A 55829-nucleotide genomic window follows, 5' to 3' on the forward strand; every position below is an offset into this window, starting at 1 on the left:
CGGCCGGAGAGCTCGCCGACGCCGTGGCCGCGCCCGCCGCGGCGCCCGCCGCCACGGCCGGGGTCTTCGCGTTGCGCACGGAGCGCAGGGCTCCGCGCAGCCGGTCGCGGGCGCCCTCGCCGGACTCGCCCGAGCCGGAGGACGGCTTCGGCGGCTTCGGGGCCTTGGGCGGCTTCGGCGTCCTCTTGACGAGAGGGTCGACGGCCGGCGTCGGCGGCAGCGCCATGATCTGGGTGGAGTCGGCGGGGGCCGGCGCGGGAACGTCGGGGGCGTTGATGACGTCGTTGAGCAACGCCCGCGCCCCGGCGTCGTCGAGGCGCTGCTCGGGGTCGCGGGCGAGCAGCCCGTAGATGACCTCGGTGAGCGGACCGGCGTTCTTGGGCGGGTCGAGCGGTTCGGTCATCACGGCCGTGAGCGTGGCGATGGCCGAGCCCTTGTCGTACGGCGGGCAGCCCTCGACGCTCGCGTACAGCAGTCCGCCGAGCGACCACAGGTCGGCGGGCGGGCCCGGCTTGTGGCCGCGCGCCCGCTCCGGCGAGATGTACGAGGGGGCGCCGACGAGCATGCCGGTGGAGGTGACCGACGGGTCGCCCTCGACCTGGGCGATGCCGAAGTCGGTGAGCACGACGCGCCCGTCCTCGGAGATCAGCACGTTGGACGGCTTCACATCGCGGTGCAGGATGCCCTCGCGGTGCGCCGAGCGCAGCACGTCGAGGATGGCGAGCCCGACCTCGGCGGCCCGCCGGGGCGTCAGCGTGCCGTCCTCGCGGATCGCCTCGGCGAGCGACTTGCCCTCGATCAGCTCCATGACGATCCACGGGCGGTCGTCCTCGTCGACCACGTCGTAGACGGTCACCGCGCTGTTGTTGCGGATCCGTGCGATCGCCTTGGCCTCACGCAGGGTGCGCGTGATCAGCCGGCGCTTCTCGTCCTCGTCGATCGCCGAGGGGAACCGCAGCTCCTTGACCGCGACCGTGCGGCCGAGCGTCTCGTCGTCGGCGCGCCAGACCGTACCCATGCCGCCTCGGCCGAGCACCTCACCGAGCCGGTAGCGCCCCGCGAGGAGCCGACCGTTCTTGTCCCGTTGGGGCTCCCGTGACTGCTCCGCCTCCGACATGCGTCCCCTCTGCGATCAACCCGCCCTGGCAGAGCGTTCATTGTCCCTCACCCCGGGACCGGTCCTGGTGCCGGGTCCGGGGTCGGCCCTGGGGCCCGAAGAGGGATGCCCCCACAGCCTCCTACCAACCCGGCCTCCCCGTCCAGGCCGGGCCGGGCGGCCCCCCGCCGCTCCCCGGGCCGAAGGAGCCCAACTGGCCCGGGGGCGGCGGGCGGTGCCGTGGTTTCAGGGTCTGCCGGTCACCGAGGAAGGTATCTCCTAGATGGGCACGATGTCCGGTGCGCCGAGCCGGGCCGCGTCCGCCGTGAGGTCGTCGGGCTGGCGCTGCGATTCGCGCTCGGCCTCCACCCGCTTCTCGTAGTGCTCGACCTCCCGGTCGATCCGCCCCTCGTCCCAGCCCAGCACCGGCGCCATCAGCTCCGCGCAGAGCCGGGCGCTGCGGGTGCCCCGGTCGAAGGTCTCGATGGAGATCCGGGTGCGCCGGGTCAGCACGTCGTCCAGATGGCGGGCGCCCTCGTGGGAGGCCGCGTAGACGACCTCGGCGCGCAGATAGTCGTCGGCGGCGGGCAGCGGTTCGCCCAGGACCGGGTCGGCGAGGATCAGCTCCAGAATTTCTTCCGTCATTGAGCCGTACCGGTTGAGCAGATGCTCCACCCGGGCGACATGGAGCCCGGTCCGGGCCGCGATCCGGGCGCGCGCGTTCCACAGGGCCTTGTACCCCTCGGCCCCCAGCAGCGGGGTGTCCTCGGTGACGCAGGCGGCGACCCGCTGGTCGAGCCCGTGCACCGCCTCGTCGACCGCGTCCTTGGCCATGACCCGGTACGTCGTGTACTTGCCGCCCGCCACGACGACCAGGCCGGGGGCCGGGTGGGCCACCGTGTGCTCGCGCGACAGCTTGCTGGTGGCGTCCGACTCGCCGGCCAGCAGCGGGCGCAGTCCGGCGTAGACGCCCTGGACGTCGTCCCTGGTCAGCGGGGTGTTCAGGACGGAGTTGACGTGCTGGAGGAGATAGTCGATATCGGCGCTGGAGGCCGCCGGGTGGGCCTTGTCCAGGTCCCAGTCGGTGTCCGTGGTGCCGATGATCCAGTGCCGGCCCCAGGGGATCACGAAGAGGACGGACTTCTCGGTGCGCAGGATGAGGCCGGTCGAGGAGTGGATGCGGTCCTTGGGGACGACCAGGTGGATGCCCTTGGAGGCCCGGACGTGGAACTGTCCGCGCTCGCCGATGAGGCCCTGGGTGTCGTCGGTCCACACGCCGGTCGCGTTGACCACCTGCTTGGCCCGGACCTCGTACTCATCGCCGCTCTCGACGTCCCGTACGAGCGCGCCCACGACGCGTTCGCCCTCGCGGAGGAAGCCGACGACACGGGCCTGGTTCGCCACATGGGCGCCGTAGGACGCGGCGGTGCGCACCAGGTCGGTGACGAAGCGGGCGTCGTCCATCTGGGCGTCGTAGTACTGGAGGGCGCCGACCAGGGCGTCCTTCTTCAGCGCGGGGGCGACCCGCAGGGCGTGCTTGCGGGAGAGGTGGCGGTGGACGGGGAGGCCCCGGCCGTGGCCGGAGGAGACCGACATCGCGTCGTACAGCGCGACGCCGGACCCGGCGTACAGCCGCTCCCAGCCCTTGTGCTGCAAGGGGTAGAGGAAGGGCACGGGCTTCACCAGATGCGGGGCGAGCCGCTCCAGGAGCAGACCGCGCTCCTTGAGCGCTTCCCGGACCAGGGCGAAGTCGAGCATCTCCAGATAGCGCAGGCCGCCGTGGATCAGCTTGCTCGACCTGCTCGATGTGCCGGACGCCCAGTCGCGCGCCTCGACCAGGCCGGTCGAGAGGCCTCTGGTGGCGGCGTCCAGCGCCGTGCCCGCGCCGACCACGCCCGCCCCCACGACCAGCACGTCCAGTTCGCGCTCGGCCATGGCGGCGAGCGCGACGGTGCGCTCGGCGGGTCCCAGTGTCGCTGTCCTCACTGCTGCCTCCCGGTGGATCGGGGTGGTCGGACACGGGAGTGCCACCCGGCCGAGGGGCCGGCCGCCCGTGTCCACCCCTCGATTCTGTCCGCGCTCCTCGAGTTCAGCCACCGCCTGTGGACAACACCCGGGCGTCCGGAGCCACGCAATGCGACATATAGGTCATATTTACGCCTAGTCTGACATTGCGCTGTCCACAGCAGTTGCGATCTTCGCTCTCCGCACTTAGGGGGTCTTCCTGTATGCCCGCAGACCTCGCCGTCATCGGACTCGGTCACCTCGGCCTGCCCCTCGCCCAGGCCGCCGTCACCGCCGGAATCGACACCGTCGGCTACGACCCCGACCCACGCCCCTACGCGGAGCTCAGAGCGGGCCGCAGCCCCGTCGAGGGCACCCTCACCGCGTCCGAGATCCGCCGGATGCTCTCCGGCGGCTTCCGGCCCACCACCGACGCCACCGAGCTGGGCCGGGTCCGTACCGCCGTGATCTGCTCCCCCACCCCCCTCGGCCCCGACCGCACCATCGACCTCACCGCCCTCGGCGACGCCGCCCGCGCCCTGGCCGCCCGGCTGCGCCCGCACACCACCGTGCTGCTGGAGTCCGCCGTACCGCCCGGCACCACCGAGACCTTCCTGCGGCCGCTGCTCGAAGAGGGCTCCGGGCTGGTCGCCGGACGCGACTTCCACCTCGCCTGCTCGCCGAGCCGGCTCGACCCCGGCAACCGCACCCACACCTACGCCTCCACCCCCAAGGTCATCGGCGGCCTCACCCCCGCCTGCACCGAGTCGGCCGCCGCCTTCTACGGACGGCTCACCGACAAGGTCGTCCGGGCCCGCGGACCGCGCGAGGCGGAGATGACGAAGGTGCTGGAGACCAACTTCCGGCACGTCAACATCGCGCTGGTCAACGAGATGGCGGTGCTCTGCCACGACCTCGGCGTCGACCTCTGGGACGTCATCCGGTGCGCCGAGACCAAGCCGTTCGGCTTCCAGCCCTTCCGCCCGGGCCCCGGCGTCGGCGGCCACGGCGTCCCGGTGGACCCGGGCTGCCTGCCCTACAGCACCCGCACCCCCGGGCACCCGCTGCGCATGGTCTCGCTGGCGCAGGAGATCAACGACCGGATGCCCAGTTACGTCATCCAGCGCTGCGCCACCCTGCTGAACGAGCACGGCAAGTCCGTCCGGGGCGCGCGCGTCCTGCTGCTCGGTGTCACCTACAAGCCGGACAGCGCCGACCAGGAGGCCGCCCCCGCCCGCGAGATCGCCACCCGGCTGATGGACATGGGCGCCCAGATCGGCTACCACGACCCGCACGTCCTGGACTGGCGGGTACGCGAACGCCCCGTCCCGCGCGCCGACTCGCTGTACGAGGCGGCGGCCGCCGCCGACCTGACCGTACTGCTCCAGCAGCACCGCACCTACGACCTCCAGGGCCTCGCGGTGAAGGCCCAACTGCTCCTGGACACCCGGGGAGCGACTCCGGCGGGGGCCGCGCACCGGCTCTGAGGCCGGTGCGGGAGGCCGAAAAAGATTGCCGGTGACCGAATCCGGTGCGTACTGCTACCCTGCGGCGTCACAGAGCGCACACACGTGCGCACCACGCACACTCGTGCGCAGCCGCCCCAGGGGGAGCCCCACCGTGAGTCAGCCCGTGCAGCCGCCGAACCAGCCTCAGCAGCCCTACGGCGGTCAGCCCGTCGAGGGCAACCCGTACGCCGGCCAGCCGGGCCAGCCCGCTCCCGCCGCACCGACCGGCAACCCCTACGGCCAGCAGCCCTCCGCGCCGACCGGCAACCCGTACGGCCAGCAGCCCCCGGCCCCGACCGGCAACCCGTTCGCGGGCCAGCAGCCCGGCCAGAGCGCCCCGTTCGGCGGCGGCGCGCCCTTCGTCCCGGCGCCCCCGGCCCGTAACAACGTCCTGCTCGGCGTGCTCGTCGCGCTCGGCGCGGCGCTCGTCGCGGGCATCCTGTACGGCGTGATCGCGGGCTCCATCGAGCGCGAGGTCGGCTACGCGGCGGTCGGCGTCGGCTTCCTCGTCGGCTTCGCCGCGAGCAAGGTCGGCGGCTCCAACCCGGCGGTCATCGCCGCCTCGGCCGTCTTCTCGATCGGCGCCGTCTACCTCGGCCAGCTCGTCGGCATCTCGATGGTGCTCTCCGACCTGGCGCAGATCCCGTTCTCCGAGGTCATCGGCGACCACTTCGACGCCGTGACGGAAGCCTGGTCGCAGGAGGCCGACTTCATGACCTACCTCTTCCTCGGCCTCGCCGCGGTCGCCGCCGTCGGTGGCGCCAAGAAGGCCGGCTGACACCCGGCGGGACCACGCGGAAGGGCCCGGACCATGGCGGTCCGGGCCCTTCCGTATCCGTACGTACGGGAGATCAGCGGCGGTGCTGCGAGTCCGCCACCGTCACCTCGACGCGCTGGAACTCCTTGAGGTCGCTGTAGCCGGTGGTGGCCATCGCGCGGCGCAGGGCGCCGAAGATGTTCATCGAACCGTCCGGGGTGTGCGAAGGACCGGTGAGGACCTCCTCCGTCGTCCCGACCGAGCCGAGGTCGACCAGCTTGCCGCGCGGCACGTCCTCGTGGACGGCCTCCATGCCCCAGTGGCGGCCGCGGCCCGGCGCGTCGGTGGCGCGGGCCAGCGGGGAGCCCATCATCACGGCGTCCGCACCGCAGGCGATGGCCTTCGGCAGGTCGCCGGACCAGCCGACGCCGCCGTCGGCGATGACGTGCACGTACCGGCCGCCGGACTCGTCCATGTAGTCGCGGCGGGCCCCGGCGACGTCCGCGACGGCGGTGGCCATCGGGACCTGGATGCCGAAGACGTTGCGCGTGGTGTGCGCGGCGCCGCCGCCGAAGCCGACGAGGACACCGGCCGCGCCGGTCCGCATCAGATGCAGGGCGGCGGTGTACGTGGCGCAGCCGCCGACGATGACCGGGACGTCCAGCTCGTAGATGAACTGCTTCAGGTTCAGCGGCTCGGCCGCGCCCGAGACGTGCTCGGCGGAGACCGTCGTACCGCGGATGACGAAGATGTCGACGCCCGCGTCGACGACCGCCTTGGAGAACTGGGCGGTGCGCTGCGGGGAGAGCGCGGCGGCGGTGACGACACCGGAGTCGCGCACCTCCTTGATGCGCTGCCCGATCAGCTCCTCCTGGATGGGGGCGGAGTAGATCTCCTGGAGCCGGCGGGTCGCGGACTCGACGGGCATCTCGGCGATCTCGTCCAGCAGCGACTGCGGGTCGGCGTGCCGGGTCCACAGGCCTTCCAGGTTCAGCACGCCCAGGCCGCCGAGCTCGCCGATCCGGATGGCGTGCTGCGGGGAGACCACGGAGTCCATGGGAGCGGCCAGGAACGGCAGCTCGAAGCGGTAGGCGTCGATCTGCCAGGCGATCGAGACCTCCTTCGGGTCCCGGGTGCGGCGGCTCGGAACGACAGCGATGTCGTCGAATGCGTAAGCCCGGCGGCCGCGCTTGCCGCGCCCGATCTCGATCTCAGTCACGATGTGTGGCCTTTCCCTCTACGTCTGCGCTGACCAGTATCCCCGACACGTGCCTGAGGGGCGGTACCGGGAACTCCGGTCCGCCCCTCACCTGCGGTGATGCGTTACTTCCTGCTGTAGTTCGGTGCTTCCACCGTCATCTGGATGTCGTGCGGGTGGCTCTCCTTGAGACCCGCCGAGGTGATCCGGACGAAGCGGCCCTTGCTCTCCATCTGGTCGACGGACGCGGCGCCGACGTAGCCCATGGTCTGGCGGAGGCCGCCAACGAGCTGGTGGAGGACGTTGGCCAGCGGGCCGCGGTAGGGCACCTGGCCCTCGATGCCCTCGGGGACGAGCTTGTCGTCCGAGGAGACCTCGGCCTGGAAGTAGCGGTCCTTGCTGTACGACCGGCCCTGTCCGCGGGACTGCATCGCGCCCAGCGAGCCCATGCCGCGGTACGACTTGAACTGCTTGCCGTTGATGAACATCAGCTCGCCCGGGGACTCCTCGCAGCCCGCCAGCAGGCTGCCCAGCATCACGCTGTCCGCGCCCGCGGCGAGCGCCTTGCCGATGTCGCCGCTGTACTGGAGGCCGCCGTCGCCGATGACCGGGACGCCCGCGGCACGGGCGGCGAGCGCGGCCTCGTAGATCGCGGTGACCTGCGGGACGCCGATGCCGGCGACCACGCGGGTGGTACAGATCGAACCGGGTCCGACGCCGACCTTCACGCCGTCGACCCCGGCGTCGATGAGCGCCTGGGCGCCGTCGCGGGTGGCGACGTTGCCGCCGATGACGTCGACGCCGACGCTCGACTTGATCTTCGCCATCCAGGCGAGGGCGTTGCTGTTGTGCCCGTGCGAGGTGTCGACGATGAGGAAGTCGACCCCGGCGGAGGCGAGCGCCTGCGCGCGCTCCAGCGCCTCGGGGCTGGCGCCGACGGCCGCGCCGACGAGCAGCCGGCCCTCGGCGTCCTTGGCGGCGTTCGGGTACTGCTCGGCCTTCTTGAAGTCCTTGACCGTGATGAGGCCCTTGAGGAGGCCCGCCTCGTCGACCAGCGGCAGCTTCTCGATCTTGTGGCGGCGCAGCAGCTCCATGGCCTCGACGCCGGAGATGCCGACCTTGCCGGTGACGAGCGGCATCGGCGTCATGACCTCGCGCACCTGGCGCGTACGGTCCGACTCGAAGGCCATGTCGCGGTTGGTGACGATGCCGAGCAGCTTGCCCGCGGCGTCGGTGACCGGCACACCGCTGATGCGGAACTTCGCACAGAGCGCGTCCGCCTCGCCGAGCGTGGCGTCGGGGTGCACGGTGATCGGGTCGGTGACCATGCCGGACTCGGACCGCTTGACCAGGTCGACCTGGTTCACCTGGTCCTCGATGGAGAGGTTGCGGTGCAGCACGCCGACGCCGCCCTGACGGGCCATGGCGATCGCCATCCGGGCCTCGGTCACCTTGTCCATGGCGGCCGACAGCAGGGGGATGTTCACCCGGACGTTGCGCGAGATGAGGGTCGAGGTGTCGACCGCGTTGGGCAGGACCTCGGACGCGCCGGGCAACAGCAGCACGTCGTCGTAGGTCAACCCGAGCGTCGCGAATTTCTCGGGCACTCCGTCGACGTTTGCAGTCATGACACCTTCCCCAAATGGCCTTGATCGGTGCGGATGTCCATGCTAACGGGCTCCACGGGTGTCTCATTCCACGATCAAGATCACTTGGCCGTTCTGTAGCTTCCTACAGAGCCCCCGGCGGGGGTCGGAACGGGTGTCTCTACTGCTCCGCGAGCGCCCGGAGCCTGCTGAGCGCGCGGTGCTGCGCGACCCGGACCGCACCCGGCGACATCCCGAGCATCTGTCCGGTCTCCTCCGCGGTCAGCCCGACCGCGACCCGCAGGACCAGCAGCTCGCGCTGGTTCTCCGGGAGGTTGGCGAGGAGCTTCTTGGCCCAGGCGGCATCGCTGCTGAGCAGGGCGCGTTCCTCCGGGCCGAGGGAGTCGTCGGGCCGCTCCGGCATCTCGTCGGAGGGGACGGCGGTCGAACCGGGGTGGCGCATCGCGGCGCGCTGGAGGTCGGCGACCTTGTGGCCGGCGATCGCGAAGACGAAGGCTTCGAAGGGCCTTCCGGTGTCCTTGTAGCGCGGCAGCGCCATCAGCACCGCGACGCAGACCTCCTGCGCCAGGTCCTCCACGAAGTGGCGAGCATCACCGGGAAGGCGGTTCAGCCGGGAGCGGCAGTAGCGCAGGGCGAGGGGGTGTACATGGGCCAGCAGATCATGGGTGGCCTGCGCGTCGCCGTCGACGGCCCGGTGCACAAGGGCACCGATCACCGTGGTTTCGTCGTCGCGCATCGGACCATGGTGCCCTGATGCCGTCCGGTCCGCTCCATCGCGTCCCGAGTTGTGCACCGAAGCGTTATGAGCGGGTGCGCCGGATGTCATGTCCTGCGCCCTCCCCTTCCGCTCGACCGAATCGTTCCTGAGGAACTCCACGACTCAAGGATGCGTCATCGGCCGGGAAGCGTCACATGGCACCGCTGGGCGGGCGCTCGGATACGGGGTGTGGAGCCGGCGGCCCGCTCCGTGACCCCGTCCGCCGGTCTGCGGACGGGGCGCGGCCCGGGCCGGTCGTCAGCGGACCAGACCCCAGCGGAATCCGAGGGCCACCGCATGGGCGCGGTCCGAGGCCCCGAGCTTCTTGAACAGGCGCCGGGCGTGGGTCTTGACGGTGTCCTCGGAGAGGAACAGCTCACGGCCGATCTCCGCGTTGGAGCGACCGTGGCTCATGCCTTCGAGCACCTGGATCTCCCGCGCGGTGAGCGTCGGGGCCGCCCCCATCTCGGCGGACCGCAGCCGACGCGGGGCGAGCCGCCACGTCGGGTCGGCCAGCGCCTGGGTGACGGTGGCCCGCAGTTCGGCGCGCGAGGCGTCCTTGTGCAGATAGCCGCGGGCCCCGGCGGCGACCGCGAGCGCGACGCCGTCCAGGTCCTCGGCGACGGTCAGCATGATGATCCGGGCCCCGGGGTCGGCGGAGAGCAGTCGCCGGACCGTCTCCACACCTCCCAGACCGGGCATGCGTACGTCCATCAGAATCAGATCCGAACGATCGGCACCCCAGCGGCGGAGGACTTCCTCGCCGTTGGCCGCCGTCGTCACGCGCTCGACGCCGGGCACGGTGGCCACCGCGCGACGGAGCGCTTCTCGGGCAAGCGGGGAGTCGTCGCAGACGAGGACGGATGTCATGACCGTCCTCCGCAGCTGATGCGCGTCACCTTGAGCCTCCAGGCTGGTACAAGTCGTCACCTGTGCGGTTGACCCCCTCGGACATGTGCCCGAGCCGGATATCCGTCAACCGCATCCGTTCTCTTAACGACGGTCACTCGAAAGAGTTACGGGTCGGGCGGCCGGGTTCGGCACTCTACGTGAAGGGCCGTGTACGGAGGAGAACGGCACGGTTGATTCACCCGTCAACCGAATCTTCACTCTCCGGCATGCCCTATTTGGCAGCTTTTCTTCCCTTTAGAGGGTGTCTGTGGCTAGATTCGCAATCAGTCATATTTACATCTACTAGCACCGTAGATGTACGGTCGAGACTTCGGTCACACCGATCACAGACGGTCCGAACACCGCAGGCCGTCGATCACAGACGGTCGAGGATGCCGCTTCCGACGCAGCACAGCTCCGAGGGGACAAGCAATGGCAGATTTCTCCCGCCTTCCCGGACCCAACGCAGACCTGTGGGACTGGCAGCTGCTCGCCGCCTGCCGAGGCGTGGACAGCTCCCTGTTCTTCCACCCGGAGGGTGAGCGCGGCGCGGCCCGGAGCGCCCGCGAGACCTCGGCCAAGGAGGTGTGCATGCGCTGCCCGGTACGGGCCGAGTGCGCGGCGCACGCCCTGGCCGTCAGGGAGCCCTACGGAGTGTGGGGCGGCCTGACGGAGGACGAGCGCGAAGAGCTGATGGGCCGGGCCAGAACCCGGCTGATCACCGCGGCGCCCTCCGGGGCCTCCGCCAACGGCCCCGGCGCCACCTGACACCCATACGCCACCGCTGAACGCAGAAACGTTTCTTCGAGACCTTCAGCCATCCGGCCCGCGACCAGCCGCAGCGGGGCCGGGCCCCTCACCGCCCGCGGGGCCGCGGTGCCCGCCGGGCGCCGCGGCCCCGCGCGGTCTCAGCGCGCGGCCGTCCGCGCCAGCTGATCGAGAGTGGCCGCCACCGCCGGGACCCGGGCCAGGTCCGGCAGGGTCAGGGCGACGATCTCCCGCTCGATCGCGGGCTCGACCGGCACCGCCCTGGCCCCCTTGGGGCGTACCGACTCGACGGCCAGCTCCGGCAGCACCGCCACCCCGAGCCCCGCCCCGACGAGGCCCATCACCGCCGGGTAGTCGTCGGTGGCGAAGTCGATGCGCGGGGTGAAACCGGACTCCTCGCAGACCTCGACCAGCTGTCGGCGGCAGCGCGGGCAGCCCGCGATCCACGACTCCTCGGCCAGCTCGCCGATGGACACGCTCGCCGCCCCGGCCAGCCGGTGCCCGTCCGGAACCAGGCCGATCAGCCGGTCGGTGAGCAGCGGCCGGACCACCAGGTCGTCCCATTCGCCGCCGGTCGCCCCGTAACGGAACGCCAGCGCGATGTCGCAGTCGCCCCCGCGCAGCAGGTCCACCGAGCGCGGCGGCTCGGCCTCGACGAGCGACACCCTGGTCCCGGGGTGTTCGGCGCGCAGGGCGGCCAGCGCTCCCGGGACCAGGGTGGAGCTGCCGCTGGGGAAGGAGACCAGCCGGACCCGACCGGCCCGCAGTCCGGCGATGGCGGCCACCTCCTCCTCGGCGGCGGTCAGCCCCGCGAGGATGCCGGAGGCGTGCCGCACCAGCGCCTCGCCGGCCTGGGTGAGGCGCATCTCGCGGCCGGTGCGGATCAGCAGCGTGGTGCCGGCGGAGGCTTCCAGGGCCTTCATCTGCTGGCTGACGGCGGGCTGGGTGCAGCCGAGTTCGCGGGCGGCGGCGGAGAACGAGCCGGTGGTGGACACGGCGCGCAGGACACGGAGGTGGCGAGCTTCGATCACCTCTCCAGCATAAGAAATTCTTGGAGGCGGGGCGAATTAATGGCGAGCACCTTTGAGGGTGGGGCGGTTAGCGTGCCCGTATGAAGCTGCTGACCGTGAACATCGGCCGTCCCCGGCCCAACGCACAGACCGACGGCCCGGGCGGCCTCTCCGGAATCGACAAGCGCCCGGTGGAGGGCCCCGTGGAGGTGCGCGACCCCGGGCCCAAGGGCGTCGGCGGCAGCGGACTCGCCGGTGACACGGTGTGCGACCTGCGCCATCACGGCGGCAGCGACCAGGCGGTGTACGCCTTCGCCCGGGAGGATCTGGACGCCTGGGAGCGGGAGCTGGGCGGCCGGAAGCTGGCCGCCGGGATGTTCGGCGAGAACTTCACGACGCTGGGCCTCGACGTCAGCGGTGCACGGATCGGCGAGCGCTGGCGGGTGGGGGCGGACCTGGTGCTGGAGGTGACCTCGGGGCGGATCCCGTGCCGGACCTTCGCCGAGCATCTCGGGGAGCAGGGGTGGGTCCGGCGGTTCACCCGGCAGGGCGTGACCGGCGCGTATCTGCGGGTGATCGAGCCGGGGACGGTCCGCGCCGGGGACGCCATCGAGATCGTGCACCGGCCCGACCACGAGGTCACCGCCGCCCTGCAGTTCCGGGCGTCGACGACGGAACGCACCCTGCTGCCCTCCCTGCTGGCCGCCGGGGAGGCGCTGCACCCCGAGGCGCTGCGCAAGGCACGGGAGTACGTGGCACGGCAGGGCTGAGGGCCGGGCGGGACGGTCCCGTACGAGGGCGGCGCGCCGGTTCCGTGACGTAGCGTCACTCCTCGCGATTTTCTGCGGCGTTGAGCAGGAACTGGACCGGCGTCCGGCGCGTCCACCACCAGTGACCTTGCGTCCGAGAATCAGCTTTCGAGCCGCGTGGCACGTCTCAGGGGGAAGACCATGCCCGACCCGCAGCAGCCCTGGTACGACCCGGGCCGGCCGCAGCAGCCCGTTCCCGGCAACCCGTACGCCTCGGAGGGCGGCGGGCCACAGGGGTTCGGGCCGCCGACACCGCTTCCTCCGCCGCCACCTCGTCGACGGCGCTTCGGCCGGGGGCCGGTCGTCGCCGCGGTCGTCGCGCTGGTGCTCGTGCTCGTGGCTGGCGGGGTGTACGGCCTCACCGACTGGGGACGGGACGATCCCGCGAAGCCGGTGGCGAAGGAGTCGCCCCGCCCCTCCGGTTCGGCGTCCCCGTCCCGTACGCCCGGGGCGGGCGGCCCGGAGCTGAGCCACATTCCGACGACGGACGAGGTCGCTGCCGCGCGGAAGCCCGGCGAGTCGTCGGCGTGGATCGCCGACGACAAGGCCGATATCCCCAAGCAGATCAACAAGGTCCACGACCTGTGGATCGTCGGCGACACCGCCGTCCAGGCGCTGCACCGGAAGGTCACCGCCTACCGGCTCTCGGACGGCGCCGAGGTCTGGAGCGTGACGCTCCCCTCCGCCGTGTGCGAGACCCCGGCCAACCCGACGCCCGACGGCAAGGTCGTGGTCTTCCGGAACGAGCGGCCCGACAACGAGCGGAGCAATCTCTGCAACCAGATGCAGATGATCGATCTGAAGACGGGGAAGCAGGGGTGGCACAAGAAGCTCGACGAGCCCGGTGACGAGAGCACGTTCATCGTCTACAGCGCCATCAGCGGCGATGTCCTGTCCGTCGCCCGGGGCATGGTGGCCATCACCTACCGGATGGCCGACGGGAGCAAGCTGTACGAGATCCCCCGGGAGAACAAGGACAAGTGCGTTCCCGACGATGTGGCGGGCGGCCCGGCCCGGCTGCTGGTGAGCTCCGAATGCATGATCGCCGTTGAGCGTGGCAAGAACTACGGCCAGGTGCGCGAACTCGACCCGGGCACCGGCAAGGTGCTGTGGCGTTACCGGATGAAGACCGGCTGGCGGTTCGGCAGTCTGATCTCCATGGATCCGGTCGTCTTCACCATCTACAACGACAAGGACACCGCGTCCGACTGGCGGATCACGGTCCTGGACCCCAAGGGCAAGCACCGCGTCACCTTCGACGCCCGGGACAAGGGCTTCGAGGAGTGCGCCGGAACCGGGTCCGGCGGTGACATCCAGCCCTGCCGGGGCGCCTCGGTCGACAAGGGCCTCATCATGCTGGGTGGCCAGGACCAGGTCGGCGCGTACGACGTGAAGACCGGGAAGTTCCTGTGGGGGATCAAGGACAACCGGTTCCGGAGGCTCTATCCCCTGCGCGCGGAGGGCGGCACGTCGATGCTCATCTACGAGGCGGCCGGACCGAGCAGCCCGGGCCGGACCTTCCTGATGGGCCCGCGCGGCGCCGGCACGGAGACGAACGTCGTGAAGCACCCGGCGGCGACCGCGAAGTGGGAGTACGAGATGTCCATGGGGCACACGGCCTACGTCGACGGTCGGCTCGTCCTGACCTCGACGCAGATGAGCGGGGACGAGAACCAGAAGCCCGTGCGCGAGGCCCGCATGCTGTCCTTCGCCGCCTCACCCTGACCCGTACTGAGGGATCTCCCCCGGCCGCGTCGTAAGGGCTCGGTCGGGGGCGGTTCAGGGGTCTGCCCCATGCCCGGCGGGTGCTTCGCCCGAGACGCTGAAGAGCATGGCGAAGACCAGGGGACGACGGAGTTGGAAGCGGGCGTTCATCGCCCTCGGTGTGGTGGTGGGGGTGTTCCTCGCGGCGGTGGGCGGCTCGTTCGCGTGGCTGTGGACGAGCGCCGACATCAGCACGGTGGGCAAGGTCCGCTTCGGCAACGAGCTGGCGGTGCCGCCGCTCGCGCCCTCGACGGTGGACCAGGACGGCACACGCGTCTTCGATCTGCGGATGCGGGCGGGGAGCACGGAGTTCCGGGACGGAGTGGCGACGCCGACCTGGGGGTTCAACGGGGACCATCTGGGCCCGACGCTGCGGGCGAAGCGCGGTGAGCGGGTGAAGGTCCGGGTGCGCAACACGCTCGACGAGGCGTCGAGCGTGCACTGGCACGGGATGCATCTGCCCGCCGCGATGGACGGCGGACCGCACCAGATGGTGGCGGCCGGCGGCAGCTGGACCCCGCACTGGAAGATCGACCAGCCGGCCTCGACGCTCTGGTACCACCCGCATCCGCACGGCGGGACGGAGCGGCATGTGCAGCGGGGGCTCGCGGGGATGTTCCTGCTCGACGACGAGAGCTCCGGGCGGCTCGCGCTGCCGAAGACGTACGGGGTGGACGATCTGCCGGTGATGGTGCAGGACGTGAGCTTCGACGGGGCGGACTTCGACCATGGGCACCGGTTCCTGGCCAACACCGGCTTCCTCGGGGAGCGGACCATGGTCAACGGCACGCTCGACCCGTACGCCGAGGTGGGCGACGAGCGCATACGGCTGCGGCTGCTGAACGCGTCGACGGCCCGCATCTACACCTTCGGCTTCGACGACGACCGTTCCTTCGACCTGGTGGGCACGGACGGCGGGCTGCTGGCGGCACCCGCCGCGATGAAGCGGGTGCAGCTCTCGCCGGGTGAGCGGGCGGAGGTCGTCGTGACGATGCGGCCGGGCGAGCGGACGGTGCTGCGCAGCTACCCGTGGCGGGACGGCGACGGCTGGGAGCGGCGGTTCGACGGGGGCGACGACTCCTTCGACGTACTCCAGCTGCGGGCGGCCGAACGGCTGCGCCCCTCCCCCGCCGTCCCCTCCCGGTCGGCCGTGGACGAGGGGCTGGAGCTGCCGGAGGCCGACGACGCGGTGCGCAGCCGCCACTTCGAGCTGCGCAGGTCCGGCATCAACGGGCAGCCGATGGCGATGGACCGGATCGACGAGACAGTCACCCGGGGGGCGACGGAGATCTGGACGCTGCGCAACGGCGGCGACATGACCCACAACTTCCATGTGCACGACGTGCAGTTCCGGGTGCTGGACGTGGACGGGAAGCGGCCGGAGCCGGCGCTGCGGGGGCGCAAGGACACGGTGGCGGTGCCGATGGGCTCGACCGTGCGGATCGCGCTGCGGTTCGACGGGCCGTCCGATCCGGACACTCCGTACATGTACCACTGCCATCTGCTGTCCCACGAGGACGACGGGATGATGGGCCAGTTCGTGGTGGTGGAGAAGGGGCAGCGGGCGGGTGTCGTCCCGGACCATGCGGGGCACTAACGTGCCGCGTATGACGACTGCACTGATCACGGGCGCGACGGCGGGTATCGGGGCCGCGTTCGCGCGGCGGCTCGCGGCCCAGGGGCACAACCTGGTGCTGGTGGCGCGGGACACCGCACGGCTGCGCGAGCAGGCCACGGAACTGCACGACCGGCACGGCATCGAGGCCGAGGTGCTGAGCGCCGACCTGTCCACGGACGGCGGGATCGAGGCGGTCGAGAAGCGGCTCGCGGAGCGCACGCACCCGATCGATCTGCTGGTCAACAACGCCGGGTTCGGCAACAAGGGGCGCTTCCTGGAGGTGTCCATGGCCGATGAGCTGACGATGCTGAAGGTGCACTGCGAGGCGGTGCTGCGGCTGACCTCGGCGGCCGTCGCCGGGATGAAGGAGCGGGGCCGGGGCGGGGTCGTCAACGTGGCGTCCGTCGCGGCGTTCGTGCCGCGCGGTACGTACGGGGCGTCCAAGTCGTGGGTCGTGCAGTTCACCCAGGGCGCGGCGCGGGATCTGGCAGGGTCGGGGGTGCGGCTGATGGTGCTGTGCCCCGGGTTCGTGCGGACGGAGTTCCACGAGCGGGCCGGGATGGGCACGGACAACATCCCGAACTGGATGTGGCTCGACGCCGACAAGCTGGTGGCCTCGGCGCTGGCGGATCTGGCCCGGGGGAAGACGGTGTCGATCCCGGACCCGCGCTACAAGGCGCTGATGGGGCTGGTCAAGGTGGCCCCGCGGGGGCTGCTCGGCGGGGTCACCTCGCGGACGGGGCGCAAGTACGGCCCGCAGTAGGCGGTCTGTCCGCTTCGGTACGCGGTCTGTCCGCTTCGCCGCTTCGGTACGCGGTCTGTCCGCCTCGGTACGCGGTACGCGAGGTGCTCCGCCCCTCCCGCGTCCGGCCGCCCTGTGATCGAATGATCGCCCACTGCTCAGGGTTCGATCATTCTGCTCCAGGGGGCTGTCTCCGTGCGCGAAGGTGCTGCTGAACGTCATGACCGGCTGCTGAACCTGGTGCGCGAGCGCGGCACCGTACGGGTCTCCGATCTGGCGGACCGGCTCGGCGTCGCCACGGTCACCGCCCGGCGCGATGTCGAGGCGCTGGCCTCGCGAGGGCTGCTGGAGCGGGCGCACGGTTCGGTGTCCTGGCCCGCCGACCGGGGTCCGGCCGGTACGCCGGCGGGCGGCGGCCCGGTGATCGGGATGCTGGCCCCGGCCGCCGCCTACTACTTCGCCGAGGTGATCCGGGGCGCCCACGAGGCGGCCGCCCGGCTCGGCGCGCGGCTGATCCTGCGGGTCACCGACTACCGCCCCGAGGACGACGCGGCGCACGCCGCCGGGCTGCTGGCGGCCGGGGCGCAGGGGCTGCTGCTGGCGCCGAGCTGGACGGAGCCGGACCACCCCGAGCGGTACGGCGAGTGGATAGCCCGGCTGCCGGGCGAGAAGGTGCTGGTGGAGCGGAAGGGCGCGCCCGGCAGCCCACTGGAGGGCCTGGACCGGGTGGGCTCGGACCATGCGCACGGGGTGCTGCTCGCCGTGCGGCACTTGGTGCGCCTGGGGCACGGGACGCCGATGCTGGTGGCCCGTTCGGACAGCCCGACGGCCCTGGCGGTACGCGCCGGGTTCACGCGGGCGCTGGCCGCGCTGGGCCTCGCCGGGACGGAACCGCTGATCGCGACGGTCTCCGCCGACCGCGATCCGGCGCTCTTCGAGCGGTCGGCGCAGGCGGTGCGGTCCGCGGTGCGCGAGGGGCGGGCGAGCTCGGTGCTGGTCCACAACGACGAGGAGGCCATCCGGTTGGTGCGCCGGCTGGCCGAGCTGGGGGTGCGGGTTCCCGGGGACCTGGCGCTGATCACGTACGACGACGAGGTGGCGGCGCTCGCCGACACCCCGCTGAGCGCGGTGGCCCCGCCCAAGCGGGAGGTGGGGCGCGGTGCGGCGGAGCTGCTGGTGGAGCGGCTGTCCGGGCCCCGGTATCCGGGCGGGGACGGGCCTTCGCCGCGGCGACAGGTGGCACTGCTGCCGGCGTTGCGGGTACGGGGCTCCTGTGGGCGGCCGACGCCGGAGCCGGCCGCCGGAGCCGACGTGTGAGCTGTCCGGTTTCCGTGATCTGAGCAGGATTCACCCCCTTCCCGTTCGATCATTATTCGATCATTCAATCTTTCGCTCTTGACTTCGCTCAGGCGGAATCGAAATATCGCGGCACGGCCGGAACTTCCGGCCGACCAGCTCGTACAGGAGCCATGCCGTGAGCCGCAGTTGGTCCCGTCCCGTCCATGCGCTGGTCGGCGCCGCCACCGCTCTCGCCGTTGTCACGGCGTGCGGCGGCGCCGACGACTCCCGCGCCCGAGGTACCGCAGACGATCCGGTGACCGTGTCCTTCTGGGCATGGACGAAGGGGTCCCAGGAGGTCGTGGACGCGTTCAACGCCACCCACGACACGATCCAGGTGACGTTCGAGGAGATACCCTCGGGCGGTCTCGGCGGCTACCCCAAGATCGCCAACGCGGTGAAGGCGGGCATCGCGCCCGATCTGCTCTCCATCGAGTATCCGCAGCTGTCCGCGTTCGTCAGCCAGGGATCGCTCCAGGACATCAGCCCCTATCTGACCGAGGACGTCAAGAAGAAGTTCCTGCCGCAGACAGTCGAGATGACGACGCTCGGCGGCAAGAACTGGGCCGTCCCCTTCGACGCAGCGCCGCAGATCTTCTACTACCGCAAGGACTTCTTCACCGAGCACTCCATCGAACCGCCCGCCACCTGGGACGACTTCCGGGGCGCGGCGGAGCAGGTCAAGAAGGCCGCGCCGAAGACCAGGATCGCCACGTTCTTCCCCGACGACCCGACGTTCTTCCAGGCCATGGCGTGGCAGGCGGGCGCGCAGTGGTTCCGGGCCGGGACGGACGCCTGGCGGATCGACACCACCGACCCCGCCTCCGAGCGCACCGCCGCGTACTGGCAGGGCCTGATCGACGACCGGCTCGTCTCCACCGCCTCCTCGTTCAGCCCCGAGTGGACCGGCTCCCTCAAGCAGGGCACCACCGTCGGCTACCTCGGGGCGTCCTGGAGCGCGGGCGTGCTCGCGGGCATCGTGCCCGAGCAGAAGGGCAAGTGGGCGGCGGTACGGCTGCCGAGCCAGGAGGCGGGCCGGCCGGCCAGCGGGATGATCGGCGGTTCCACGTTCGCCGTCAGCAAGGGCAGCACCAGGACGGCGGCCGCCGTCGAGTTCGCGCTGTGGATGTCGACGCACGAGGACGCGATCAACGCCCGGATCGGGGCGAGCACATCGAGCGCCCTGCCCGCCTCCCCGGCCATGGTGCCGATCGCGAAGAAGGCGTTCGACACGAGCTTCTACGGCGGTCAGGACCTGTACGGGCTGTTCGAGGAGGCGGGCAGGTCCATCGGGCCCGACTGGGTGTGGGGCCCGAGCCCCGGGGCGACCAACTCCGCGCTGGGCGACGAGCTGGGCGAGGTCGTCGGCGGCGGCTCGACGCTGCCGCGCGCGATCAGGAGGGCCCACGAGGCCACCGTCGCCGACCTGCGGAAGCGCGGCCTGAGGGTGGAGGAGGGCTCATGAGCGGCAACGACACCGACCGCCGCGGCGGCGGCGTGCCGGGCACGCGCACCGGACCTCCCCCGGACACCGCCCGATCGGCCCGGGACACCGCCCGCGCCGCCCGCCCGTCGACCGTGCTCAGCACCAAGGCCCGCACCCGGCTGGCGGCGGGCACCCTGCTCACCCCCTTCTTCGCCCTGTTCACCGTGGCGATGATCGTCCCGGTCGGCTACGCGCTCTGGCTCAGCCTCTTCACCGAGAAGCAGTCCGGCCTGGGCTTCGACGGTCCCCGTACCGTCTTCGACGGGCTCGGCAACTACGCGACGGCCCTGGGCGACCAGGCGTTCCGCGACGGCTTCTGGGTGCTGCTCGGCTACTGCGCGTTCTACATCCCGCTGATGGGCGGCGGCGCGATAGTGCTGGCGCTGCTGCTGGACACCGCGCTGGCCCGCGCCCGCCGCTTCTTCCAGCTGGCGCTGTTCCTGCCGCACGCCATCCCCGGCCTGATCGCCGCACTGATCTGGATCTACCTCTACACACCGCAGCTCAGCCCGGTCGTGGCCGCCATGGAGGCCGGCGGCTTCGGCTTCGACTTCTTCTCCTCCGAGGGCACGCTCCCCTCCATCGTCAACATCGCGCTGTGGCAGTGGCTCGGCTACAACGTGGTGATCTTCTACGCCGCTCTCCAGGCCGTGGACCGCTCGCTGCTGGAGGCGGCGACCGTCGACGGCGCGGGGAACTGGCGGATCGCCTTCTCGATCAAACTCCCCCTGATCCGCTCGTCGCTGGTGATGGTCCTGCTCTTCACGATCATCGGTTCGCTCCAGCTGTTCACCGAGCCGCTGATCCTCAGCCGCGGCTCGGGCTCGGCGGTGACCAGCACCTGGACCCCGAACATGTACGCGTACAGCGCCGCCTTCGAACGCAACGACTACGGCCTGGCCGCCGCCGCGTCCGTCCTGATCGCCCTGGTCGCCGCCGCACTGTCCTTCGTCGTCACGCGCTTCGCCAACCGCAGGAAGGAGGCACACCGATGACCTCCAGCCGATGGCTGTCGAAGACCGCGGTCAACGTCGTCCTGCTGATCGCCGCCGTGTACACGCTGTTCCCGCTGATCTGGCTGCTGACGGCGGCCACCAAGGACGCCGGGAACCTGCTGGGCGGCGACGTCTTCTCCTTCGAGGGCTTCGACCTCGGACACAATCTCTCGGAGCTGACGTCCTACCAGGACGGCATCTACTTCCGGTGGTACGGCAACTCGCTGCTGTACGCGGGCGTCGGGGCGCTCGGCTGCTCGCTGGTCAGCGTCGCCGCCGGGTACGCCTTCGACAAATACCGCTTCCGGGGCAAGGAGAAGCTGTTCGCCCTGGTGCTGCTGGGCGTGCTGCTGCCCTCCACGGCCCTCTCCCTGCCGCTGTATCTGCTGGCGGTCGAGACCGGCACCGTCAACACCTACTGGGCGGTGCTGATCCCGGCACTGGTCAACCCGTTCGGCGTGTATCTGTCCCGGATCTTCAGCGCGGGCTACATACCCGACGAGGTCCTGGAGGCCTCCCGGATCGACGGGGCCGGTGAGCTGCGCACCTTCTGGTCGGTCGGCCTGCGGATGGTGATGCCGGGGTTCGTGACCGTGTTCCTCTTCCAGTTCACCGCGATCTGGAACAACTTCTTCCTCCCGCTGGTGATGCTCTCGGACAAGGACCTCTATCCGCTGAGCCTGGGCCTCTACAACTGGCACAGCAACGCCAACGCCGACCCGGCCTTCTACCCGATGGTCGTCACCGGCTCCCTCCTGGCCGTCACCCCGCTGATCATCGCCTTCGTCATGCTCCAGCGGCACTGGAAGGCCGGTCTGACCGCGGGGAGCGTCAAATGACCCTTCCCGCCGCCGCCCCCACCGCCCTCCTGGCCATGGGCCCGGGCATAGCGGAGCAGCTGTTCGGCGACCGGCAGCGGGCGCGGCTCACCGCGCTCGTGGACACCGACCCCGGTCTGGTCGCCCACCGGCTGACCGACCCGGCGCCCGAGGTCGCCGCCGCGCTGGCCGGGGCGGAGCTGCTCATCACCTGCTGGGGCGCGCCCCCGCTCACCGCCGACGTCCTGGCCGCCGCCCCCCGGCTGCGCGCCGTGGTGCACGCGGCCGGGAGCGTCAAGCACCACATCACCCCGGCCTGCTGGCAGCGCGGTCTGCGGGTCACCTCGGCGGCCGGGGCGAACGCGCTGCCGGTCGCGGAGTACACGCTGGCCGCGATCCTCCAGGCGGGCAAGAACGTGCTGTCCGCGGCCCGCCGCTACCGGGAGCTGCGCGCCCCGCACGACTGGCGGGCGGAGCTGGCGGGGCACGGCAACTACCGGCGGTGCGTGGGCATCGTGGGCGCTTCGCGGATCGGCCGTCGGGTGATCGAGCTGCTGCGCCCGTTCGATCTGGACGTGCTGCTCTTCGACCCGTACGTGGACGCGGGCACGGCGGCCCGGCTGGGCGCGGAGAAGGCGGGCCTGGACGAGCTGTGCGCCCGCAGCCGGATCGTCTCCGTCCACGCGCCCGAACTGCCCGCGACCCGGCACCTGATCGGTGCGGCGCAGCTGGCGGCGATGGCGGACGGGGCGACGCTGATCAACACCTCGCGGGGTTCGCTGATCGACGGCGACGCGCTGCTGCCCGAGCTGGTGTCGGGGCGGCTGAACGCGGTGCTCGATGTGACGGAACCGGAGGTGCCGCCCGCCTCCTCGCCGCTGTACGACCTGCCGAACGTGCTGCTGACGCCGCATGTGGCGGGTTCGCTGGGCGACGAGATCCACCGGATGGCGGACTTCGCGCTGGACGAGGTGGCGCGGTACGCGAGCGGGCTGCCGTTCGCGGATCCGGTGACGCCGGAGGACCTGGCGCGCATGGCCTAGCCGGAACGCACCGAGGCCCGGCGCCCCCGCGACGGGGGTGCCGGGCCTCGGCCGTACCGGAAGGTACGGGGCCGTACTAGTGGGAGTGGCCGTGGCCGCCGTGACCGGCGTCGGCCTCTTCCTCGGCCGGCTTCTCGACGACCAGGGTCTCGGTCGTGAGCAGCAGCGACGCGATGGACGCGGCGTTCTCCAGGGCGGAGCGGGTGACCTTGACCGGGTCGATGACGCCGGCCTTGACCAGGTCGCCGTACTCGCCGGTGGCGGCGTTGAAGCCCTGGCCCTTGTCGAGCTCGGAGACCTTGGAGGTGATGACGTAACCCTCCAGGCCGGCGTTCTCGGCGATCCAGCGCAGCGGCTCGACGGCGGCGCGGCGGACGACCGCGACACCGGTGGCCTCGTCGCCGGTCTTGCCGAGGTTGCCCTCCAGGACCTTCACCGCGTGGACGAGGGCGGAGCCACCGCCGGAGACGATGCCCTCCTCGACAGCGGCGCGGGTCGCCGAGATGGCGTCCTCGAGGCGGTGCTTCTTCTCCTTGAGCTCCACCTCGGTGGCGGCGCCGACACGGATGACGCACACGCCGCCGGCCAGCTTCGCGAGGCGCTCCTGGAGCTTCTCGCGGTCCCAGTCGGAGTCCGTGGCCTCGATCTCGGCCTTGATCTGGTTGACGCGGCCCTTGACATCCTCGGAGTTGCCCCCGCCGTCGACGATGGTCGTGTCGTCCTTGGAGACGGTGACGCGGCGGGCGGTGCCCAGCACGTCGAGACCGGCGCCGTCGAGCTTGAGGCCGACCTCCTCGGCGATGACGGTCGCACCGGTGAGGGTGGCGATGTCACCGAGCATGGCCTTGCGGCGGTCGCCGAAGCCCGGGGCCTTCACCGCGACGGCGTTGAAGGTGCCGCGGATCTTGTTGACGACGAGGGTGGAGAGCGCCTCGCCCTCGACGTCCTCGGCGATGATCAGGAGCGGCTTGGAGGCGCCGGCCTGGATGACCTTCTCCAGGAGCGGCAGCAGCTCCTGGATGGAGCCGATCTTGCCCTGGTGGATCAGGATGTACGGGTCGTCGAGGACGGCCTCCATACGCTCCTGGTCGGACACCATGTACGGGGACAGGTAGCCCTTGTCGAAGGCCATGCCCTCGGTGAACTCCAGGTCCAGACCGAAGGTGTTGGACTCCTCGACGGTGATGACACCGTCCTTGCCGACCTTGTCCATCGCGTCCGCGATGAGCTCGCCGACCTGGGTGTCCTGCGCGGAGAGCGCGGCCACGGCGGCGATGTCGGACTTGTCGTCGATCGGGCGGGCCGTGGAGAGGAGCTCCTCGGACACGGCCTTGACGGCGGCGTCGATGCCCTTCTTCAGGGCGGCCGGGGAGGCGCCGGCGGCGACGTTGCGCAGACCCTCGCGGACGAGCGCCTGGGCCAGGACGGTCGCGGTGGTGGTGCCGTCACCCGCTACGTCGTTGGTCTTGGTCGCCACCTCCTTGACGAGCTGGGCGCCGAGGTTCTCGTACGGGTCGTCGAGCTCGACCTCGCGTGCGATGGTGACGCCGTCGTTGGTGATGGTGGGAGCGCCGAACTTCTTGTCGATGACGACGTTGCGGCCCTTGGGGCCGATCGTCACCTTGACCGTGTCGGCAAGCTTGTTGACGCCGCGCTCAAGGGCGCGACGGGCGTCCTCGTCGAACTTCAGAATCTTCGCCATGGGCTGTATCCCTCTCAAAATGAACTGCGCCCCTCGCCGCCCGGCTAGTTATTTCGCAGGGGGCCAGGGGCGCAGAACACAAGCAAACGTGGGTGAATTACTTCTCGACGATCGCGAGGACGTCGCGGGCCGAGAGGACGAGGTACTCCTCGCCGTTGTACTTCACCTCGGTGCCGCCGTACTTGCTGTACAGGACGACGTCGCCGGTCTTGACGTCGAGCGGAAGCCGCTCGCCGTTCTCGAAGCGGCCCGGGCCCACGGCGAGGACGACGCCCTCCTGGGGCTTCTCCTTCGCGGTGTCCGGAATGACCAGGCCGGAAGCCGTGGTCTGCTCGGCGTCGAGCGGCTGGACCACAATGCGGTCCTCGAGCGGCTTGATCGCAACCTTGGAGCTGGTGGTCGACACGATCCGGTCTCCCCCTTCGGAGATCTCACGGGGTTTAACAGTCTGTGGGCGGCGACCAGACCGATCCGTCGTCGCGGGTGCCGGACCTGCCCTGTCGCGCAATGGTGGTGCTGGCACTCTCCAGGGGGGAGTGCCAGACCCGAGACTATGGCCGCGATTAGCACTCGGTCAAGCGGAGTGCCAATTCACCACCCTCGCGCCGTCGCGATCGGGGCTCCATGGCGCTGCGCGGGTGGCACTGGTCCGGCGGGACGCAGGTGGTCGTCGCGATGGCGCTGGGCGTGGCGGTCCTGGCGTCCGCCGCCCAGGGAAGCGGCCGGAAGCCTCCGGAACCGGCCCCCACCTGGAACTCCCCGCCCTGCCGCAGCGGCGGTAACGACGAATGCGCGCGCAGCGGAGGCTGAGCGCGCATTCGGGGCCGGGGTGCGGGGAAGGGCTCGGGTCAGACGTAGTCCTCCAGCTTCGCCACCGCGTACCCCTTGTCCGTGATGGTCTTCATGACCCGGCGGATCATGTCGGGCATCGAGCCCTTCCAGTCCTCCTTGCCCCGGAAGTGGGTGAGGACGATGTCGCCGGGGTGCAGGTCCCGGTCCCACTCGCGCCACTCCATGTGGTCGGGGAAGGCCTCGGAGGACCACAGGGGTACGGCGGTGATCCCGCAGGACTTGGCGACGACGAGGGTGTCGCGGTTGTAGTTGCCGTAGGGCGGACGGAAGAGGGTGGGCCGCTTCCCGTAGTGCTTGAGGATCTTCTCCTGCTGGCCGCAGATCTCCCGCTTCTGCTCGGCGTAGGAGAGGCCGGGCAGATAGCGGTGGTTGAGGGTGTGGTTGCTGATGGTCACCCCGCGCTGCTGCATCTTCTTGAAGTAGCCGTAGTCGTCGTTGGTGACGTAGTCGCTGAGGAACGCGCTGTACGGGATGTCGAGTTCGGTCATCATCCGCAGCAGCTCGGGGTCCTTCTCCGCCCCGTCGTCCATCGTCAGGAAGACGATCTTCTCCTTGGTGGGGACGGTGGTGAAGACGGGCGGCAGCCCCTTGTCGTCGCGGACCTCGAAGCCCTTGCGGGTGGTGATGACCGGCTTCACCTTCGGCGGCTCGGGGGCCGCGAGCGGGGTCTTGGCGAGCCCCCACTTCTTCGCGGCGACGGCCCGTGCGGCCTGCTTCTTCCTGAGCGTCTCCGCGTACGTGTCGAGGGCGCGGGCGGGCCCGGCCTGTGGGGCCGCCTCGCCCTGCTGGCCGGCGGCGGGTTTCGCGGGCCCGCCGGGAGCTCCCGTGCCGCTGCCGCCCGCCTCCGCCGCGCATCCGGAGGCGACGGCGGCGGCCAGCAGGGCCGCCAGCACGACGACGCCCGACCTGTGCCGCTTCATGGCTGATTTTTCGTTTTGTCGTACTAGCTGCATGGCGCCGCATCCTGCCAGCCGTCGGCCCGCCTCCGGCCCCGACACCGCGAGCGGACCGGCCCCGTCCCCCGGCCGGCCCACACCGGGACACCGGCCACAATGGACCGGGTGAACGCATCGACCCCCGCCGCCCCGTCCGACGACCCCGCCGGCGCCGCCTTCGCCGCGCTGCGCACCCCCGAGGGCGAGCAGCTGCTGGCCGAGCTGCGCGACCACGACCCCGCCGACGAGCTGGCCACCGCGACCCGGCTGCGCCGCACGCATCCGGCGGAGCTGGTCTCGGCGGCGCTCGGCCAGGCCCGGCTGCGGCAGCGGGCGGTGGCGAAGTTCGGGGCCGAGGACGCGTACCGGATGTACTTCACGCCCAACGGCGTCGAGCAGGCCACCCGCACCTCGGTCGCCGCCCACCGCGCCGCCCGGTTCGCCGGGCTCGGCGTGCGGAGTGTGGCGGACCTGTGCTGCGGCATCGGCGGCGACGCGATCGCGCTGGCCCGCGCCGGGATCTCCGTGCTGGCCGTGGACCGCGACCCGCTCACCGCCGAGGTGGCCCGCGCCAACGCGGAGGCGCTGGGGCTCGCGGACCTGATCGAGGTGCGGTGCGCCGATGTCACCGAGATCGACACCTCGCCGTACGACGCGGTCTTCGTGGACCCGGCGCGGCGCGGCGGCCGGGGCAGGATCTTCGACCCGGAGGCGTACTCACCGCCGCTGTCCTGGGCGACGGCCGCCGCGCTGAAGGCTCCGAGGGCGGCGCTGAAGATCGCCCCGGGCATCCCGCACGAGGCGATCGGCCCGGAGGCGGAGGCCGAGTGGATCTCGGACGGCGGCGATGTGAAGGAGGCGGTGCTCTGGTACGGGGAGGGCTTCGCGCCCGGTGCGTTCCGGGCCACGCTGCTGCCCTCGGGGGCGACCCTGACCGCCCCGGCCCCGCTGCCCGCCCCGCCGGTGGGCCCGGTCGGGCGCTATCTGTACGAGCCGGACGGCGCGGTGATCCGGGCCCATCTGGTCGCCGACATCGTGGAGCGGTGCGGCGGGCGGCTGGTGGACGAGACGATCGCGTACGTCACGAACGACGAGCCGTACTCCTCCCCGTACGTCGCCGGGTACGAGATCACGGACCGGCTGCCCTTCAACATGAAGAAGCTGAAGGCGCTGCTGCGTCAGCGGGAGGTCGGCGTACTGACCGTCAAGAAGCGCGGTTCGGCGGTCGAGCCGGAGGAGCTGCGCCGCCGGATGAAGCTCGCCGGACCGAACGCGGCGACGGTGTTCCTGACCCGGGTGGCGGGGGCTCCGACGATGCTGGTCGGCCATCCGCTGGGGTGAGCCGGGCGCTTCGACCGCCGCCCGGCGGACCCACCCAGCCCGTCCGGCGTTCGAGGACGGAACCGTCGAGCACGTTCTCGGGTGCGGACAAGGGTGTCCCCTGCCACGGGGCCCGTAAGGGGCTCGCCCACCAGGCGAAGGGTTCCGTCCTCAAACGCCGGACGGGCTGGATCAGCGGTGGCCGGGCCCGCCGGTGCGGACGAAGGGCGGGCGCACAGGCCCGGACTCCGGCGCGGCCGACGGCCGTACGGTCCCGTCCCCGGTCCCCGCACCGCCCCCGGTCCCGGCTCCGCCCCCGGCTCCGAGACCGGGGGCGGTGCCTCCTCCGCCCCCGGTGCCCAACAGGACGCCCACCACCCAGCGGCGGTGCGCCAGGGCCGTGACCGCGCCGATCAGCGCGGTCAGCCAGGCGACCATGCCGACGCCCATCATCAGGGCGACCAGCCCGTACGTGTCCCGGCCGGGCCGTGCGCTCGCGGGCCCGATGACGCACAGCGCCAGCCCCACCGCGCCCAGGCCGAACGACAGCAACAGCCAGGTGAGGCTCATCTCGGGCATCCGCAGCCGCCGGTCGCGCTCCGGGTCGCGCGCCAGCGCGCCCCAGGCGGTGAGCAGCGTGCGGACCTTCCGGTCCCGGGAGACGCCGACGCAGAGGAAGACGACGGCCGGGATCAGGACCGCCGCGCCGATGACCAGGCTGACGGCGCCGCCGATGACGCTGACGAAGTCGACCAGGTCGATCGCCTGCTCGAACATGACGATCCCGGTGCCCACCAGGCTCCAGCCGATCGCGGCGAGCGCCGCCCACATCCACAGCAGCCCCAGCCGCCCCGGCCCCACGTGCATCTTCACCAGCTCGCCCAGGACCACCGCCCGGTCGGCGAGCATCGCCTCGCGGTCGGGCCAGGAGCGGATCTCGACGGGCGGCGGGGGTGGTGGCAGCGGGGCACGGCGTGGCATGCGCAGAACACTACCGATGCGCCGCGGTCACCACCGAAGCCGTGCGGTCAGGCGTCGCGCAGCGCCTGGACGTCCAGCTTGCCCATGCCGAGCATGGCCTTGACGACGCGTTGCGCCCGCTCCTTGTCCGGGCCGGTGACCAGCCGTTGCAGCTCGTTCGGAATGACCTGCCAGGACACCCCGAACTTGTCCTTGACCCAGCCGCACTGGCCCTCCTCGCCGCCCTCCGAGAGCGCCGCCCAGAACCGGTCCACCTCGGCCTGGTCGGCGCAGTCGACGGAGAGCGAGATCGCCTCGGTGAACGGGAACTGCGGTCCGCCGTTGAGCCCGATGAAGTCCTGGCCCGCGAGCCGGAAGTCGACGGTGAGCACGGAACCCGTCTCGCCGGGGGCCTCTTCGCCGTAGTAGGTGATGTCCCCGATCCGGGAGTCGCCGCCGAAGATCGCGACGTAGTGCTCGGCCGCCTCCTTGGCCTGGCCGTCGTACCAGAGACAGGGGGTGATCTTCTGCATGGTCTTCTCCTCGTCGGGCCGTCCACGCGTCCGGGCCGGCCGGTCCGGACCTCGTGGAAGGTAGACCCGGCCCGCCGCCCGAACTCATCGGACACGCCCCGGACCCGCGCGGGGACGCCCCGTACCGCACCCGTACGGGCTCAGCGGGAGGCCGCGCCGCTGTCCGGCTCCACGGCCGCCGGGCCCGCGGCCCCGGCCCGGCGCTCCGCCGGCAGCAGGACGTACGCCGCCAGCGCGGCCGCCGCCAGCAGGCCCGCGGCGGCCCAGAAGGCGGCCGCGTACCCCGAGGACAGCTCGGTGAGCCCGGTGGAGCCGCCGGTGACCTGGGCGGCGATGGTCACGAGCACCGCGAGGCCGAGCGAGCCGCCGACCTGCCGCGAGCTGTTGAGCAGCCCGGAGGCCATGCCGGTCTCGCCGGGGGCCACATCGGTCGTGGCGGCCGTGCCGAGCGGGACGAAGCACAGGCCGATGCCGAAGGAGCAGAGCAGCGACGGGCCGAGGATGGAGACGAGGAAGCCGCCGTCGACCGTGGCGGTCGCCGCGAACCAGGCCATCCCGAGCGCGGCCAGCGTCGCGCCCACCGTCATCAGCCGGCGGATGCCGAGCGCGGCGACCGCGCGGGTGGCGAGGACCGAGCCCGCGACGACGCCCACGCAGAAGGGCAGGAACGCGAACCCGGCGGCGGTCGGCCCGAATCCGAGGACCAGCTGCATGTAGAGCGAAACGAAGTAGAACGCGCCGAACTGGGCCGAGGCGAGCAGCAGACAGAACAGGTTCGCCGTCAGCACCGGCCGCCCCTTCAGCAGGCCGGGTCGGAGCAGTGGCGAGGCGGTCCGCAGTTCGACGGCGACGAAGGCGGCCAGCAGGACCACCGCCGCGCCGAGGGAGGCGAGCGTGGTCGCAGAACCCCAGCCGTGGTCCGAGGTCCGCACCAGTCCGAGGACCAGCAGCGTCGTCCCGGCCGTGGCCAGCAGCGCCCCGGCGACGTCCAGCCGGGCCCCGGTCCGCCGCTGTCCGCCGACGGATCCGGTGCGCGCGGCGGCGGCCAGTGCGAAGGCGACGATCGGCACGTTGACCAGCATCACGGACCGCCAGCCGGTCGCGTCGGTGAGCACACCGCCCGCCAGCACCCCGACCGCGCCGCCCGCCGCGCCCGCCATGCCCCACAGCCCGAGCGCCCTGGACCGGGCGGGCCCGGCCGGGAAGGCGAGGGTGATCAGGGCGAACGCCACCGGGGCGAGGGCGGCCGCGCCGACGCCCTGCACCGCGCGCGCCGCCACCAGCGAACCGGGCGACCAGGCGAGCCCGCCCGCCAGGCTGGCCAGTCCGAACAGGACCAGACCCGCCGTCAGGACGCGGCGCGGGCCCGCCAGGTCGGCGAGCCGGCCGCCGAGCATGAGGAGCCCGCCGAAGGCGAGGGCGTAGGCGTTCACGACCCACAGCAGCCCGTCCCCGCCGAAGCCGAGGTCGCTGCGGATGTCGGGCAGCGCGACGTTCACCACCGACATGTCCAGCGACACCAGGAACTGCACGGTGAGCGCCACCACCAGCAGCCACCGCGCATGCCGCTCCCCCGCGCCCGGTTCCTTCGTCGTCCCGCCCATGACGTCCCCTTCCCCACGATGTGTTTCTCGATGTGTTCCTCGGTGTGTCCCTCGACCGAGAATTACCATACACGTATAGAAAATAGACGCGCCGGTACGGAGAGGGAGCCGTAAGGGGAGAATGCCCAGGTGTCAGGCAGCGAGAAGACCGAGAAGAAGACCACGAAGAAGACGACCGGCACGTCCGGGCGGCCCGTGGGGCGGCCCCGGCGGCTGGACCCGGACGTGATGGTCGCCACCGCGCGCCGCATCGTCGAGGAGGAGGGCGTGGCCGCCCTGTCCATGCGGCGGGTGGCTAAGGAGCTGGGCAGCACGCCGATGGCGCTCTACCACTACGTGCAGGACAAGGACGAGCTGCTGATGCTCACCCTGTCCGGCACGGCGGCGGCGTTCCCGCGCCCGGAGCTGCCGGAGGACCCGCGCGAGCGGATCGTGGCGGTGGCCGCGCACATGCACGACATCATCGGCCGGATCCCCTGGGTGCTGGACGTCCTGGCGCTGGGCGAGCTGACCGACCGCAACGCCCTGTGGATGGTGGAGGAGATCGTCGACTGCGCGCTGGCCTGCGGCCTCTCACCGGCCCGCTCGGTGCGGGCGTACCGGACGATCTGGAGTTACGTCTACGGCGACCTGGTCTTCCGCAGGGCGGCGGCCCGCCGGGCGGAGAACCCCTCGCGCCGGGAGTTCTTCCCGGAGATGATCACCGAGGAGGACGCGGCGGAGCTGCCCCGGCTCGCCGGGGTCAAGGACCGCTGGCGGGAGTACGCCGCCGGCTACGAGACCGTCGAGGAGCTGGACGCGATCGTGGACGGCCTGATCCGGCGCGGAACCCGGGGCGCGGGAGCCTGAGGCACCCGGCAGCCCCGCCGCTCAGCCCACCGACTCGAAGCGCCAGCGGTGCACCGGGCGGGTGATCAGGGCGGCGTCGGGCTCGGGGAGTTCGGGCAGGTCGTCGGCGTACGAGGCGTCCTGCCACCACGTCATCACCAGCACCCGGTCCTGCGGGGCGCGCAGGAGTTCGCGGCGGTGGGGTTCGCGGGCCAGCTCGGCGGCCCGGGCGCGGGCCCACTCCAGGAGCTCACCGCCCCGGCCCTCCACGGCCCGGGCCTCCCACATCAGGACGACGGTCGCGCCACTCATGAGTACAGGTTGTCCTTGCTGATCTCGTGCACATGGTCGTGATCGTGGGCGTGGCTGTGACTGTGGCGGTGCGCGGCCCCCGGCACATGCGGCTCCGTGACCGGCAGCGAGGAGTCGGCGGACAGCTCCAGGTCGGAGGGGCGACGGTTGCGGGCGACCATCTCCGCGCCGAGCGCCGCGACCATCGCCCCGTTGTCGGTGCAGAGCCCCGGGCGCGGCACCCGCAGCCGGACGCCGGCCCGCTCGCAGCGCTCCTGGGCCAGGGCGCGCAGCCGGGAGTTGGCCGCGACGCCGCCGCCGATCATCAGGTGGTCGACGCCCTCGTCCTTGCAGGCCCGGACCGCCTTGCGGGTGAGCACGTCCACCACGGCCTCCTGGAAGGACGCCGCCACATCGCGTACCGGCACCTCCTCGCCCGCCGCGCGCTTCGCCTCGATCCAGCGCGCCACCGAGGTCTTCAGGCCGGAGAAGGAGAAGTCGTACGGGGCGTCGCGCGGGCCGGTCAGACCGCGCGGGAAGGCGATGGACTTCGGGTCGCCCTCCTTCGCCAGCCGGTCGATGACCGGCCCGCCGGGGAAGCCCAGGTTCAGCACGCGGGCGATCTTGTCGAACGCCTCGCCCGCCGCGTCGTCGATCGTCGCGCCGAGCGGGCGGACGTCGCTGGTGATGTCGGGAGCCAGGAGCAGGGACGAGTGCCCGCCGCTGACCAGCAGGGCCATCGTCGGCTCGGGCAGCGGTCCGTGCTCCAGCTGGTCGACGCAGATGTGCGAGGCGAGGTGGTTGACCCCGTAGAGCGGCTTGCCGAGCGCGTACGCGTACGCCTTCGCGGCCGAGACGCCGACGAGCAGGGCTCCGGCGAGCCCGGGGCCCGAGGTGACGGCGATCCCGTCGAGGTCGCGGGCGCTGACGCCCGCCTGCTTCAGGGCGCGCTCGATGGTGGGGACCATCGCCTCAAGGTGGGCGCGGGAGGCGATCTCCGGGACGACGCCGCCGAAGCGGGCGTGGGTGTCGACGCTGGAGGCGACGGCGTCGGCGAGCAGGGTCGTACCGCGCACGATGCCGACGCCGGTCTCGTCGCAGGAGGTCTCGATGCCGAGTACGAGGGGTTCGTCGGCAGCCATCATTCAGTCCCGGTCTCTGCTGCGTGCTCGTGCACGGCTTGCTCTTGCATGGTCAGGCGCATGACGAGCGCGTCGATGTTCCCCGGCTGGTAGTAGCCGCGCCGGAAGCCGATCGGCTCGAAGCCGAAGCGCTCGTAGAGCTTCTGCGCGCGGGTGTTGTCGACCCGCACTTCGAGGAGCACGGTGGCGCTCTCGAAGGCGGTCGCGGCCTTCAGCAGGTCGGTGAGGAGTTCGGAGCCGAGGCCGGTGCCCCAGGCCTCGCGGCTGACCGCGATCGTCTGGACGTCGGCCAGGTCGCCGAGGGCGGCGAGCCCGGCGTAGCCGACGATCCGCCCGGTGACGGGGTCCTCGGCGACGACGTAGTGGCGGGTGGCGCCGGGGCCGCGGGCGTGCGCCAGCTCGGACCAGAACATGCCGGGCGACCAGGCGTCGTCCGGGAACAGCGCGTGTTCGAGCTCCAGCACCGGTGCGATGTCCCACCAGCGCATCTCGCGCAGTACGGCGGTGGCGCTCACTTCGGGGTGACCACCTTGTAGTTCTTCGGGACCTGGGCGTCGGGCCGGCGCAGATAGAGCGGCTGCGGCTCCAGGAGATCCTGTCCGGCGGCCAGCCGCTCGGCGGCGAGCGCGGCGAGCGCCCCGGCGGCCACGTGCTCGGGGCCGCGCGCGTCCGGGAAGGACTCCGGATAGAGCCTCGCGCCCGCGCCGACCACGGGCAGCCCGGCGAGGGCTTCGGCGATGTCGGCGGGCCGGTCGACGGCGGGTTCGCCCGTACGGGTGCGGGCGTCCTCGTACCGCGCCCAGTAGACCTCCTTGCGGCGCGCGTCCGTCGCCACGACGAACGGCCCCTCCAGGCCCTCCTGCCCGGCGGCGTACGCGAGGCCGTCCAGGGTGCACAGGCCGTGGACCGGTACGGAGAGGGCGGAGCCGAAGGTGGCGGCGGTGACCAGGCCGACCCGCAGGCCGGTGTACGGGCCGGGGCCGACGCCCACGACCACGTCCGTCACGGCGTCGAGCTTCGTCCCGGCCTCGGCGAGGACCCGGTCGACGGCGGGCAGCAGCAGCTCCCCGTGCCTGCGGGCGTCGATCTGTCCGGAGGAGGCGATGACGGACGTACCGTCGTGCAGGGCGACGGTGACGGCGGGCGTGGCGGTATCCATGGCGAGCAAGAGCACGCAAACAGCCTACGGCTCCGCCGACGGCGTTACGGCGTCCGTACGGCGTCCCGGTCCGCGCACGCGCTGCTGCTACCGTCACCGGGTATCCGCGGGTACGACGTAAACGCTTGTACGACATGCGGCAGGCGGCGCCGAAAGGGGAGTTCACGGTGGCAAGGAGCAGCTCGGGAATCGTGGCCGGGCTCACTGCGGCGGCGGTCGCCGCGGTCGCCTTCCTCGCTTACCAGGCCTCGGCGAACGCCCCCGACTCGGTGGCGTCCACGCCCGGCCCGAAGACGTCCGCCACGGCCTCGGCGCAGCCCTCCGCCAAGCCGAAGCCCCCGGCCGACCCGCTGGCGGTCCCGGCCGCCTCCGGCAAGGGCGAGCGCGTCGTGTACGCGCTGAAGGACCGCCGGGTGTGGCTGGTCGACGAGAACGACAAGGCGATCCGCACCTTCACCGTGATGCCGAGCCCCGTCAGCCCGCCGCTCGGGGCCCACCAGGTCACCTCTCGCTCGGGCACGGTCCAGGGCTCGGACGGCGTCCCGATCGAGCACGTGGTCCGCTTCGCGAACGTGGACGAGGTGGCGATCGGCTTCAGCGCGGCCCAGGACGGCTCGATGGCCAGCCCGGACCCGACGTCGAAGACCGGCGGCGTCCGGATGAAGCGCGCGGACGGCAACGCGATGTGGACCTTCGCGACGGTCGGCGCGAAGGTCGTCGTCGTCCCGTAGGCGGCGTCCGGCGGATCGCGGCCGTCCGTCCGTAGGCGGCGTCCGGCGGATCGCTGCCGTCCGTCCGTAGGCGGGGCGTCCGGCGGATCGCTGCCGGGTCCGTTACGCGGCGTCGCGCCTGGCCGGCGGGGGCACCGCGGCGCGGGCTTCGCCGTCGTCAGCCTCCTCCGCAGCGTCGCCCGGCGGGGTGGAGACCGCGGTGGCCGCGGCGCACGAGGCCAGCAGGTCTCTCATCGACAGGGCGGACGGAGTCGGTCGCGGCTGCGGTCGCGCTGCGCGCTCGGGCGTCGGCATGGATGCCTCCTGGGTGCTCCGGTGGAGGGCGTGGTTAGGTAAACCTAACCACGTCTCGTACCCATGTGACCACGACCACGGTCCCCCGCGCAACAATTTACCGACAGCTTGTCGGGAAGGGTAGAGCCGGACGCCACGGACCGGGCGTTACGCCAGGTCCTCCCGCAGCCCCGCCCAGCGCGCCCCGATGCCGACCAGGGTCACCTCGCGCCGCTCGTCGTCGGTGTCGCCGGTCGCGCGGTCGATGAGGACCCGCAGCCGGTCCTCGGCCAGCTCCTCGACCTTGCCGTCGCCCCACTCCACGACCACCACCGACTCCGGCAGCGACACGTCCAGGTCCAGGTCCTCCATCTCGTCGAGGCCGCCGCCCAGGCGGTACGCGTCGACGTGGACCAGGGCCGGGCCCTGGACCAGTGAGGGGTGGACGCGGGCGATGACGAAGGTGGGCGAGGTGACCGCGCCGCGCACGCCGAGGCCCTCGCCGAGGCCGCGGGTCAGCGTCGTCTTCCCGGCGCCCAGTTCGCCGGTGAGCATGACCAGGTCGCCGGGGGCCAGCACGCGGGCGAGGCGGCGGCCCAGGTCCTGCATCTGTTCGGGGGACGTGACGGTGAGCGTCACGGTGACGGCCTCGGGCACGGCCCCCGCGGGGGCGGGAGCGGTCTCAGCGGCCGGGCTGTTGTGCGGTGCTTCCATGTCCGCCAACGTTAGCGGCCGGCACCGTGCCGCTGCGTACGAGCAGGTCGGCCAGCCGGTCCGTGACCGTCTCCGGGTGCTCCAGCATCACCAGGTGCCCGGCGTCCGGCACGATCACCAGCTCGGCGTCGGGCAGGACGTCCGCGATGGCCTCGCTGTGCGAGCTGGGGGTGACCAGGTCCTTGTCCCCGGCCAGGATCAGCACCGGCACATCCCGGAACGCGGGCAGCGCGCCGCTCTTGTCGTGCTCGGTGAAGGCCGGGTAGAACTCGGCGACCACATCGATCGGGGTGGACTCGATCAGCCGTTCCGCGAACCGGGAGACGGCCGGGTCCACGTCCCGCGAACCGAACGAGTACCGCTTGATCAGCCCGGCGAAGAGGTCCGCCGTGGCCCGCCGGCCCTTCTCCACCAGCTCCGTCTGCGAGCCGAGCGCCTTCAGCACCCCGGGCAGCACCCGGCGCACCGCGTTCACGCCCGCCACCGGCAGCCCGAAGTTGACCTCGCCGAGCCTGCCGCTGGAGGTGCCGACCAGGGCGACGGCGGCGACCCGGTCGCGGATCAGGGCCGGGTACTGGTCGGCCAGCGCCATCATCGTCATGCCGCCCATGGAGTGCCCGACCAGCACCAGCGGGCCCTCGGGGGCCGCCGCGTCGATGACCGCCTTCAGGTCGCGGCCGAGCTGGTCGATGCCGACCGGCACCCCGTCCGCCTGGGCCCGCCCGCGCCCGGAGCGGCCGTGGCTGCGCTGGTCCCAGTAGACGCAGCGGACGAGACCGCGCAGCGCGGCCCGCTGGAAGTGCCAGGAGTCCTGGCCGAGGCAGTAGCCGTGACTGAAGACGACGGTGACCGGGGCGGGGGCCCTGCGTCCGAAGAGGCGACGGCGACGGGTGCCGGAGGCGCCCTCGTCGGCCGCCGCCTGCGCGTCCTCCACCTCGTCGACCTCGTAGTACAGCTCGGTGCCGTCGTCGGCGACGGCCCGGCCCGGCGTGCCGCGCAGCGAGCCGTAGGGCCCGGTGGCGTCCAGCGCGAGACGGGCCTTCTTGCGCATGCCGCGCCCGACGGTGAGCCGCTCGACGGCGACCCCGGCCGCCGCGCCCGCGGCGAGCACTCCTATCGCGGCCCCGGCGATCCCCGCCCGGCGCCAGCCCGCCGCCGTGGCGGCGGTCGCGGCCACCACGTCCCCCGCGCTGCTCTCGCTCACTGCTGTCCGCCCCCGGTCGGATCGGTCGTCCCGTTCACGTACACCCTGGGTACCCGGGTGCCGATGCGCGTGACGATCTCGTACGCGATGGTGTCGGCGGCGTCCGCCCAGTCCTGCGCGGTCGGCTCGCCCCGGTCGCCGGGCCCGAACAGCACCGCTTCCGCGCCCGCCTCGGGCCGGTCGCCTTCGAGGTCGACGACGAACTGGTCCATGGCGACCCGGCCCGCGACCGTGCGCGTCCGCCCGCCGACCAGGACGGGGCCCCGGCCCGACGCGTGGCGCGGGACGCCGTCCGCGTAGCCGACGGGGATCAGGCCGAGGGTCGTCTCGGCCGACGTCGTGTAGTGGTGGCCGTAGCTGACGCCGTGTCCGGCCGGGGCGTCCTTGACCAGGGCGACGGACGCGGCGAGCGTCATCACCGGGCGCAGCCCGAGGTCGGCGGAGGTGCCCAGCTCGGGGGCGGGCGAGATGCCGTACATCGCGATGCCGGTCCGGACGAGGTCGAAGTGCGCCTCGGGGATCGTGAGCGTGGCCGGGGAGTTGGCCATGTGCCGCACCTCGGGCTCCACGCCCTCCTTCTCGGCGTACGCCACCATGTCGCGGTAGACATCGAGCTGGGCGGCGATCGAGGGGTGGCCCGGTTCGTCGGCGCAGGCGAAGTGGGACCACAGGCCGGTGACCCGGACGCGTCCGGTCCGCTCGGCGGCCAGCGCCTCGGTGACCAGTTCGGGCCAGTCGGCGGGCTGGCAGCCGCCCCGGCCGAGGCCGGTGTCGGCCTTGAGCTGGACGCGGGCCGGGCGGCCCGCGGCCCCGGCGGCGGCGACGACCTCGCGCAGCGCCCACATACCGCCGACCGACACGTCCAGGTCGGCCTCGATCGCCTCGCGCCAGGGGCCGCCGGGCGTCCACAGCCAGCACATGATCCGGCCGTCGAGTCCGGCCGCCCGCAGGGCGAGGGCCTCGTGCGGGGTCGCGGTGCCCAGCCAGGTCGCCCCGGCCTCCCGCGCGGCCCTGGCGCAGGGCACCGCCCCGTGCCCGTATCCGTCGGACTTCACCACGGCCATGAGCTGCGCACCGGCCGCCCGCTCGCGCAGGACGCGCACATTGGCGCGCAGCGCGGCGAGGTCGATCTCGGCACGGGCTCTCAAGGACGCTGTCTCGTTCATCGCGCCCAGTCTCTCAGAGGCCCCGGCCGCCTCCCCGGCAGCGCACGCCGATATCCGGACTTATGTACGTTTCATCACATGCTGGAGGTGGTCGACCAGGACCGGGACATGGCTGTCGGCCACATCCTTGACGGCGGTGATCAGCGTGACGGGCCCGCCCTCGCGCACGAGGCCGACGAGCCGCTCGACCGCCTCCGTGTGCGCCGGGTCGTCCAGCTCGGCGCGGTAGCGCTCGACGAACTCCTCGTGCCGGTCCGCGCGGTCCTGGTGGTACCAGGAGCGCAGCTCGTCCGAGGGCGTGACGTCCTTCAGCCATACGCCGATCGCGGCCCGCTCCTTGGAGACGCCCCGGGGCCAGAGCCGGTCGACCAGCACCCGGGTGCCGTCGGCGTCCTCGACCGGGTCGTAGGCCCTGCGTACGCGTACGGGTTCGCTCACGTTCTCCACGATCGCCCCGGCTCACCCCGCCCGCACGTCGCGCCAGGCCGCCGGGATGCCGTCCGCGACGTCCTGCGCGGAGACCGGCGCGCCGTCCGAGCCGTGCCGGGCGGCGAGTCCGTGCAGATAAGCGCCGACGGACGCGGCGTCGCGCGGGGCGAGCCCGGCCGCGAGCAGGGAGCCGGTCAGCCCGGAGAGCACGTCGCCGCTGCCCGCCGTGGCCAGCCAGGACGTACCGGTCGGGTTGACCCGTACGGGGGTGTCGCGGGCCTCCGCGATCAGGGTCGTGGAGCCCTTGAGGAGCACGGTGGCGCGGTAGCGGGCGGCCAGTTCGCGCACCGCGGTCAGCCGCCCGGCCTCGACCTCCTCGCGGGCCGTGCCGAGCAGGGCGGCGGCCTCCCCGGCGTGCGGGGTCAGGACGGTCGGGGCGGTCCGGGTGCGTACGGTCTCCGCGTCCAGCAGCCGCAGCCCGTCCGCGTCGACCAGTACGGGGACGTCGGCGGCGAGCACATCGGCGACGGCCGCCTCCGCGCTCCGCCCGTCGCCGAGCCCGGGCCCGACCACCCAGGCCTGAACCCGCCCGGCCTTCGACGGCGGCCCGGCGTGCACCAGCGCCTCGGGGAACCGGGCGATCACCGCGTCCGCGCCCGGTCCGACGTACCGCACCGCCCCGGCCCCGCCGCGCAGCGCGCCCGCGACCGCGAGGACCGCCGCGCCCGGGTAGCGCTCGGACCCGGCGACGACGCCGACGACCCCGCGCCGGTACTTGTCGCTCTCCGCGCCCGGCACCGGCAGCAGCGCCGCGACGTCCGCGTACTGGAGCGCCTCCAGGTCCGGCGGCTCGGGCAGCTCCGGGCCGAGCCCGATGTCCACCAGCCGCAGCGCGCCCGCGTGTTCGGCGGCCGGGTCGATCAGGAGGCCGGGCTTGTAGGTGCCGAAGGTGACCGTCGCGTCCGCCCGGACCGCGTCGCCGTGCACCTCCCCGGTGTCGGCCTCCACCCCGCTCGGCAGGTCGACGGAGAGGACCGGGGTACGGTCCCGGGTCACCGCGTGCAGCAGTTCGGTGGCGTCCTCCCGCAGCCCGCCGCGCCCGCCGATGCCGGTGATGCCGTCCACGACGAGGTCGAGCGCGCCGAGCCCGTCCGGCCCGTCGACGACCCGTCCGCCGGCCGCCAGCAGTGCGGCGAGGCCGCCGGGGTGCGCCCGGTCGGGGGCGAGCAGCAGGGCCCGCACGCCCGCGCCCCGGCGGGCGAGGCGGGCGCCCGCGTACAGCGCGTCGCCGCCGTTGTCGCCGCTGCCGACCAGGAGCAGCACCCGGGCCCCGTACACCCGGCCGTTGCGCCGCAGCAGATCGCCGCAGGCCACGGCGAGCCCGGCGGCGGCGCGCTGCATCAGGGCGCCCTCCGGCAGCCGCTGTATGAGGGCGGCCTCGGCGGCCCGTACGGTCTCCACGCTGTAGGCACGTCGCATGGTCCAACCCTCCGCGATCACGAGGGCCGACGCCACCCCCGCAGGGCGTGGCGGACCGGTTCGGCCGTGCGGGTGCTCCCCCGTACGCGATGGCCGTCGCGCGAACCGCCGGGCTCCCCCGTACGCGATGGCCGTCGTGCGGGCCCCGGTGCTCACGCTCACCCCTCCGCGATGACCACCGCCGACGCCACGCCCGCGTCGTGGCTGAGCGAGACGTGCCAGCCGCGCACGCCCAGTTCGGCGGCGCGGGCGGCCACCGTGCCGCGGACCCGCAGCCGGGGCTGCCCGCTCTCCTCGACCCAGACCTCAGCGTCGCTCCAGAGCAGCCCGCCCGGTGCGCCGAGCGCCTTGGCCAGGGCCTCCTTCGCGGCGAACCGGGCGGCGAGCGAGGCGATACCGCGCCGCTCGCCGCTCGGCAGCGTCAGCTCGCTCCCGACGAAGAGCCGGTCGGCCAACTGGGGCGTACGCTCCAGCGCCGCGCCGAACCGCTCGATCTCGGCCACATCGATGCCGACTCCGATGATCACGAACCCACCCTCGCCATCCCCATCAGCCGGGACGCACGCCCCGGTTCACTCCACGGTCACGGACTTCGCCAGATTGCGCGGCTGGTCCACTTCGTTGCCGCGGGCCGTCGCGAGCTCGCAGGCGAAGACCTGGAGCGGCACGGTGGCGACCAGCGGCTGAAGCAGCGTAGGCGTTGCGGGGACGGTGATGAGGTGGTCGGCGTACGGGACGACGGCCTCGTCGCCCTCCTCGGCGACGACGACGGTGAGCGCGCCCCGGGCCCGGATCTCCTGGATGTTGGACACGATCTTGTCGTGGAGGACCGAACGCCCGCGCGGTGAGGGCACGATGACGACGACCGGCAGGCCCTCCTCGATGAGCGCGATCGGCCCGTGCTTCAGCTCGCCGGCCGCGAAGCCCTCGGCGTGCATGTAGGCGAGTTCCTTGAGCTTGAGCGCGCCTTCGAGGGCGACCGGATAGCCGACGTGCCGGCCGACGAACAGCACGGTGTCGTGGTGGGCGAGGGACCGGGCCAGCTCGCGCACCGGCTCCATCGTCTCCAGTACGCGGTCGACCTCGCCGGGGACGGCGGAGAGCTGGCGCACCACCGTACGGATCTCGTCGCCCCACTTGGTGCCGCGCACCTGGCCGAGGTAGAGCGCCACCAGGTAGCAGGCGACGAGCTGGGTGAGGAAGGCCTTGGTGGAGGCGACGGCGACCTCGGGCCCGGCGTGCGTATAGAGGACGGCGTCGGACTCGCGCGGGATGGTCGAGCCGTTCGTGTTGCAGATGGCGAGCACCTTCGCGCCCTGCTCGCGGGCGTGCCGCAGGGCCATCAGGGTGTCCATGGTCTCGCCGGACTGGGAGATGGCGACGACGAGGGTGCGCTGGTCCAGGATCGGGTCGCGGTAGCGGAACTCGCTGGCCAGCTCGGTCTCGCAGGGCAGCCGGGTCCAGTGCTCGATGGCGTACTTGGCGATCATCCCGGCGTGGAACGCGGTTCCGCAGGCGACGATGACGACCTTGTCGACCTCGCGCAGTTCGGTGTCCGGGATGCGCACCTCGTCGAGGTGGAGCGCGCCCTCGCCGTCGATCCGGCCGAGGAGGGTGTCGGCGACGGCCTGGGGCTGGTCGGCGATCTCCTTGAGCATGAAGGAGGCGTAGCCGCCCTTCTCGGCGGCGGAGGCGTCCCAGTCGACGTGGTACTCGCGCACCTCGGCGAGCTCTCCGTCGAAGCCGGTGACGGTGACGCCCTCGCGGCTCAGCTCGACGACCTGGTCCTGGCCCAGCTCGATCGCGGAGCGGGTGTGCGCGATGAAGGCGGCGACGTCGGAGGCGAGGAACCACTCGTCCTGCCCCACGCCCACGACGAGCGGCGAGTTGCGCCGGGCGCCGACCACCACGTCCGGCTGGTCCGCGTGCACGGCGACGAGGGTGAACGCCCCCTCCAGCCGCCGGCACACCTGCCGCATCGCGTCCGCGAGGTCGCCGCCCGACGAGAACGCCTCGGCCAGCAGATGCGCGACGACCTCGGTGTCCGTATCCGATTCCAGGGCGTGCCCGCGCCCGGTCAGTTCGCGGCGCAGCGCCGCGAAGTTCTCGATGATCCCGTTGTGCACGACGGCGACCCGGCCCGCGTTGTCCAGGTGCGGGTGGGCGTTGACGTCGGTGGGCGCTCCGTGCGTCGCCCAGCGGGTGTGCCCGATGCCGGTCCGCCCGGCCGGCAGCGGCCGGTCGCCCAGCTCCTTCTCCAGATTGACGAGCTTGCCCGCCTTCTTCGCGGCGGCGAGCCCGCCGTCCGCGAGAACGGCGACGCCCGCCGAGTCGTAGCCCCGGTATTCGAGGCGCTTGAGTCCTGCGACGACGACGTCCTGCGCCGACTGTCCACCGACATAACCCACGATTCCGCACATAACGGCACCCTAAGGCCGGAAGGCGGATTCCGGGCCTCTTGAAAACTTCCGGAAGAGCGCCGTCGGCGGAGCAGCCGCGGGGCTGTGCCGCCATGCCGTCGTGCGGGTGACGCAACCAGCGCCCTCACACCGGGTAAGCGGCGCATCCGGCGTTCCCGCACCGAAAGGAATCCCGTCGTGCCACCCACCGTGTGGAGCAGACGCCGCGTCCTCACCACGCTCTCCGCGATGACCGCCGTACCCGCGGACGATTTCAAGAAGAATCTGGGCACGTTCGCACTGAGCGCCCTGTTCTTCGGGAAGGGCCGAGCCGTGGCCCATGTGTCCAAGAAGGTCGGCAGCAGCCTGTCGGGCATCGCGGACGAGGTCGGCATGAAGGTGTCCGGCTTCCTGGAGGACACGACGACGGCGGCCATCGGGCTGCTGAACTGGAGCTGACCGGGGCTGATCGAGCCGGGTGGGCGGCGCCGGACACGGCACCGCCCACCCGCACCGGGAACGAACAGGTGGGAGAACAAGGGTGCAGGCAGAGAGCTTGACGGCGGCGCAGTGGTGGATCGTGGCCCTGGCGACCTCCGCGGTGTTCCTCGCGGCGGTCCACTTCACCTTCAGGAACGGCAAGGCCACGCTCCTCTCCTTGATCGCACCCGTCCTCGGTGGCATCACCGTCCTGGGCGCCGCCGGCGTACGCGACCACGCGGAGGTGGAGGCGCTGGTCATGTTCTCCGCCTCGATGCTCGCCGTGGCACTGCTGGTGCTGGCGCTCAAGCCGGAGCTGCCGAGGATCAGGGCGGCGGCCCTGGCCGGTGAGACGTACGAGATGCCGAAGTGGAAGACCGGCCTGTACGGGGTGCTGGCGGTGGCGTTCGCGGTGACGGTGGTGTTCGTACTGCTGTAGGAAGCCAGGAGGCACGGCGCCTGTATGCGCGGGTCGTGAACAGGAAGGTCCCACCGGTCTCAGCACGACGGCACCCGCCGGCTCTCCCCCACCGGCTCGGCCCGCCCGCAGACGCCCATGCTGCACCAGCGGCGGCGGCCGCCCGCGTCGAGGAAGAGCCACCCGCAGTCCTTCCCCGGGCAGACCCGGACGGTGAGGCGGCGCGGGTGGGCGAGCAGGTCCGCGGCGCGCTGGGCCACGGCGTACAGCGGAAGCCGGAGCCCGGACTCCGGATGGGGTCTCCACCGCCCGAGGCCGTCCTCACCCCGGACGAAGGCGGCATGGCGCACGGCCTCCTGGATCACCTCGGCGGCCCGCGCGAAGGCCCCGCTGTCGCCCCGGCCCGCCGGCCCCTCCGTGAGGCACCCGTACAGCGCACTCCGGAACTCCCGCGCCGCCGCCAGTACGGCGCTCGCCTCCTCGGGCCGCTCCTCCGCGGTGCGCAGCAGCCGGACGACCGTACGTTCGTCGACGAGGTCCAGGTGCCCGGCCCAGACCACGAGCGTGCGGTAGCCGCAGAGCCACTCCGAACCGGCCCGCCGTCCGCCGCCCCACCCGGCGTAGGTGTTGCAGAACTCCAGGGCCGGATCGCCGCTGGTGTTCCACGGCAGCCACTCGCCGCGCACCCGGACGGCGTACGTGGGCGTCGCGGCCTGCCGCAGGGCCGGGTCGTCGCGGCGGACCCGGTCGTACAGGGTGCGCAGCTCCTCGCCGGGCTCGGCGTCGAAGGCGGACCGCAGGGCGCTGCGCGTGGCCCGGTAGAGCTGGAGCGCCTCCGCCGACCGGCCGCCGCGGTGCAGGGCGACCATGCTGTCCGCGACGAGGCGTTCGCGTTCGGGGTGCTCCTCGGCGAGCGGGGGCAGTTCGGCGGCCACGCGCTCGTGCCGCCCGAGCGAGAGCAGGAGCCGGGCGCGTTCCTCCGCCGCCGAGAGCCGCAGCGCGGCGAGCCGTCGGCCGATCCGGTCGCGCAGGGCGTCGGCCGCGACGTCGGCGAGGAGTTCGCCCCGCCACAGCGCCAGCGCTCGGTCGTAGCGGAGCACCCGCTCCTCGTCGTCCACGGCCGCCGCGGCCTCCCGCACCCCGTCCTCGAAGTTCCGGGTGTCGATCACATGGTCGTCGGCACGGAGTAAATAGCCGTCGTTGCGGGTCTCCAGGTGTACGCCGTCGGGCCCGAGGGAGGCGCGCAGCCTGCCGATGTACGTGTGCACGGTGGAACGCGCCCCGGCCGGGGCCTCGCCGTTCCACAGCAGGTCGATGAGCCGGCCGGTCGGGATGGTCCGGCCCGCCTCCAGGAGGAGGACGGCCAGCAGGCACCGCTCCTGGCGGCGCAGCCCCGCGAGTACCGGACGCCCTCCGTGCCGCGCGGCGAAGGGTCCGAGCAACTGGAATTCCATCGGCAAAGCATCCAACTGCCGCCGCCCGCAAGGCCAGACCTTGCCTACATCCGCGCCTGTGTCGTGGCGAGTCCGTCGTGGTGAGTCTTTGGTGAGCCCCCCGGAGCATCCTTCGGCGAACAGCACGAACAGCACGAACAGCACCACGAGCAACACGCGATCACCCGATACACCCGATCCCGACCTATGGAGAGTTCACATGCGCAGCATCGTTCTCGGCGCTCTCGGCGCGGCCTGCCTGGCCGTGGTGGCGCTCGGCACGGCCCCCGTGGCGACGGCGGCCCCGGCCAAGGCCGCTCCGCAGGGATCCGGCTGGGAACCGGCCCCTTCGGACCCGTGGGACGTCCCGGCGGGAGAGCGGTGCGCCTTCCCCATCCACGGCGAGCCCATCGTGGACGAGGTCGTCCGCCGCGAACTGCCCTCGCCCGGCGAGGGCGTGACGCGCAGCTTCTACAAGGGCGACCTGGTGGTCCGGGTGACGAACAAGGAGACCGGGGCCTATTACGACGCCGACTCCAGCGGTGTCGCCCTGATCGACGAGTACGCCGACGGGGCCCAGCGCTGGCACATCCTCGGCCCGGTGCTCCTCGGCGTGGGCGAGGGCAATCTGCCCCGGGGCATGTGGCTGGTCAACGGCGCGTACAAGCTCCAGTGGAGCGCGGACCGCGTCAAGACCGTGTCCGGCGCGGTGCTGTCCAAGACCGACGTCTGCGCACAGATCGACTGAACAGCAGCGGGGCGGCGGGCCGTTGACCTCACGCACTGAGCAGGGACGGCTCGCCGCCGCACGCACGGACCTCGCCGCACGCCCCGCAGCACCCCGGCACGGACGACCGGAAGGCGCGGTCGCAGTCGTCGCAGGTCTGGAGGGGCACGACGGGCACGGAGGCGGGCAGGGGCGGCGGCAACAGCGCGATGAGCCGGTGCCGCAGCAGCTTCGCCGGGTGCCGGAGGGGTACGGGCGGATCATCGGTGAGCGCGAACCGCACCGCGTCCGGCCGCACGCCCCGCTCCAGCCAGGCGGCGACGCCGGGCGTGAGCCGCTCCACGTCCGCCTCGGAGAGGACGAAGAGGGGCGCGCCGACGTGCAGCCCGGCGAGCAGCCGCGCGGCCTCGGCGGACAACGCGGCGCTGGGCTCGCACGGGAGGGGCAGCGGCGGGGGCGGCGGCTTGGGCGCGGTGGGCGGCGGCACGAGACGGGGCGGGGGCGGGGGCGCGGCTTCCGTCACGGGCACGGGCACGGCCTTCGTCTCCGCCTGCGGCTCCGGAGCGGGCACGGGCACGGCCCTCACCGCCAGCCGGGCCGCCGCCTCCGGGTGGTTGTACGACTCCGTACGCGTGGCGAATCGGCCACCGCAGCCACGCTCCCGGGTCCGGCGCAGAAACCCGTGCCGCTCCAACTCCCGCAGCGCGGCGGCGATACGTACCTCGCTCTCCGGGAAGATCGCGGCCAGCGCCTTGACGCCGACGCGCCGCCCGGCGGGCAGCGACTGGATGTGGGTGCCGAGGCCGATGGCCAGCAGGGACATGCCCCGGTGCTGGGAGAGCCGGTTGGAGATGATCGTGTAGCCGTCGGTGAGCCGGATGTTGATGTGTACGACACCGGCGGACGGGGCGCGCGAGGGCGCGCTAACCTGCTGGGTACCCATCGGGAAGCTCCTACTTCCTCGGTGGTCAGGCCTTCGGTCGGGATGCCAGTCCCGGCCGGGGGCCGTCTCATGTCTGGTGTTGTGGTCAGCGCGAGCATATGCCCGCCAACAGGTCATAAATCCAGCCCGGTTGGCACACTTCACCCATGTGAGTGACCAGGGGGTTGGGTCGGGTTATTTCTCCCGTAATCAAAGACAAGTACTTAAAAGCTTTTACGTCGTGGGTCACCGCGTCGCGGTGGACCGCGACGCGGTGACCCACGATCCCGGCGGCCTCTCCCGCCCCACCGGATCGCGGCCGTCACGACCCGGTGAGAGCCACCTCCGCCCAGACCGTCTTGCGCGGGAACGGCCCGTGCTCCGTGCCCCACCGCACCGACAGCGCCTCGACGAGCAACAGCCCGCGCCCGCCCTCGGAATCGGTGACCGGGTCCCGCTTCACCGGGTCGCGGTCACCCCGGGTGTCGACGACCTCGATCCGCAGCACGTCGTCGTACACGCTCAGCAGAATCCGGAAGTCCCGGCCCGGGACGTGACCGTGCAGCGCCGCGTTGGTCGCCAGCTCACCGATGACGAGGCTCGCATCCTCCAGCGGCAGCCCCCAGGAACGCAGCTGTTCGGTGGCGAGCAGGCGGGCGAGCCGGGCGCCCCGACGGGTGGCGGAGAGCTGGACGGCGAACTGTCCGGTGCGTGCACGCGGTTGGGTGATTTTTCGGTTCACGTCACTCAGCGTGGCCGCGCGTATCTACGCTGAGAAGGACTGACACGGGTACGGACCGTCACTGTCCCTGGTGTGTACAGGCCTGTCCCCGTACGTACGGTGCCCGCCGCGCGGGCGCACGGGATGAAGGCGGGACGGCAGATGATCGACGGAACCGAAGAGGACCGGGAGTTCGGCCTGGAGGACGACTCCGGCGCGGTCATCGCGGCCGTGGGCCGGCAGATCAAGCTGTGGCGCGAGGAAGCCGGATTACGCGCCGCCGAGCTGGGCTCGATCATCGGGTACAGCGAGAACCTCGTCTTCAAGGTCGAGGGCGGGAAGCGCATCCCCAAGCCGGAGTTCCTGGACAAGACGGACGCGGCCGTCGGGGCGAACGGCAAGGTCTCGGCGATGAAGAAGGACGTGGAGGAGGCGCGGTATCCGAGGAAGGTCCGCGACCTGGCGAAGCTGGAGGCGGAGGCGATCGAGCTCGGCGCGTATGCCGGGGTGGTGATCCACGGGCTGCTCCAGACCGAGGAGTACGCCCGCGCGCTGTACGCACAGCGGCGGCCCGCGTACGCGGAGGACGACATCGAGCGCCTGGTGGCCGCTCGGATGGCCCGGCAGGTGGTCTTCGACCGCCGCCCCGCTCCGCTGCTGACCTTTGTCCAGGAAGAGGCGACGCTCCGGCGGCGGACCGGGGGCAGAATGGTCCTGCGACGCCAGCTCGAACACCTGCTTGAGCTGAGCCAGTTGCGGCATGTCGAGATCCAGGTCATGCCGATGGACGCGGACGAGCACGCGGGTCTGGGCGGCTCGCACCAAGTCCTTAAGCTCAAGGACGGAAAGACCGTCGGGCACAACGAGGTTCAGCTCATCAGCGGGCTGATCACCGATCCGAGGCAGGTGCAGATCCTGGAGATGCGCTACAACCTGCTCCGGTCGCAGGCCCTCACGCCCCGGCTGTCGCGGGAATTCATCGAGAAACTGCTGGGAGAGACATGAGCACCCCCGAGCTGATCTGGTTCAAGAGCAGCTACAGCACCAACGACGGCCCCGAGTGCGTCGAGGTCGCCACCGCCCCCACCACCGTCCACGTACGCGACTCCAAGCAGCTCCCCGGCCAGGGCCCCCACCTCGGCTTCGGCCCGGCCGCCTGGAACGACTTCGTCGCCTACGCAGCGCAGGACTGAGCAGATCAGGCCGTCTCGTCCGTTTCCCCGCCTCCGCCGCCTCCGGGAGGAGATGCTTGCTCTCGGCAGCGGCACGACAGCGTGCTGTGATCGGGAGGCAGAGAGTGTTCGGGAACGCATTCGTCAGCATGTACCCGTGGGAGACGGACGAGTTGGCCGAGACGCACGGCGGGCAGCCGGGCGTGGTGAACGAGGACGGCACGGAGCCCGGGCCGATCTCCATCCTGGCCATGTCCGGCGGCGACGAGGTCGGCAGGATCACCGAGTGGTGGGGGTTCGACGGCCGTCGGGGCGGGACGGCGGCCACACACCTGCGCGGCTCGTGCTCCTGCGGCTGGCGGGGCACGACGCTGTACCGGGTGGACTGGGACGAGGTCCACAAGGACCATCCCTACATGTACAGCACCTCCGGCCCGGAGGCGGACTGGAAGGCCCACGTCGCGGGCGTCGAGGCCAAGCTCGTCCCCCTGCCCGACGACGTGGCGGAACTCCTCGACAAGCTGACCGACCGCGTGAGCGAGCTGGCCGACCATGAGCCGTTGGCCGCCCTGCGCGCGGCCAACCTCGTTCAGCGCCACACCCAGATCTACGCGAGCTGTGCGGCCCGGGACGTCCAGCGGGACACCACGCTCCTGGCGGCCGCCGGTGTCGCTCTCGGATGCAGCACCGCCCAGGTGGAGAGCCGCCTGCGGAAGTACACAGGACATTTCTGACCGGATTTCGTGGCCACTCCGTACGAGCAAGAGCGCAGGTACCAGGACCAGAACGCAGCAACCTCACATGCCGAAGGAGCGCAAGCAAGACCGCAAGGCCCCCCGAGCCTCCCGAGTTCTGGGAGTTCTGTGAGTTCCGCAGGTTCCGCATGAAGCAGCCGCTCCCGGCGCAACGGCCTGCGACTTCCCCGCTACGGCCTTAAGTGCCCGGTTCAGCACGCCGGCCGACGCCGTGAACGCGGTGCGGTCCGGGAAGGTTCGCCGGGTTGGTGGGGGTCACTCCTGCTCGGATGCGGCGGCGAGGTGACGGCGGCAGAGGTCGGCGGCCGTGAGGTGGGGCTTGTGCAGCGCATCGGTGTAGAGCCGCATTTCACGAGCCGCCCGGTCCAGGTGCTGCCAGAAGGAGAGCGGTGGGTCGAGGTCGTCACCGAGATCGACCAGGCAGTCGAAGGCGAGCCCGAGCTCGTTGTGCCGCAGGAACTCCAACACTGCTGCGAGGTCGATGCTCGGCAGGCCCGTCAGGGGGGCCAGGGCGGCGTCGAGATGGCCACGGGTGCGGTTCCAGCTGGTCTGAAGCGCGTGACGATCAACGGTCATGGCCGTCAGTGTCGCCGGTGCCGTTCGGAGGGGCACGCGACTTTCGCGGACCGCCCACCCCGGCGGAGGCCCTTCTCGCCGCGGATGCGAGCGCGCTTCCTTCGCTGGGCGGCGAGAACGTCTGGGTGACGGGCATTCTTGTTGCGTCGGCGGAGGTAGGCATGCAGGGCCCGGGTCTGGACCGGTCCGCGCGGCGACGGCCCCTGTGTGAAGCAACAGCGTCGGCCGCGCCGGAGCCCCGGCACGGCTGTGGGACGGGCGAGGGCCATGATGCGCACGAGACGCGAGCTCTCCCCGGCCCGCCGCCGCCCCGGCCCGTCAACCTTCCGGCCCGACCCAGGCGTCTGCGGCCTGAAAGGTGTCCGACGCTGATGGAGTACCCGCCCCGGATGCGCCTTCCACTGAATCAAGGCCTCTGAGGCCCGTCGTAGCGCCCAGCAAGCGCGTCCGACGGTCGGCGATCCTGAGCGAACCGTCGCCGTGGCTCACGGGCCCGGCCCCTCGGGTTCGCAGGATAGAGATGGAAGATGGGGAGCAGTCCGGCATCGGGGTCCAACGCGCTCTCCAACGAGCCGAGGATCAGTTCGTCTGCTTGACGCAGCAACTCGTCGAGTTCTGCTTCCCCGCTGGCGGGGGCGGCCTCAGCCGCACTGTCATCGTTCATTGCAGCCCCTCCTCTACCAGGTTGAAGGCCTTCTTCAAGGACAGTCGGGCGCGAGCATAGTTCTGCCGCACCGCCTCGACTGTGATTCCCAACTCCGCGCTGATCTCCGCGTGAGAGAAGCCGTCCAGGTGCCAGGCCATCACCTGTCGCTGGCGTGGCGGCAGCATGCCAAGCGCGTCGTACACACGCTTCTCCTGCTCTCTGAGCACCACCTCGTCTAGCGGGCAATGTCCGTCGGGCCTATCCGGCAGAGTCTCTGCCGGCCGATCACGCAGACCTATCTGACGCACATAGGCCCGTGCGGCCACCGTTCGCAGCCACGCGCGGGGGGCGGTGATCTGGGCCCACTTGGGGAAGGCTTCCACGAACGCCACCTGCGCCGCTTCCGCGGCCTCATAGGGCGAAGCGCCCAGCCGCATCACGAATCGCGTCAGCACAGCAAGGTGTTCGGAATAGAAGAGCGCAAAGTCCAGGCGGCTTCCCGGAGAACGCAACTTCGTTCCTGCTGACCGTCGACGCGTGGCAGTCGGCTCTTTGACCGACGTTTGTTGCTCACTCATGCCCACGCCTGGCCATGCCACTGCCGACCTCCACCACGGTCTCCCGGGTTCCTGCTCTCTCCGACAGGCGGCTTCCCGCAGGCAGGCAACGCACCCGATCACTGATCGCCTGCTGCTCTAACTCGTACAGGCGCAAGGCAGTTCGGCCTCTGATCCATTGAAAGGTCAACCGGCCGGTCACCGGAATGAGCATCATGCATACCCCCGTCCATATCGGATCCATGGCAGTCACTTCTCCGTCCGCTGAGCGGTGTTCGACAGCACGTGCACCAGTTAGTGCGATCAACCGGCTCATTCGTGACATCGCCAGGCACACCACGGTCGGCTTTCGTCCCAGCCTGCTGCCGTCCCGCCCCAGTCGGCCCTCTGCTGTCGGCTCTCCCGCTCCCGATGTTCTTCCCTCCCCGTCGGGCTCGCGTCGATACGCCACGAGACAATGCCGCACAACTGGTGCGGAGCCCGTGAACCTTTCCGCCCGCCGCGGGCAACAGGGGTGACAGCACACCGACCGACGCACCCTGGAGGCGCAGTGACCGGACCACCTCCGGCCCGCCCAGGCACCGAACGCGACGACGCCGACGTCATCACGCAGTCGCTCGACGAGCCCGAGCTGTTCGCCGGGCTGTACGACCGGCACGCCCCGGACATCCACCGCTACGCCGCCCGCCGGCTCGGGGAGGGCCCGGCGGACGACATCACGGCGGAGACGTTCCTCATCGCGTTCCGCACCCGGGACCGCTACGACACGTCCCACCGGCTGGCCCGGCCCTGGCTGTACGGCATCGCGGCCAATCTGATCGGCAAGCACCGCCGTACCGAGGTCCGCGCGCTGAAGGCGCTGGCCCGCACGGGCCACGACCCGGTCGCCGCGTCCTGGAGCGACCGCTCCGACGACCGGATCGCCGTCCAGGCCCCCCTCGCGGGCGCGCTGGCCGCGCTCTCGCCCGGCGACCGGCACGTCCTGCTGCTCGTCGCCTGGGCCGACCTCGGCTACCAGGAGGTGGCCGAGGCGCTCCGGATACCGCTCGGCACGGTCAGGTCCCGGCTGAACCGGGCCCGCCGCAAGGTCCGCGAGGCGCTGAGCACCGATCCCGCGTTCGTCTCGGCCGAACAGGAGCTGACCCCGTCATGGACGAAATGACCCGACTGCGGGAGCTGCGCGCCGACGCCCCCGTACCCGACCGTGCCGCCCTCGCCCCGGGCCGCGAACGGCTGACCGACACCATCGCGGGCAAGGGCCGCCGCAGCTTCCGGGCGCGGGCCGACTGGCGGATCGCCTCGCTCGGCGCGGTGGTGGCGATCACCGCGGCGGCGCTCTTCGTCACCCAGGTCGTCGACACCTCCGACCCCCGGCAGTCGGGACCGGCGACCGTGGCGGGCGACCTCGACCTGTCCGGCCCGGCGGCCGCTCTGGGACGGGCGGCGGACTTCCTGGACCGGCAGGAGGTGCCACCGGAGCCGCGCTCCGACCAGTGGATCTACCTCCGGGAGGAGGACCCGTACCAGGAGAAGCAGTGGAAGGAGCTGCCTGCCGAGGTCCGGAAGAAGATGGAGTGGACCTACCTCCCGGACTCCTGGATCCCCTACGACGACAAGGCCGCGGAGAACGACGCGTCCGACACCGACTACCGGACCGCCCGCGAGTCCTACCGGATCGCCGCCGGCCTGCCGGAGGACCCGGAGGCGCTCCTCGCGGAACTGCGGAAGGTCTTCCCGACCGGCAGCGGCCCCGACGGCGCCCCGGAGGCCAAGGACGATCACAGCTTCCGCGCCCTGACCGTCCTGCTGGAGTCCTACCCACTCCCGCCGGACGCGCTGGCCCGGATGTACCGGGCGATGGCCACGATCGAGGGCATCGGCGTGACCGACCACCTGATCCGGGACGCCTCCGGCCGCCAGGTCATCGCCGTGACGCGTGCGTACGACCGGAACACGCGGCGCGAGATCCTCATCGACCCGGTCGACTACAGCTACGCGGGCGAACGCGAGGTCGTCACCAGAACCCACGAGGTCACCGGCCCCGAGGGCACCATCCCGATCGACTACGAGCGCGGTGACGTCCTGCGCGAGGTCGCGAGAACCAAGGCGGCCGTGGTCGACGCCAAGGGCGAGAAGCCCTGACCGTACGCCTCATACGAAGCCCGGCCGCGGGCCCGGTGTCCGGCACAGGGGAGCGGACACCGGGCCCGCGGCCGTATCCGGGGCGCGGCCGGCGCCGCCCCGACACCCACGTGACCGACCCCACCCCCCACTCCGTTAAAACTCCCGCAACAATGAAGGGTGATCACTTCGCCCGCACGGAGCCCCCACCGTCGCACCGAGCATGCGCCGACCCCCTACGTCGACCTCTCGCGCGACGAGTGGAGCGCGCTGCGGGACAAGACCCCGCTGCCGTTGACCGCCGACGAGGTGGAGCGGCTGCGGGGGCTCGGGGACGTCATCGACCTGGACGAGGTGCGGGACGTCTATCTGCCGCTCTCCCGGCTGCTCAACCTGTACGTCCAGGCCACCTCCGGGCTACGCGGCGCGCTGAACACCTTTCTCGGGGACGCCGGGAACGGGCACGGGGCGCAGCGCGGCACCCCGTTCGTCATAGGGGTCGCGGGCAGTGTCGCCGTCGGCAAGTCCACCAGCGCCCGTATCCTCCAGGCGCTGCTGGCCCGCTGGCCGGAGCACCCGCGGGTCGAGCTGGTGACCACCGACGGGTTCCTGCTGCCGATGAAGGAGCTCCAGGCGCGCGGGCTGACCTCGCGCAAAGGGTTCCCGGAGTCCTACGACCGGCGCGCCCTGACCCGTTTCGTCGCCGACATCAAGGCGGGCAAGGACGAGGTGACCGCGCCCGTCTACTCGCACCTGATCTACGACATCGTCCCCGGCGAGCGGCTCACCGTGCGCCGCCCGGACATCCTCATCGTCGAGGGCCTCAACGTCCTGCAGCCCGCGCTGCCCGGCAGCGACGGCCGCACCAGGGTCGGGCTCGCCGACTACTTCGACTTCAGCGTGTACGTGGACGCGCGCGCCGAGGACATCGAGACCTGGTATCTGAACCGCTTCCGCAAGCTGCGCGCCACGGCGTTCCAGGACCCGTCCTCGTACTTCCGCAAGTACACCCAGGTCTCCGAGGAGGAGGCGCTGGACTACGCGCGCACCATGTGGCGGACCATCAACAAGCCGAACCTGCTGGAAAACGTGGCTCCGACGCGCGGCCGTGCCACCCTGGTGCTCCGCAAGGGGCCGGACCACAAGGTCCAGAGGCTGTCCCTGCGCAAGCTCTGACCCGCTGCGAGAACCGGAAGGCCGGCTGCCGCGTGCTGCACCTGCGTCTGATCGTGCCCGCCGACACCACCGACGAGGTCGTCGCCCTCCTGGAGTCCACCGTCGGCACCGCTCACCTCGTCGTCCTGCCGGGCGCCGCCCGCTCCCCCGCCGGGGACGTGGTCATGTGCGACGTGGCGCGCGAGGCGGGCGACGAGCTGATCCGGGCGCTGCGCCGGCTCGGCATCGACGAGTCCGGGGCGATCAGCGTCGAGCACCTGGACCTCACCCTGTCCTCGCACGCCGAGAAGGCCGAGCACGAGGCCCCGGGCGACAGTGCCGACGCGGTGCTGTGGGAGGAGCTGACGGAGGCGACCGACGAGGAGTCGACGTTCTCCATCACCTACGTCTCCTTCCTCGCCCTCGCCACCATGCTCGCCGCCTGCGGGGTGATGCTCGACAACGCGGTGCTGATCGTGGGCGCGATGGCGGTCGGCCCGGAGTTCGGCCCGCTGGCCGGAATCTCCACGGCCCTGGTGCAGCGCGCCCCGCGTCTGGTGGCGCGGTCGCTGTGGGCGCTGGTCGGCGGGTTCGCGCTGGCGATGACCGTCACGGCCGGATTCGCCTGGCTGCTGGACGCCGTCGGCCTGTTCGAGAAGTCGATGATCGAGGCGGAGCGGCCGATCACCGGGTTCATCTGGCAGCCGGACTGGATGTCGTTCATCGTGGCGTTCCTCGCCGGCATCGCCGGGACGCTCTCGCTCACCTCCGCGAAGTCCGGGGCGCTGATCGGCGTGGCGATCTCGGTGACGACGGTCCCGGCCGCCGCCAACGCGGCCGTCGCGTTCAGTTACGCGGACTACCGGCAGACCGTCGGCTCCGGGCAGCAGTTGCTGGCCAACCTCGGCGGGATCGTCCTCGCCGGCACGCTGACGCTGCTGTTCCAGAAGGCCCTGTGGAAAATCCGGCGTACGCAGAAGCCCCCGGCGACGACGCCGGGGGCCTCGGTGGGGGCGTGACCGCTCCCGTACGACCGGTGGACCGTACGAGCAGCCCGGCCAGGACCATCAGCAACGTGCCGGGTCCGGGCGGAGCTGGCCGCCGTCCTCCGCCGGTGGGCCGGGGCCGGGCTGCTGCACATCGCCGACGCCGACCGCGCCGCGGCCCACTTCTCCCGGCTCGTCTCGGCCACCCCGGGCCCGCCCGCGTCGGCCGTCGACGCGGACGAGCGGGCGGCCTGGATCGCGGACGGCGTCACGGTGTTCGTACGGGCGTACCGCGCCTGAGCGGCGGGTGGCCGGGTGCGCGGTGCGCGTACAGGGCCGCCCGCTCCCGTACGCGTACGACTCAGGCACTCCGTACGCGCACGGCTCAGGCCACCCGTACGCGTACGGCTCAGGCACTCCGTACGCGTACGGGTCGGGGCTTCACCCCAGCGCGGACTTCACCACATCGGCCAGCCGGCCGGCGACGGCCCGGGCCTGCTCGATGTCGGCGGCCTCGACCATGACCCGCACCAGCGGCTCCGTACCCGACTGCCGCAGCAGTACGCGCCCGGTCTCGCCGAGCTCGCGCTCCGCCTCGACGACCGCGGTGGCCAGCTCGGACGAGGTCTCCACCCGGGACTTGTCGACGTCGGGAACGTTGATGAGGACCTGCGGCAGACGCTGCATGACCCCGGCCAGCTCGGTGAGGCTCCGGCCGGTGGCGGCGACGCGGGCCGCCAGCATCAGACCGGTCAGCGTGCCGTCGCCGGTCGTGGCGTGGTCCAGGACGATGACGTGCCCGGACTGCTCGCCGCCGAGCGCGAAGCCCTCGGCCTTCATCGACTCCAGGACGTACCGGTCGCCGACCGCCGTCTGGACGAGCCGGATGCCCTCGCGCTCCATGGCCAGCTTGAAGCCGAGGTTCGACATCACGGTGCCGACGACGGTGTCCTTGCGCAGCTGACCGGCGTCCCGCATCGCGAGGGCCAGCACAGCGAGGATCTGGTCGCCGTCGATCTCCTCGCCCGCCGCGTCCACGGCGAGGCAGCGGTCGGCGTCGCCGTCGTGCGCGATGCCGAGGTCGGCCCCGTGCTCGACGACGGCGGCGCGCAGCAGCTCCAGGTGGGTGGAGCCGCAGCCGTCGTTGATGTTCAGACCGTCCGGGTCGGCCCCGATGGTGACGACCTCGGCCCCGGCCCGCGCGAACGCCTCGGGCGAGACCCGGGCGGC

The 55829-nt window shown here is 72.0% G+C and carries 57 protein-coding genes (1 of these 57 running past the window's edge); 26 read left to right on the top strand and 31 right to left on the bottom strand.

Annotated elements, in window-relative coordinates:
- On the bottom strand, positions 1-1117 hold a 1117-nt coding region (locus tag G3I54_RS16830), incomplete at its 3' end, for a serine/threonine-protein kinase (RefSeq protein ID WP_164615595.1).
- Between the two features lie 258 nt (positions 1118-1375).
- A complete protein-coding gene (locus tag G3I54_RS16835; RefSeq protein WP_164615597.1) occupies positions 1376-3082 on the bottom strand; it encodes a glycerol-3-phosphate dehydrogenase/oxidase in 1707 nt (568 codons plus the stop codon).
- A gap of 242 nt (positions 3083-3324) precedes the next feature.
- On the opposite strand from G3I54_RS16835, the gene G3I54_RS16840 reads away from it, so the two are divergent.
- Together G3I54_RS16840 and G3I54_RS16845 are read left to right on the top strand one after the other, a co-directional pair.
- The gene (locus G3I54_RS16840) at positions 3325-4587 is read left to right on the top strand and encodes a nucleotide sugar dehydrogenase (protein ID WP_164615599.1); all 1263 of its coding nucleotides are present in this window, start codon (positions 3325-3327) and stop codon (positions 4585-4587) included.
- 133 nt (positions 4588-4720) lie between these two features.
- Complete coding sequence (locus G3I54_RS16845) at positions 4721-5386, top strand: hypothetical protein (protein WP_343240352.1); 666 nt, start codon at positions 4721-4723, stop codon at positions 5384-5386.
- Between the two features lie 73 nt (positions 5387-5459).
- Here G3I54_RS16845 and G3I54_RS16850 read toward each other — a convergent pair whose 3' ends face one another.
- The 4 genes from G3I54_RS16850 to G3I54_RS16865 all read right to left on the bottom strand — a co-directional run bounded on the left by G3I54_RS16850 (position 5460) and on the right by G3I54_RS16865 (position 9797).
- Positions 5460-6584 carry a GuaB3 family IMP dehydrogenase-related protein gene (locus G3I54_RS16850; protein WP_164615601.1) on the bottom strand — a complete coding sequence of 375 codons (1125 nt, stop codon included), beginning with the start codon at positions 6582-6584 and terminating at the stop codon, positions 5460-5462.
- A 104-nt stretch (positions 6585-6688) separates the two neighbouring features.
- Complete coding sequence (gene guaB, locus G3I54_RS16855; protein WP_030084431.1) at positions 6689-8191, bottom strand: IMP dehydrogenase; 1503 nt, start codon at positions 8189-8191, stop codon at positions 6689-6691.
- A gap of 139 nt (positions 8192-8330) precedes the next feature.
- On the bottom strand, positions 8331-8906 hold the full coding sequence (locus tag G3I54_RS16860; RefSeq protein WP_030084428.1) for a sigma-70 family RNA polymerase sigma factor: 576 nt from the start codon (positions 8904-8906) through the stop codon (positions 8331-8333).
- Positions 8907-9185: 279 nt separating this feature from the next.
- The gene (locus G3I54_RS16865; RefSeq protein WP_003948568.1) at positions 9186-9797 is read right to left on the bottom strand and encodes a response regulator transcription factor; all 612 of its coding nucleotides are present in this window, start codon (positions 9795-9797) and stop codon (positions 9186-9188) included.
- Between the two features lie 453 nt (positions 9798-10250).
- Between G3I54_RS16865 and G3I54_RS16870 the strand changes: the two genes are divergently transcribed.
- The gene (locus G3I54_RS16870; protein ID WP_103536351.1) at positions 10251-10586 is read left to right on the top strand and encodes a WhiB family transcriptional regulator; all 336 of its coding nucleotides are present in this window, start codon (positions 10251-10253) and stop codon (positions 10584-10586) included.
- Positions 10587-10726: 140 nt separating this feature from the next.
- Here the strand turns inward: G3I54_RS16870 and G3I54_RS16875 are convergent, their stop codons facing one another.
- Positions 10727-11617, bottom strand: a complete 891-nt coding sequence (locus tag G3I54_RS16875; protein WP_164615603.1) for a LysR family transcriptional regulator — start codon at positions 11615-11617, stop codon at positions 10727-10729.
- An 80-nt stretch (positions 11618-11697) separates the two neighbouring features.
- Here G3I54_RS16875 and G3I54_RS16880 point away from each other — a divergent pair, with 80 nt between their 5' ends.
- The 9 genes from G3I54_RS16880 (at position 11698) to G3I54_RS16920 (ending at position 22209) form a co-directional block, all read left to right on the top strand.
- Positions 11698-12366 carry an MOSC domain-containing protein gene (locus G3I54_RS16880; RefSeq protein ID WP_164615605.1) on the top strand — a complete coding sequence of 223 codons (669 nt, stop codon included), beginning with the start codon at positions 11698-11700 and terminating at the stop codon, positions 12364-12366.
- A gap of 180 nt (positions 12367-12546) precedes the next feature.
- A complete protein-coding gene (locus tag G3I54_RS16885) occupies positions 12547-14130 on the top strand; it encodes a PQQ-binding-like beta-propeller repeat protein (protein WP_164615607.1) in 1584 nt (527 codons plus the stop codon).
- A gap of 106 nt (positions 14131-14236) precedes the next feature.
- Complete coding sequence (locus G3I54_RS16890; protein ID WP_164615609.1) at positions 14237-15766, top strand: multicopper oxidase domain-containing protein; 1530 nt, start codon at positions 14237-14239, stop codon at positions 15764-15766.
- Between the two features lie 10 nt (positions 15767-15776).
- Positions 15777-16550: an SDR family oxidoreductase gene (locus G3I54_RS16895; protein WP_164615612.1), complete on the top strand. Its 774-nt coding sequence runs from the start codon at positions 15777-15779 to the stop codon at positions 16548-16550.
- 174 nt (positions 16551-16724) lie between these two features.
- Positions 16725-17846: a substrate-binding domain-containing protein gene (locus G3I54_RS16900; protein ID WP_164615613.1), complete on the top strand. Its 1122-nt coding sequence runs from the start codon at positions 16725-16727 to the stop codon at positions 17844-17846.
- Positions 17847-18003: 157 nt separating this feature from the next.
- Entirely contained in the window at positions 18004-19332 is a 1329-nt protein-coding gene (locus G3I54_RS16905) for a sugar ABC transporter substrate-binding protein (RefSeq protein ID WP_164615615.1), read from the top strand.
- Entirely contained in the window at positions 19329-20348 is a 1020-nt protein-coding gene (locus tag G3I54_RS16910; RefSeq protein WP_164615617.1) for a sugar ABC transporter permease, read from the top strand. Before G3I54_RS16905 ends, G3I54_RS16910 begins: the two co-directional genes overlap by 4 nt.
- Positions 20345-21187 (top strand): carbohydrate ABC transporter permease, encoded by an 843-nt coding sequence (locus tag G3I54_RS16915; protein WP_164615620.1) that lies wholly within the window; start codon positions 20345-20347, stop codon positions 21185-21187. The genes G3I54_RS16910 and G3I54_RS16915 overlap by 4 nt, the downstream gene beginning before the upstream one ends.
- The gene (locus tag G3I54_RS16920) at positions 21184-22209 is read left to right on the top strand and encodes a hydroxyacid dehydrogenase (protein WP_164615621.1); all 1026 of its coding nucleotides are present in this window, start codon (positions 21184-21186) and stop codon (positions 22207-22209) included. Before G3I54_RS16915 ends, G3I54_RS16920 begins: the two co-directional genes overlap by 4 nt.
- Before the next feature lie 76 nt (positions 22210-22285).
- Here the strand turns inward: G3I54_RS16920 and groL are convergent, their stop codons facing one another.
- Positions 22286-23911 (bottom strand): chaperonin GroEL, encoded by a 1626-nt coding sequence (gene groL, locus G3I54_RS16925; RefSeq protein WP_164615623.1) that lies wholly within the window; start codon positions 23909-23911, stop codon positions 22286-22288.
- 97 nt (positions 23912-24008) lie between these two features.
- Positions 24009-24317, bottom strand: coding sequence for a co-chaperone GroES (gene groES / locus G3I54_RS16930; RefSeq protein ID WP_003966899.1), 309 nt, complete (start codon positions 24315-24317; stop codon positions 24009-24011).
- A 218-nt stretch (positions 24318-24535) separates the two neighbouring features.
- On the opposite strand from groES, the gene G3I54_RS16935 reads away from it, so the two are divergent.
- Positions 24536-24721, top strand: coding sequence for a DUF6234 family protein (locus G3I54_RS16935; protein ID WP_164615592.1), 186 nt, complete (start codon positions 24536-24538; stop codon positions 24719-24721).
- Between the two features lie 38 nt (positions 24722-24759).
- Here the strand turns inward: G3I54_RS16935 and G3I54_RS16940 are convergent, their stop codons facing one another.
- The gene (locus G3I54_RS16940; RefSeq protein WP_164615625.1) at positions 24760-25683 is read right to left on the bottom strand and encodes a polysaccharide deacetylase family protein; all 924 of its coding nucleotides are present in this window, start codon (positions 25681-25683) and stop codon (positions 24760-24762) included.
- Between the two features lie 132 nt (positions 25684-25815).
- On the opposite strand from G3I54_RS16940, the gene G3I54_RS16945 reads away from it, so the two are divergent.
- A complete protein-coding gene (locus G3I54_RS16945) occupies positions 25816-27039 on the top strand; it encodes a methyltransferase domain-containing protein (RefSeq protein WP_164615627.1) in 1224 nt (407 codons plus the stop codon).
- A 171-nt stretch (positions 27040-27210) separates the two neighbouring features.
- Here G3I54_RS16945 and G3I54_RS16950 read toward each other — a convergent pair whose 3' ends face one another.
- From G3I54_RS16950 to G3I54_RS16960, 3 genes are all read right to left on the bottom strand, one after another.
- Positions 27211-27999, bottom strand: a complete 789-nt coding sequence (locus tag G3I54_RS16950; protein WP_239144406.1) for a hypothetical protein — start codon at positions 27997-27999, stop codon at positions 27211-27213.
- A 47-nt stretch (positions 28000-28046) separates the two neighbouring features.
- Positions 28047-28511, bottom strand: coding sequence for a VOC family protein (locus tag G3I54_RS16955; RefSeq protein ID WP_164615629.1), 465 nt, complete (start codon positions 28509-28511; stop codon positions 28047-28049).
- 140 nt (positions 28512-28651) lie between these two features.
- Positions 28652-30115, bottom strand: a complete 1464-nt coding sequence (locus G3I54_RS16960) for an MFS transporter (protein ID WP_164615631.1) — start codon at positions 30113-30115, stop codon at positions 28652-28654.
- Between the two features lie 129 nt (positions 30116-30244).
- Here G3I54_RS16960 and G3I54_RS16965 point away from each other — a divergent pair, with 129 nt between their 5' ends.
- Positions 30245-30964 (top strand): TetR/AcrR family transcriptional regulator, encoded by a 720-nt coding sequence (locus G3I54_RS16965; protein WP_164615633.1) that lies wholly within the window; start codon positions 30245-30247, stop codon positions 30962-30964.
- A 21-nt stretch (positions 30965-30985) separates the two neighbouring features.
- Here the strand turns inward: G3I54_RS16965 and G3I54_RS16970 are convergent, their stop codons facing one another.
- From G3I54_RS16970 to tsaB, 4 genes are read right to left on the bottom strand one after another with little or no spacing between them, the layout of a single operon-like run.
- Entirely contained in the window at positions 30986-31255 is a 270-nt protein-coding gene (locus G3I54_RS16970) for a hypothetical protein (protein WP_164615636.1), read from the bottom strand.
- Positions 31252-32376, bottom strand: coding sequence for a tRNA (adenosine(37)-N6)-threonylcarbamoyltransferase complex transferase subunit TsaD (tsaD, locus tag G3I54_RS16975; RefSeq protein WP_164615638.1), 1125 nt, complete (start codon positions 32374-32376; stop codon positions 31252-31254). Before tsaD ends, G3I54_RS16970 begins: the two co-directional genes overlap by 4 nt.
- On the bottom strand, positions 32376-32864 hold the full coding sequence (rimI, locus tag G3I54_RS16980) for a ribosomal protein S18-alanine N-acetyltransferase (protein WP_164615815.1): 489 nt from the start codon (positions 32862-32864) through the stop codon (positions 32376-32378). The genes tsaD and rimI overlap by 1 nt, the downstream gene beginning before the upstream one ends.
- A 23-nt stretch (positions 32865-32887) precedes the next feature.
- Entirely contained in the window at positions 32888-33535 is a 648-nt protein-coding gene (gene tsaB / locus G3I54_RS16985) for a tRNA (adenosine(37)-N6)-threonylcarbamoyltransferase complex dimerization subunit type 1 TsaB (protein WP_164615817.1), read from the bottom strand.
- 134 nt (positions 33536-33669) lie between these two features.
- On the opposite strand from tsaB, the gene G3I54_RS16990 reads away from it, so the two are divergent.
- Positions 33670-34266, top strand: a complete 597-nt coding sequence (locus G3I54_RS16990) for a L,D-transpeptidase (protein WP_203686512.1) — start codon at positions 33670-33672, stop codon at positions 34264-34266.
- Between the two features lie 102 nt (positions 34267-34368).
- On the opposite strand, the gene G3I54_RS39510 is transcribed toward G3I54_RS16990, so the two are convergent.
- The 8 genes from G3I54_RS39510 to glmS form a co-directional block, all read right to left on the bottom strand.
- Positions 34369-34560: a hypothetical protein gene (locus G3I54_RS39510; protein ID WP_164615641.1), complete on the bottom strand. Its 192-nt coding sequence runs from the start codon at positions 34558-34560 to the stop codon at positions 34369-34371.
- 147 nt (positions 34561-34707) lie between these two features.
- Positions 34708-35253 (bottom strand): tRNA (adenosine(37)-N6)-threonylcarbamoyltransferase complex ATPase subunit type 1 TsaE, encoded by a 546-nt coding sequence (tsaE, locus tag G3I54_RS17000; protein WP_164615643.1) that lies wholly within the window; start codon positions 35251-35253, stop codon positions 34708-34710.
- The gene (locus G3I54_RS17005; protein WP_164615645.1) at positions 35222-36457 is read right to left on the bottom strand and encodes an alpha/beta hydrolase; all 1236 of its coding nucleotides are present in this window, start codon (positions 36455-36457) and stop codon (positions 35222-35224) included. The genes tsaE and G3I54_RS17005 overlap by 32 nt, the downstream gene beginning before the upstream one ends.
- Positions 36454-37623 carry an alanine racemase gene (alr, locus tag G3I54_RS17010; protein WP_164615647.1) on the bottom strand — a complete coding sequence of 390 codons (1170 nt, stop codon included), beginning with the start codon at positions 37621-37623 and terminating at the stop codon, positions 36454-36456. Before alr ends, G3I54_RS17005 begins: the two co-directional genes overlap by 4 nt.
- A 60-nt stretch (positions 37624-37683) precedes the next feature.
- Complete coding sequence (locus G3I54_RS17015; RefSeq protein WP_164615649.1) at positions 37684-38061, bottom strand: DUF488 family protein; 378 nt, start codon at positions 38059-38061, stop codon at positions 37684-37686.
- Positions 38062-38082: 21 nt separating this feature from the next.
- On the bottom strand, positions 38083-39531 hold the full coding sequence (locus G3I54_RS17020) for an NAD(P)H-hydrate dehydratase (protein WP_164615651.1): 1449 nt from the start codon (positions 39529-39531) through the stop codon (positions 38083-38085).
- Positions 39532-39689: 158 nt separating this feature from the next.
- Positions 39690-40058, bottom strand: a complete 369-nt coding sequence (locus tag G3I54_RS17025; protein WP_030084374.1) for a holo-ACP synthase — start codon at positions 40056-40058, stop codon at positions 39690-39692.
- 45 nt (positions 40059-40103) lie between these two features.
- Positions 40104-41951: a glutamine--fructose-6-phosphate transaminase (isomerizing) gene (gene glmS, locus G3I54_RS17030; protein WP_164615653.1), complete on the bottom strand. Its 1848-nt coding sequence runs from the start codon at positions 41949-41951 to the stop codon at positions 40104-40106.
- A 177-nt stretch (positions 41952-42128) separates the two neighbouring features.
- Between glmS and G3I54_RS17035 the strand changes: the two genes are divergently transcribed.
- The gene (locus tag G3I54_RS17035; protein ID WP_203686514.1) at positions 42129-42389 is read left to right on the top strand and encodes a hypothetical protein; all 261 of its coding nucleotides are present in this window, start codon (positions 42129-42131) and stop codon (positions 42387-42389) included.
- A gap of 82 nt (positions 42390-42471) precedes the next feature.
- Positions 42472-42849 carry a hypothetical protein gene (locus tag G3I54_RS17040; RefSeq protein WP_164615655.1) on the top strand — a complete coding sequence of 126 codons (378 nt, stop codon included), beginning with the start codon at positions 42472-42474 and terminating at the stop codon, positions 42847-42849.
- A gap of 59 nt (positions 42850-42908) precedes the next feature.
- Here the strand turns inward: G3I54_RS17040 and G3I54_RS17045 are convergent, their stop codons facing one another.
- On the bottom strand, positions 42909-44282 hold the full coding sequence (locus tag G3I54_RS17045; protein ID WP_164615657.1) for a BTAD domain-containing putative transcriptional regulator: 1374 nt from the start codon (positions 44280-44282) through the stop codon (positions 42909-42911).
- 199 nt (positions 44283-44481) lie between these two features.
- Between G3I54_RS17045 and G3I54_RS17050 the strand changes: the two genes are divergently transcribed.
- The gene (locus G3I54_RS17050) at positions 44482-45009 is read left to right on the top strand and encodes a hypothetical protein (RefSeq protein ID WP_164615658.1); all 528 of its coding nucleotides are present in this window, start codon (positions 44482-44484) and stop codon (positions 45007-45009) included.
- A gap of 28 nt (positions 45010-45037) precedes the next feature.
- Here G3I54_RS17050 and G3I54_RS17055 read toward each other — a convergent pair whose 3' ends face one another.
- Together G3I54_RS17055 and G3I54_RS17060 are read right to left on the bottom strand one after the other, a co-directional pair.
- Positions 45038-45931, bottom strand: coding sequence for a hypothetical protein (locus tag G3I54_RS17055; RefSeq protein ID WP_164615660.1), 894 nt, complete (start codon positions 45929-45931; stop codon positions 45038-45040).
- A 301-nt stretch (positions 45932-46232) separates the two neighbouring features.
- Positions 46233-46652, bottom strand: coding sequence for an ATP-binding protein (locus G3I54_RS17060; RefSeq protein ID WP_164615662.1), 420 nt, complete (start codon positions 46650-46652; stop codon positions 46233-46235).
- Positions 46653-46793: 141 nt separating this feature from the next.
- Between G3I54_RS17060 and G3I54_RS17065 the strand changes: the two genes are divergently transcribed.
- The 3 genes from G3I54_RS17065 (at position 46794) to G3I54_RS17075 (ending at position 48537) form a co-directional block, all read left to right on the top strand.
- Positions 46794-47636: a helix-turn-helix transcriptional regulator gene (locus tag G3I54_RS17065; RefSeq protein ID WP_164615664.1), complete on the top strand. Its 843-nt coding sequence runs from the start codon at positions 46794-46796 to the stop codon at positions 47634-47636.
- On the top strand, positions 47633-47824 hold the full coding sequence (locus tag G3I54_RS17070) for a DUF397 domain-containing protein (RefSeq protein WP_164615667.1): 192 nt from the start codon (positions 47633-47635) through the stop codon (positions 47822-47824). Before G3I54_RS17065 ends, G3I54_RS17070 begins: the two co-directional genes overlap by 4 nt.
- Before the next feature lie 104 nt (positions 47825-47928).
- Positions 47929-48537, top strand: a complete 609-nt coding sequence (locus G3I54_RS17075) for a hypothetical protein (protein ID WP_164615669.1) — start codon at positions 47929-47931, stop codon at positions 48535-48537.
- Between the two features lie 276 nt (positions 48538-48813).
- On the opposite strand, the gene G3I54_RS17080 is transcribed toward G3I54_RS17075, so the two are convergent.
- Positions 48814-49134 carry a MafI family immunity protein gene (locus tag G3I54_RS17080; RefSeq protein WP_164615671.1) on the bottom strand — a complete coding sequence of 107 codons (321 nt, stop codon included), beginning with the start codon at positions 49132-49134 and terminating at the stop codon, positions 48814-48816.
- Between the two features lie 660 nt (positions 49135-49794).
- Positions 49795-50358 (bottom strand): sigma-70 family RNA polymerase sigma factor, encoded by a 564-nt coding sequence (locus G3I54_RS17085; protein WP_164615673.1) that lies wholly within the window; start codon positions 50356-50358, stop codon positions 49795-49797.
- A 529-nt stretch (positions 50359-50887) separates the two neighbouring features.
- Here G3I54_RS17085 and G3I54_RS17090 point away from each other — a divergent pair.
- The 4 genes from G3I54_RS17090 to G3I54_RS17105 all read left to right on the top strand — a co-directional run bounded on the left by G3I54_RS17090 (position 50888) and on the right by G3I54_RS17105 (position 54632).
- On the top strand, positions 50888-51499 hold the full coding sequence (locus G3I54_RS17090) for a sigma-70 family RNA polymerase sigma factor (RefSeq protein WP_164615676.1): 612 nt from the start codon (positions 50888-50890) through the stop codon (positions 51497-51499).
- The gene (locus tag G3I54_RS17095) at positions 51487-52479 is read left to right on the top strand and encodes a CU044_5270 family protein (protein WP_164615678.1); all 993 of its coding nucleotides are present in this window, start codon (positions 51487-51489) and stop codon (positions 52477-52479) included. The genes G3I54_RS17090 and G3I54_RS17095 overlap by 13 nt, the downstream gene beginning before the upstream one ends.
- A gap of 159 nt (positions 52480-52638) precedes the next feature.
- Complete coding sequence (coaA, locus tag G3I54_RS17100; protein ID WP_164615680.1) at positions 52639-53634, top strand: type I pantothenate kinase; 996 nt, start codon at positions 52639-52641, stop codon at positions 53632-53634.
- Between the two features lie 32 nt (positions 53635-53666).
- Complete coding sequence (locus G3I54_RS17105) at positions 53667-54632, top strand: DUF389 domain-containing protein (RefSeq protein ID WP_164615681.1); 966 nt, start codon at positions 53667-53669, stop codon at positions 54630-54632.
- A 408-nt stretch (positions 54633-55040) separates the two neighbouring features.
- Here G3I54_RS17105 and glmM read toward each other — a convergent pair whose 3' ends face one another.
- On the bottom strand, positions 55041-55829 hold the 3' portion of the coding sequence (glmM, locus tag G3I54_RS17115; RefSeq protein WP_164615683.1) for a phosphoglucosamine mutase. Its footprint extends 570 nt past the window's final position; the window shows 789 of its 1359 coding nt (coding positions 571-1359); its start codon lies off the right edge, out of view; its stop codon occupies positions 55041-55043.

The sequence above is a fragment of the Streptomyces sp. SID14515 genome, from assembly GCF_010548505.1.
In the GTDB taxonomy this organism is placed as follows: domain Bacteria; phylum Actinomycetota; class Actinomycetes; order Streptomycetales; family Streptomycetaceae; genus Streptomyces; species Streptomyces caviscabies.

Coding starts and splice junctions, on each gene's coding strand:
- glmS (WP_164615653.1), bottom strand. CDS start 41,951: ATGTGCGGAATCGTGGGTTATGTCGGTGGACAGTCGGCGCAGGACGTC.
- G3I54_RS16860 (WP_030084428.1), bottom strand. CDS start 8,906: ATGCGCGACGACGAAACCACGGTGATCGGTGCCCTTGTGCACCGGGCC.
- G3I54_RS16920 (WP_164615621.1), top strand. CDS start 21,184: ATGACCCTTCCCGCCGCCGCCCCCACCGCCCTCCTGGCCATGGGCCCG.
- tsaD (WP_164615638.1), bottom strand. CDS start 32,376: ATGGCTGCCGACGAACCCCTCGTACTCGGCATCGAGACCTCCTGCGAC.
- alr (WP_164615647.1), bottom strand. CDS start 37,623: ATGAACGAGACAGCGTCCTTGAGAGCCCGTGCCGAGATCGACCTCGCC.
- G3I54_RS16950 (WP_239144406.1), bottom strand. CDS start 27,999: ATGCCACGCCGTGCCCCGCTGCCACCACCCCCGCCGCCCGTCGAGATC.
- G3I54_RS39510 (WP_164615641.1), bottom strand. CDS start 34,560: ATGCCGACGCCCGAGCGCGCAGCGCGACCGCAGCCGCGACCGACTCCG.
- G3I54_RS16945 (WP_164615627.1), top strand. CDS start 25,816: ATGGACCGGGTGAACGCATCGACCCCCGCCGCCCCGTCCGACGACCCC.
- G3I54_RS16885 (WP_164615607.1), top strand. CDS start 12,547: ATGCCCGACCCGCAGCAGCCCTGGTACGACCCGGGCCGGCCGCAGCAG.
- G3I54_RS16910 (WP_164615617.1), top strand. CDS start 19,329: ATGAGCGGCAACGACACCGACCGCCGCGGCGGCGGCGTGCCGGGCACG.
- G3I54_RS17070 (WP_164615667.1), top strand. CDS start 47,633: ATGAGCACCCCCGAGCTGATCTGGTTCAAGAGCAGCTACAGCACCAAC.
- G3I54_RS17065 (WP_164615664.1), top strand. CDS start 46,794: ATGATCGACGGAACCGAAGAGGACCGGGAGTTCGGCCTGGAGGACGAC.
- G3I54_RS16915 (WP_164615620.1), top strand. CDS start 20,345: ATGACCTCCAGCCGATGGCTGTCGAAGACCGCGGTCAACGTCGTCCTG.
- guaB (WP_030084431.1), bottom strand. CDS start 8,191: ATGACTGCAAACGTCGACGGAGTGCCCGAGAAATTCGCGACGCTCGGG.
- G3I54_RS16895 (WP_164615612.1), top strand. CDS start 15,777: ATGACGACTGCACTGATCACGGGCGCGACGGCGGGTATCGGGGCCGCG.
- G3I54_RS16880 (WP_164615605.1), top strand. CDS start 11,698: ATGAAGCTGCTGACCGTGAACATCGGCCGTCCCCGGCCCAACGCACAG.
- G3I54_RS16935 (WP_164615592.1), top strand. CDS start 24,536: ATGGCGCTGCGCGGGTGGCACTGGTCCGGCGGGACGCAGGTGGTCGTC.
- G3I54_RS17055 (WP_164615660.1), bottom strand. CDS start 45,931: ATGGGTACCCAGCAGGTTAGCGCGCCCTCGCGCGCCCCGTCCGCCGGT.
- G3I54_RS17085 (WP_164615673.1), bottom strand. CDS start 50,358: ATGAGTGAGCAACAAACGTCGGTCAAAGAGCCGACTGCCACGCGTCGA.
- tsaB (WP_164615817.1), bottom strand. CDS start 33,535: ATGGATACCGCCACGCCCGCCGTCACCGTCGCCCTGCACGACGGTACG.
- G3I54_RS16955 (WP_164615629.1), bottom strand. CDS start 28,511: ATGCAGAAGATCACCCCCTGTCTCTGGTACGACGGCCAGGCCAAGGAG.
- G3I54_RS17045 (WP_164615657.1), bottom strand. CDS start 44,282: ATGGAATTCCAGTTGCTCGGACCCTTCGCCGCGCGGCACGGAGGGCGT.
- G3I54_RS16990 (WP_203686512.1), top strand. CDS start 33,670: ATGCGGCAGGCGGCGCCGAAAGGGGAGTTCACGGTGGCAAGGAGCAGC.
- groL (WP_164615623.1), bottom strand. CDS start 23,911: ATGGCGAAGATTCTGAAGTTCGACGAGGACGCCCGTCGCGCCCTTGAG.
- G3I54_RS16960 (WP_164615631.1), bottom strand. CDS start 30,115: ATGGGCGGGACGACGAAGGAACCGGGCGCGGGGGAGCGGCATGCGCGG.
- G3I54_RS16890 (WP_164615609.1), top strand. CDS start 14,237: ATGGCGAAGACCAGGGGACGACGGAGTTGGAAGCGGGCGTTCATCGCC.
- G3I54_RS16940 (WP_164615625.1), bottom strand. CDS start 25,683: ATGAAGCGGCACAGGTCGGGCGTCGTCGTGCTGGCGGCCCTGCTGGCC.
- rimI (WP_164615815.1), bottom strand. CDS start 32,864: ATGCGCTGGTGGGACATCGCACCGGTGCTGGAGCTCGAACACGCGCTG.
- G3I54_RS16840 (WP_164615599.1), top strand. CDS start 3,325: ATGCCCGCAGACCTCGCCGTCATCGGACTCGGTCACCTCGGCCTGCCC.
- G3I54_RS17095 (WP_164615678.1), top strand. CDS start 51,487: ATGGACGAAATGACCCGACTGCGGGAGCTGCGCGCCGACGCCCCCGTA.
- G3I54_RS17020 (WP_164615651.1), bottom strand. CDS start 39,531: ATGCGACGTGCCTACAGCGTGGAGACCGTACGGGCCGCCGAGGCCGCC.
- G3I54_RS16970 (WP_164615636.1), bottom strand. CDS start 31,255: ATGAGTGGCGCGACCGTCGTCCTGATGTGGGAGGCCCGGGCCGTGGAG.
- G3I54_RS16865 (WP_003948568.1), bottom strand. CDS start 9,797: ATGACATCCGTCCTCGTCTGCGACGACTCCCCGCTTGCCCGAGAAGCG.
- G3I54_RS17080 (WP_164615671.1), bottom strand. CDS start 49,134: ATGACCGTTGATCGTCACGCGCTTCAGACCAGCTGGAACCGCACCCGT.
- G3I54_RS17050 (WP_164615658.1), top strand. CDS start 44,482: ATGCGCAGCATCGTTCTCGGCGCTCTCGGCGCGGCCTGCCTGGCCGTG.
- G3I54_RS16870 (WP_103536351.1), top strand. CDS start 10,251: ATGGCAGATTTCTCCCGCCTTCCCGGACCCAACGCAGACCTGTGGGAC.
- tsaE (WP_164615643.1), bottom strand. CDS start 35,253: ATGGAAGCACCGCACAACAGCCCGGCCGCTGAGACCGCTCCCGCCCCC.